We start from the raw sequence: 57,671 nt of genomic DNA, 5'->3' as shown, positions 1-57,671 counted from the left end.
CCTACCCGTTGGGAGCGTACATGAGGAGGCGAAAATGCCTCATAGAGCGTATGGGCACTAAGCCCGTGGAGGATGGAAGACCCCGGAGGAGAGCAGTTGTGGCCGCAGCGCTGTTGCCGGCGGCAGGGGGTTAAAGGAATAGAGATCGCGCTCCACAGAAAGGACGTAGTGAGCCGGTAAAAAAGGCGACAAACCGGTACGCTGATCCTCAACGACTGGCGCTTGTTCGCCCTCCTGCTCATGGCCTATTGCCGCACTTGTAACCTCTTGCACATAGCAGCGCCCGCTGCACATGAGCTCGGGCTCAAAGCGGTTTTCGCAGAGCTCGCTGGCAATGTAGGCTTGGTTATACGACAGCCAGGCAGTCACAGCCGACAGAAACGCCACTTGCGACAGCACTAACAGTAGTAAAGGTATAGCCCACAGTTGCTTCATGCTGCAAAGATAAGGGGATTTTGTATTGCATTGCAAGAAAAGTTTTGTCGGACGGCGGGCGAAGTGGTCAGCCCTGCCGGAGTGGTGCTCAAAAATCCGGGATAACCGAGGCTTAACAAAAATTAAATACCTTTAGCTCTGGCTCTGGCATCAAATTACCACACCTCAGCGTACATTCCTATTTTAATGGCAACCAGCAACGACAGGATACTTGGCTACGATTTTGCCCGGGGTATCGCAATCATCGGGATGATCATTGTGAACTTCAAAACGGTCATGGTCGCCGAAAGCAGCGCTCCACTCTATCGGGCATTGAATCTGTTCTCCGGAAAAGCCGCCGCGCTTTTTGTGGTATTGGCCGGCATTGGCATGACCCTGATGTACGAAAGTGGCAAGCGCAAAAACAGCCCTGAAAAGCTAAGCAAGGTCAAATCAGACTTACTTAAACGGGCGCTATTCCTGTTTGTTACCGGGCTAAGCTACTACTTCATTTGGCCAGCTGACATCCTGCATTATTACGGCGTCTATATGACTATCGGGGTGCTTTTGCTTTCTGTCTCCACCCGCATCCTGCAGTGGATTTCACTGCTTATCCCATTGGGTTACATGGGCTTACTGATATTATTTGATTATGAGGCCGGCTGGGACTGGTCAACACTCGAATACCAGGACTTCTTTACTCCCTCCGGTTTTTTCAGACATCTGTTCTTCAACGGCTTTCATCCCGTTTTTCCCTGGGTAGCCTTTCTGCTGACCGGCATATGGGTAGGCAGAATAAACCTTAGAGATCAGAATAAGCGTACCCGCCTTGCGATAGCGGCATTGCTTACTTTCACCATTTTTACCGGCTTATCTGCTTTTTTGCAATCACAAACCGGCTATTTTTCGGCCCCAGAGGCAGAAGCATTAAACAGCCTGTTAGGTACCGGCCCTATGCCGCCCACTCTTTTTTATGTGTTCTCTTCGGGTGGTTTATCTGTTTTTCTAATTACCGTTTCCGTGCAGGTCTGCTTTTCGTACCCGGAGGCAGGATGGATAAGATACCTGGTCAGCACGGGTCAGCTTGCCCTCAGCAACTACTTTTTCCACGTGGTAATCGGCATGGTTGCTATTGAGCTATTATTTGGGCGGTTGGAGCAGTCCTTCTCTGTTGAATTTGCCTTTGGTTATGCTCTGGTCTTTAGTGTACTGCTCGTATGGTTCTCCCACAGGTGGCGAAAGAAGTACAAAAGAGGACCTTTGGAAGCACTTATGCGGCGCGTCACTGGTTAGCGTGTAATGGGGTCTTTGCCTCAAGGCTGACTAACTGCAGCCCCCCTGTCCTACAGGCAGTGTCTTCCGCAAGGGCTTATCTTTCCAATTCGTAAATAATCACCAATTCAAATACATATTGTATACCAACCATTGGTGAAATGTCGTCTATGATTTTGTCAAATCCAATCTCTGCATCAATTCCATCATAGTAGAATGTCCGTTCCTTTCTGGTTTCTTTTCTAATGTAATTGCCACTATAATGGGTATTCACAAGTGAGGTTTCAAACGCCTCATTATACTGCTTATATAAATTCTTGGGATAGTATACCTTGAAGGCCTCCTGAGCAATTCTGTAACGATTTCCCAATTGAACTGAACTGTTTTGAGCATATCTTTCAATCTTACTATTGATGATTTTTAGGGCTTCATCAAACAGGAACTGGTTAATTCCCTCTAATTCCCCGCTTTTGTAATCCACTTTGATGATATCATGAATGCCTTCTTCCGAACAATAATCAATGACCCTGTCTATATCGGACAGATCGGAGGTTTTGATCATCAGGTTTTTCCTAATATTGAAACCATCAAAGTACTCCTCGATTTCATTGCCTGTGATAGTGTGGTCGTACATTTTGGTCTCTGAAATGAAGTCTACATAGCAGTCATCTTTAGAAAGGCCCAGCTTTTTGACCTTTTCAATGATGGCTTCGATTTTATTATTTGTGGATTGATTGGCTTCAACTACAGTTTCTGCCGTACTGCTTACACCAATAGTAAGTATATAAAACGATGCACGCTTATTCAACAGGATGCTTGAGGATACCACTAAAGTACTGTCGGTAGAATACAGAGACCTGGTTTCTACCGGAGTCCGATTATAGTTGTTCGACTGTTTTTGGTAAACCTGATTACCCCCAATTTGAGCATTCAGGTTTAAAAACAATATGGAACTAAGAAGAAGTACTGATACTTTGATACTGCTTTTCATTTGAATATTTGGCTTTTTTGATTCGAAACTACTTGTTTTGCCTAAGAAACGAATTTCAGCGTTAAACGCTTTGGTGAGATGGTAGCCTTTCTGAAGAAAAAGACAGGAAATGACCAGAAACAGGTTACAACTGCTTACTTAACCCGTACATTGATTAACTTCCTTTAAAACTTCATTTATGAGACTCCCGATCTTGGTGATAGGGCTTACTTTCATTGGCTACCTCAACGCTCAGCCCTTCGAATTCCGGCGGGATCTGGATGCGCTGACCCTCTACTATGGCGAACAGCCCTGCTTTGCCTATCAGACCGGCACGCTGGCCTATGCCGATGCTTATCCACGGTCTAACTACCTCCACCCGGTTTATGGATTAGGCGGTGCGCTGCTTACCCAGGACTTCCCGGAAGACCATCGCCACCACCGGGGTGTTTTCTGGACCTGGCATCAGCTCTTTGCAGGTGAGGTACGGGTGGGCGACCCCTGGCTGTGCGAGGGCATCCAATGGGAAGTCAAAGTACTGGAAACCCAGGCCCGCCGTAAACGGGCAAGCATAGAGGCTATCGTTTACTGGATGGCTGGACCGGATGCACCACAGGGTGTACCGGACACGCTGGTTCGGGAGGATGTCCGCATATATATCCGGCAAAAGGGCCAGGATGTGCGCCTGCTGGACTTTGATATTCAGCTTACCGCAATGGCACCTGACATCCGCATCGGCGGCTCGGAGGATAAGAAGGGCTACGGAGGGTTTTCCGTGCGGCTTAACACCACCAACCCACTCACTTTCTCCAACGGCAACGGAATCGTAACGCCACAAACCACCGCAGTACAAGCCGGGGGATGGGTACGGGCAAGCGGCAACTTCAATGCGCTGCTGCCGGAGCAGACTTCGGTAGTGATGATGTGCGAGCCTGAGGAACTGCCCCAGTTTCAGGGCTGGATATTGCGCCAGCAAAACAGCATGCAAAACCCTGCTTTTCCGGGCGCAGCGGCCATTGAATTATCACAGCAAAAACCGCTGCGTTTTCGAAACCGGTTATTATTTCATCGGGGAGCTATGAAAGACCAAAAAGTCGACCGGCTGTACCATCAGTTTTTGCGCAAGCGGTAAATACCCAGAATTTTAGTCGCTCCGGCGTAGATTGCATGAACCTCCTCCCCACTGTAGGGCCCTTCCCGGTTTAAAGCCTGATTCAGCCCTAATCGCCAAACCCGGTAGTCCGACAGGAAGTAATCAGCCTGTGCCGGGTCTTCGGTGAGTTCGAAACGAGCCCGAAGCTCGGGGTGCAGGTATTCGTAATTCAGTGTAGCCGGATAGGATTGGTAAGCTACTTTGATGATCGGTGCGCCATCCAGTTTGGCCAGCGCTTCAAAGCCCTGTTTGTAGGAATTGCCCCAGTAATCCAGGTCATACTGCCCGAGTTGATTGCCCCAGGCCAGCGCATTGAAGAAAACGTTTTGGTGCGGATGATTCACTGCCATCCAAATCAGCAGATACCCTCCTTGCAGACTTAACCCCGCAAGCAGACCACGCCGCCACCACGCCCGGCTTGAGGCCCAGTCCCAAACCACCTTTGTACCCAGTACAGCCAGGTAGAGCAAACTGGGATACACGAAAAACAGGTGCCGCCAGCCATCATAAACCACCGATTCCAAAACGATGATCGCCAGAACCGGAGCCAGCACCAGGCCAACATTAGCCCAGTCTTTCCGGTCAGCAGCAGTAGCCCAAATCCCAATGGAGCCCTGCCGCAAATGCTGCCACGCCCGGGGCAGCAAGCTCAAGACACCGGTAAAGGAAAGCAGCAGATAAAGCAAAGGGGTGGAAATGCCGATCCATACCGGGATGTAATACCAGGGGATTTCCGGGCCGGCATAAAATTGCCCCTGAAAGAGGACTTTCCCGCCCCAGCCGTATTGGGACATAATCTCAAACGCTTCCAAAAACTGCAACTGAGGGTCAGGCCACAAAAAGGGCCAAAATACCACTATAGCCCAGTAAGCCATTGGCCCGAAGACCCCCAGCCCAATGATCCGTTTCCACCAAAGCGGGCGGGCCCCTGATTTACCCACGAGCACATCGGCGGCAAACAGGAAAACCGTCATCACCGGCATCAGCACACCGATGATCCGCATCCCGATCAGCATACCGCAAGCCAGCGCATGCAGCAGGGCCGTGCCAATGCCCGGGCGCAGCCACAACCGGAAAAGCGTCCAGGTGCTGATCACAAAAAGTGACAGAAAAGGCAGGTCTTTAGGATTGAAAAAGGAATGCGCGAAGAAGCGCGGGCTGAGTACCCAAAACGCAACGCCCAGCAGTGCCCACCTCCAGTTGGCAAAACGACGGAGCAATATCCTGAAAAAGACGACCCCGGCTCCCCAGTACAGCAGGAAAACAGCCAGGTGCCGCATCCGAAACTGCTGCCGGAAAGAAGTCAAATCCCAGGCTTCTTCCAGCCAGGCCATAGGCAGGGTAAACCATACGCCGTGGTAGCGGTACATATACTCATGTAGCTGCCGCCAGTCGTACTGTTTATCCGTCAGGTGGAACTGCTGATTGACATACTCTGCGGAAACGAACCCATGCTGCCGTTGCAGGGCTTCATCCCACGACATGCCATAGTCACCGTACAACGCCAGCCCAAGCCCAAGGTAAGCCGCAAAAAATAAGACTGGCCAGCGATAGCCCGGCACTTTCCACAACTGCTGCCATTTTTCCATGGCGTAAAATTACAAAAATGAATGTGGTGCTCGTGGAGTCTTCAACAAACTATTTGCAGCACCACTGCGCTACCTTTCAAAAGGAGAATTGAGAGGTGTGGACAACTTTTCCTTGACTGTACTTTAACGAATAGAGCAGAGGTTTTACGCCTACTAAGCAACTATACTATAGGTGAAAACCATTGGTTCCAATGACCTGGATATTAAATATAAGGCAGGCCTTATTGCCATTAATCTTCAACTTGAAAATTACCGCTCACTTCTCTTGGTGAGGCACTGCCTAACTGATATTTTAGTCCGCAAAATGATACAGACCATTTGAAATCTTCTAGTTTCTCTATATAAACAGCCCCTTCTCTCTCGAAATTCTTAATCGGAGCGCCTGTACCCCAGTACTCAACACGAACCCAATTGGGAAACTCATAGTCTAGCAGCCTGTCGGAGAGGCGCTCAATGGTCTGCGAACGGCAAATATTATTCTGCACTTCGTTGCTCATCAGTCACGTAGCTCAGGCTATGTTCCTTCTTCGTGCCTTGTTCAGAACAATATTTGCTCGCTCTCGCCGCATCAGCACATCTCCGACAGGCTGCTAGCTCGTAACTTGGAGTGTACACGTCCGAGGTTGGATAATCTATAAATGTAAAACGGAAGGATCCCCCGGTTAGGTTTGCCGGGTATACAATTAGCACATAGCCCTCATAGGTATCGGAAGTCCCAGATGAGAGATCATCATAGACATTTATACCATCCATAATCACCCCCTCTTCCAGCGTGCAAGGAGGGATGGGAGGTTCGGGGAGTGGAACCCGGAAGGAGTCCACTTCACTCTCTGCAAAAACATTTTCTTCAACAATAAATGCACGAAAGTAATAAAGTGACTCCGGAGTCAGCTCTTCTAAATACAGCCCGAATTCTCCTACTGGCTTAATATAGGAGCCCCGGACAGACCATTGGGCTTCCGCAGTAAAACTGACCGCAATTAGCATCAGCATAAAGAAAAGAAGCTTTAATCTCATTGACTTGAAAATTTTAGCACCGTCACAAAAACAACCGCTTCCTTAGAAGAGAAAGTCACGTAAATCTTAACGCAAAGTGTTGCCCATTTAAATAAAAACAATCTGAGGACCGAAGGGATTGCTTCAGAAATAAAGAAAAGACCGTTGAGTTTAATGCCTATAGCTTACTTTCTTTAAAAGTACAAAAAATATCGGAAATTTTTAGTGCCGATAATAGATTAGTAAGAACCGCCTACTTCCCGCTTATTCCATTCCCGCTGATGCTGAAAAACAGGCAGTGAATCCGGGACAGCCGTCATCCCTGTAGTATCGGTCAGCGCCTCCATAAAGGCAACCAGGTCCTGCACTTCCTGCTCGGATAGTTCCAGAGGCGTATCCGGCAGGGTTTGATACGGGACTGCTATACCCATGCCAGCACCCCCTCCCTTATTGTAGAAGTCCACGACCTCTTCCAGGCTTTGGTAAATCCCGTTGTGCATGTAGGGGGCAGTCAATGCGGCATTGCGTACGGTCACCGTTTTAAAGGAATGAAGGTAAAAAGGCGTTTGATCAATCGGCTTGTAGCTGGCAAAACGGCCAGGGTCAGGGTCTAAAGTAAGGCTGTCCGGACCATGCGCAGCGGCAGGCACTCCCAGCACTTCCGACTCGCTTTCCTGAAAGTACGGAGGCACGGTTCCGTTGAATGCTGGTGCAAAATGGCAGGTGCCGCAGTTGGCTTTGCCCATGAAAAGGTCAAACCCACGCTCCACTTCCGCTGCGATGGCTTCCCGCTCCCCCCGAACATACTGATCAAAGGGGCTATTGAAGGACCGCAAATCGGCAACATAACAAGCCAGGGCATTGGAAATGGACCACTTTGAAATCTGATACTGCGGATGCTCCGGGTAGGCACTGGCAAAAAGCGAGCGATAGGCCCCGCTTTGCTTAAGCTTGTCTACGATTTCCAGGAAGTCAGTATTGAATTCCTTTTCGTCCCGCACCACATGCTTGACCTGACGTTCCAGGTTCGGCTCCCGCAGATCGTAGAAATAATGTTCGGCGTAGACGCTGTTGATCAAAGTTGGGGCATTGCGCTGAATGTTGCCTTCGCCATTGAGGGCCATGCTCCGGGGCAGCCCATCGGTAAAGGCTTTGTCCGGATGATGGCAGGAGGCACAGGAACGCTCGTTATTCGCAGAAAGGATGGGGTCGTAGAACAGCATCCGCCCAAGGGCTATGCGTTCCTCACTTTGAGCCGCATCACTCAGATTAGTGTAATAACTGGGGTTTAGAAATTCATCTGAGAAGAGGTTATCTGCTTCGTAATTCCAGGCCTGCGGACGATCGGTAATTTCGTTGAGGAGTTCTACCTCCAGGGCCTTTTGTGCTTCCAGGGAAAGCTTTAGCAGTGGGTTTAGGTGTTTTTTTAGAAATTGTAGCCGGCGGAAGTCATTGAAATCAGCAGGCTGAGACAAGGCTGCGATAGCCGATCCGAGCTCCATGCGGCAGTCGGTGGCCAGTTGAGCATCAATCTGCTCCAGAAGTGGGAAATAAGCCATCAGCGCCTTTGCTGCGCCCTCCAGAGACTGCCTGGCTTCCGGCAGGGCTGCCCCTGAGCCCGGCGTGTCAAATCCGGTCAGCCCCAAGGTAAAGATGCGGACTAACTGATAGCGAAAAGCTTCAAAAACAAAGCGGTGTTGCAGCACTACGCCTTCCTGAAAGGCTTTCACTTTGCTAAAATCCTTATTGAACTGGCGGACCAGGCGCAGGATCTCTTCCTGCTCCGCTTTCGGGTCTTCGCCGTAGACCAGTTCATCCAGCACCTGCAGCCCTACCGGTTCGATAATGCGGACTTCCGGCACCTTCGGCTCCACACTTAGCAGCGGCGGGCCGTTAAGGTACTTTTTGACGGCTTCCCGGTCATTGTATTCCAGTAAAAACTCAAGAGACTTGTAGGCAAGCCGGGTCTGGGAATGTACTTTTTGAAGCGCTTCAGCGCTGGCTTCCCCCCGCACGAAAGCATTCGCAGTGGCCTCATACGCCGCCGCGGTCTGGTCCAGTTCGGCAAGAGCGGTTTGGAATTCAGCACGTACATTGCGCAGTGCCTCAGCAGCAGTGTATGCCTTTGGGGGCACAAAGCTGATGAAGTGGGTGGCCATCAGCAGAAGGGTAAGGTAGAGCAAGCCGGTAAGTGTCGCTTTCATGGTCTGAAATGGTTGGTGTATTGTGGTACTAATGCAAAACCTGCAAAGGCGGCATACCCGAATTTTCGGGCATGCCACCTCTGAGGATTAAAAGGGAGAGATCAATAATTACTTAACGATCAGCTTCTTCGTTTCACCCGCTGCAGTTTGCAGGAAGTACATGCCCGCAGGCAGGTTGGAAACGTCAATCTGATTGGTGTTGCGGAATACCTTCAGGCGCTGGCCTTCTGCGTTGTACACCGCAAGGTCAGTCATTTCGCTCAGGTATACTGTACGCGTGGTTGGGTTCGGGAAGATCTGCAGCTGGCTGGCAGACTCAAACTGAGGCTCCTCCAGGCTTGTAACCGTTACCTCATCAAAACCATGGATCGCGAAAGTCAGCGAGTGGTTGAATGGGAATGGGTTGTTAGAGTTCGGGTGCTGAGAGTTCACCAGCAGCGACTTGCCGTCAGGCGTAGGCATGGCACCAGTAATTTCTGCACCACGTGGCACAGCTGTGATACGGATCAGGTCGTCAACAGTTGGTTGCTCGATGCTAAGATCAAGCAGCCACAGTTCACAGGTGCGGTTGCTAATACCTGCAGGCATACGGCCGTAGGAAGAACCGTTGAGGTCTTCGCAGATCACCAGGAATGGCTGGCCGTCAATCATCATGACGTTCAGGCCATCAGGGTTAGACAGGTGCTTGGTGAAGTAGTCCGCTTCAGCCGGGCTGGTTTCTTCGTCCCAGTCCGGTCCGCCTTCCAGGAATACGTAGTTGGAATCGATAGCGGGGTCATAAACCCATACGCGGCCGTAGTAGTCAGGATACTCAGAAGAGTTAGGGCTGTCGATGCCCTTCTCAATGGCACGGTTGATGTGATAGGGGTCGTGCACAGCACCTGCTGCGTTTTCGTCAGCCCAGCGAGAACCCGGACGGTCACGGCCTGTTTCAGTCCAGTAGATTTTACCGCTGGTTGCATCGATAGCCACCCACTCCACGCGGTTGTACATCGTACCGCCGAGTTCAACAGCCTGATCAGCAAAGTTCAGCATTTTCTCAGGGTCGGTGTTGTCTACTTCGAGCCACTTTTCGGGCGCATCGTGCTTGTAAATGTAAGTCTTGCCTTTTGTGAAGTCACCTGGCTCATCAGCTACGAACTTCGCCCAGAAAGCAGGCGTTGCATCCACACCGAGGTAAACCGTCTGATTGTCAGCAGCAACTACGCCACCTTCAAAGCCCTGACGGCCCCAGTTGTACTGCTTGCGTACAGCCTTCGCCTGACGTGGGTCGATTTCAACCATCCAGTTGAAGTTCTCGTACTTAGGTACTTCCAGCCCATCGAAACCTTCAATGTCAGAAGAGATCAGATAAGTCGAGGTGTCACGTACACCCTGGTTTTCTGCACCGCCCGGAGACTTAGGAAAGCCGCCAGAGCTCGCAGGAGCAGAGAACCCACCGTTGTAGATAGAGCTGTTATTGCTACGGAACCACTCCTCAGCGGTCCAGATACGGCCATCAACGATAGAGCTGATGCCACCGCAGTTCATGCCGGTTTCACCAACCGTGTTAACGAAGTCTACGTTGAAAAATTCACCTTTACGGCCGTCTTCCAGTTCCTGCTCCACTACTTCCAGCTGACCGGAAACCTGGTCGCGCTCAACACGGAATACCGTCATGCCACCACCGTCACCGATGCGGTTGTCCTGGTAGATCATCTCGTGGTTGACAGAAACCCAACCCAGTGATTCACCAGTCTCGTCCGGCGTAAAGCCGATAAAGTCGTGCCACTCCTTGGCGTAAGCCACACCCGCTTCGTAACCGTAAGTAGGCGTAGTTTGTACCAGATCAACACCGCCCACAAAAAGGACTTGCAGAGAGAGTGGAGAAGGAGGCATCAGAAGGTCGTCAATAACGTAACCTTCCGGGATTTCAATTTCTTCAGAAAAGATGGTTTCCTGAGCACTGACAAAGAGTGCGCACATGCTGCTGAGCAACATAGAAAGTACTACTTTCTTCATGTTTGAAAAAGATTTAGTGATCGAAATTTGGCTTAATGGCAGCAAAGATCACTTTGAGGTGTTAAGTGCAGGTCAAATCCAGGTAAGGCTTTTATTATCATATTGTAAACTCAATGTGAGCTCCTCTGGCTTGCATATTTTATTTGGATTCATGTTAGAAATCGTAGGATAAACCAGAGATGGTTTATAACAAAGCGGTGTATTCTTTTTGATTTTTTTTAATTTGTGGGAATTAATATTAGCATTCAATCACCAAATCGTCTATCTAATGCGAAAAAATCTACATTTACTACTGATCCTGTTAGCATTTATGGCCTTCAGTATTCCAGCATTTGCCCAACCGGTAAATGATGAATGCGAAAATGCCATTCCAATCAGCAGCGGCACCCACGATTTCACAACCGTTGATGCCACAACAGGCGACTCAGGTGCATATCCTGCTACTTGCCCTGCTGGTGGAGGCAGCACTTCTGATTCGCTCTACAACGATGTCTGGTTTATTTACACCGCCGACTTTACCGGGCTGGCCGAATTTAATAATTGCGGCACAGCAAACTATGATGCCAATGTTGCCATATATGCAGGAACTTCCTGCCCCCCTTCTCCCGATGATGTAATTGCCTGCAATGAAGATGGCGTAACTCCGGATGGAGAGCCATGCTCAGATTTAGGGTCGACAGTAACATGGGAAGTGGAAGAAGGCTCGGTTTACATCATCCAAATCGGCGGCTGGGGCTCAGAAAGCCCGGGGCCGGAAGGCACAGGCACCTTCACCATTGAAGAAACCATGCCCGTCACTGGCCCGCCCAACGATGAGTGCGAAAACGCCACACCGCTTGACCTGGGCCCACAAGACTCCATCGTGCTTCAGTTCAATACCGTGGAGGCTTCAACAGGGCTCCCTCGGCACGAGGTCCCTCAATCCTGCTTTGAGCCAGGCGAAGAATTTGTATACAACGACATTTGGTACTCCTGGACAGCAACGTATACCGGTGGGCTTGAGTTTTCCACCTGCGGTACCGCAACCTTTGATTCCCGCCTTGCCGTCTACCAGTCCACTACCTGCCCTCCGGATACCAGCACCCTGGTCGGCTGTGGCGACGATGAGAATGCCGATAGTGGCGCTCCCTGTGGAGGCTTCACTTCCCGTGCCTTATTCAACGTGGAGCAGGGACAAAGCTACCTGTTCCGACTGGGCGGCTGGTCTTCTGGTGACCGAGGTGCCGGTTCAGTGCTCATCAAGCGGATCGAGCCCGTTGTACCGCCTGCGAACGACGATTGCGCCAATGCCCTGAATGCCTTTGTAATCTCTCAGGAACAAGCCGACAACTTTGATTTCATCTTTGAGGGCACCAATAAACTCTCTACCGGTCAGCCACAGTTTGCAACACCCATTTGCAATAACGATGGCGACTTCCGCGATGTATGGTATACCTTTAATTCGGGTGAAAATACGGAGCTGACGCTGCGCTTCAATAAGACCACTACAAACGCCGAGTTTATCATCGACCTGTTCGAGACGTGCGGTATACAGGCTGACCCATTAGACGGTCCCTACTTCTGCATCGAAACCGAGGATTTCGATAATACCTTCCTCGAAGTGCCTTTGGAAAACTTCCCGGGCGAGCCTACAGAATACCTTATTCGCGTTTCCACCCGTTTGACCGGAGGCGACCTGCCCGGTGACTTCTGGTTTCAGCTGGTCGGCACGCCATTTTCCAGCCTGGAGGCATTGCAACTGGGGGCGTTCCGGTTCTTCCCTAATCCGGTGCGCAACGCGGCAACGATGAGCTTCAAAGCTCAGGAAAGCCTGAACCTGCAAGCCGAGATTACGAATTCGCTCGGGCAGACCATTCAGCGCCTGAACTTTGGCCAGATCCCGTCCGGTGACCATACCTTTGATGTCCCAACGGAAGGCCTGCAGCCGGGTATTTACTTCCTGCGCCTTTTTGCCGACGGCGCGCAAAAGACAGTACGCTTTATAAAGCAATAATTTTTTGACCTCCCTTTAGGCAATATAAAAACGGGCTGCTACCTATCAGGTAACAGCCCGTTTCCTTGTTTAATCAGGCCAATGAAGCCCTGTTACTCAATATAAAGATTAAACTCTACCCGACGGTTCAGCGTGCGTCCGGACCGGGTATCATTCGTGGCAATTGGCTGTTCTTCACCAAAGCCCTGGAAGGAAATCCGTTTTGGCGAAATCCCCTCACTGACCAGGTAAGCGTAGCAGGCACGTGCGCGGTCTTCAGATAGTATCTTGTTGTTTTCGGCATCACCTACATTATCGGTATGGCCATTGATGGCAAGAGCATAGCCCGGGTAGCGCTGCATAATTTTCACAATCTGATCCAGCACTTCTTTAGACTCCTCCTTGAGGCGGGCCTTGCCGGTTTCGAACTGCACAGCGCGCATAGCGAAGCTCAGCACCTCCTGCTCCTCCTTATTGAGCTCAGGGCAGCCTTTATTTTCAGCAGTGCCCGCTTGGTTAATACAAGCATCTTTGCCATCGTGTACGCCATCGCCATCTGTATCCGGGCAGCCTTCCATATCACCGGCATCATCCGGGCACCGGTCCCGGGCATCGCCCACACCATCACCATCGCGGTCCGGGCAACCATTCGCAGCCTGTGTGCCGGGCTCATCCGGGCATTCGTCCAGACTATCAGCCACGCCATCATTGTCCCGGTCTTTGAACGGACAGCCGTTATTCGCAGCAGTACCAGCCTGATCCGGGCATTGGTCCTTAGCATCTGCCACCCCATCGCCATCGCGGTCCGGACAACCATTAGCAGAAGCTGTTCCTTTCACTTGCGGACAATCATCGTCCGCATCCGTGATACCATCCTGATCTGAATCCGGGCAGCCCATAAGGCTTGACAGCCCTGCCACTTCGGGGCATTTGTCCTCATCGTCCATGACACCATCATCATCTGTATCAGGGCAGCCTTTGAAGCGCTTTTTGCCAGGGCGGGCGGGGCATTTGTCCTCAATATCCGCCACGCCGTCCAGGTCCGTATCCGGACAGCCATCAGTTTCCGGGCTTCCGGCATCCCGCGGGCATTTATCCAGGTTGTCTACAACCCCGTCTCCATCGGCATCCATACGGCCCAGCTTATGCAAATAGCCCACGCCAAGCTGAATATTATTTCGGTTCTCCTCCTGTGAAATCCGGTATTCGCCCTGCAAATTGATGTAGGAACGTGTGCCGACTTTAAAATTGAAGCCAGCCCCGACCGGAATCTGAACATTGCTGCCCAGCTCCTCCTCCAGGGTAATACCGCCGCCGCCCATCAGATAAGGCGTAATGAAAGCGGTGTCTGATTTTCTGTACTGCAATTGCAGCACGCCATCGATACTGAAGAAGGTGCGGTTGTTGAGATCGTTGTCCACATCAATCACCCCTACTTTGACCGGCGCGGCGAAGTTTAGCCAGGGGAGCAACTCCCTGATGTAGGTCAGCTCCAGCCCATTGGTGATGTTTTGGTCTTCAACGTCATTGGGTGTCCCGTAGTCCAGGAACAGCACTTTGGCCGAAAAGGCGTTTTTGTTGGGGTCAGTCTGCGCCTGCAGCTGTAAAGATGCTGCAAAGAGCAGAGCCAGGCAGAACAATACTTTTCTCATACTTAAATGGTGTTTGGAATTAGTTTTTAAGACTTATGATGTTGCCCAAAGTCACAGGGCGTTTGCTTGAATGTTTTTGATGTTTACGCAAGCCTTTTGGTAAGTGTTGCAATTTTGCACAAAATAAGTGACAGGGTGAGCATCTGCTAACTTGGCTAAAGATTTTTTTCTTTTGCTTTGCCCAACAAATTTTTATCACTATTTTTCCGCTGAAAAAGAATGAAAGTTCAGCCCTGACCAAGCTACCTCACTTTTATTTTTCATCAGCCACCCGGCTCGTCGGATAGTAACTTCCAAAATTTCCTGAACAAACCTACTCGGTTAAGCTCTGCTTATCCGTTTAGCTTTATTTATAGCAACGAATATCCATTACTAACCAAACTATCTACGATTCCTATGAAATTTAGCAACCTATTACTGCTGGCGCTTGTCGCTTTCGCATTGATGACTTGTTCCAAAACGGAGCTCGCAACGCCTGAGAAGGCCCATCAGAATGACCCGATGACCAAAGCCGAAATGGATCAGATCATCGAGGAGACCTTGCTCGCCACTAATACCGTTTACTACTGGAAAGATGCTACAGACCGCATGATCTGGAGTGCTTCTGTCCGATCAGACTCCGTTATGTCGCTCGGGTATCAGCCCGCAGGATTTGAGCGTATCGAGGAACGCATCCATGAAATTGATCTCGCATCGGAAGAATGGTCGGCGGTCAAAGATCAGCTCATCACATTTGTAGTCGAAGCAACAAACGCTGCCTACCCTGATCTGAACGCCAAAGCCGAAGACCTTTTCCTCAACCTTGACGAAGCGTACCTGCCCACACTTGATGTGCGCATTTTCAACCAGGAAATCATCGAAAAGCTTCGTCAGATGCCGGAAGTGCGCTACATCGAGCCAATGAGCTACACCATGGGTGAGATTGACCGGCGCAGCGACAGTGGCTGTGGGTACAGCCCGGCCAGCAACCTCCCCTCTGCTGACTTTACCACCGTATCACCTAATGCCAAAGTGCCCTGGAATTTCAGTCATCCGAGTATGAACGTACCCGGCGCATGGTCGACCAGCACTGGTTCCGGGATTAAGGTAGCGCTCATCGATACCGGCACTTCCCCCAATCAGAGCAAGCTGGGGAATGAGTTCAACTCCGGCTTCTCCTCCGGGCGCAGCCTGGAACGGCTGGGCACGCATGTCAGTGGCTGGTGGTGGTGGGCTTCCAATGATGGCCCCAATGATGCCTGCGGGCACGGCACCCAAATGGCAGGCCTCATCGCAGCACCCCGCAGTACCACCGGCTCCACACTCGGTGCCGCTTACAACTGCAACCTGAAAGCCTTCCGGGCAACTACTGATGTGATCATCAACTCAGGCAGTGAAAAGGATGGCGTCCGGGATGCGCTTGTGATCTCCGGCAACGACAGTGCCGTAAAGATCATTAGCATGTCCATCGGCGATGTATTCTACAGCAGCACCGTTGCGGATGGTATCTTTTACGCCTTCAACCGGGGCAAACTGATGTTTGCTGCAGCTGGCACCTCCCTGAGCTGGACGAGCTGGTGGGGCGTGATCTTCCCGGCTAATATGGCTCAGACCGTAGCCGTTACCGGTATCCGGGACAATATGAATCAGCGGTGCCATACCTGCCATGAAGGGCCGGAGGTGGACTTTGTGGCGGTGATGCAGCGTGCGTCCAACACCAGCCGTACTTCACTCACTCTGGCTATGAGTGGCAGTCAGCCGGCCTATGTCGGCGGGTCTTCAGCCGCTACAGCAACAACGGCTGGTATTGCGGCCCTGGTTTGGGCTACCAACCCGAACCAAAGCAGGAGCCAGGTGATGCAGCGCCTGATGAATGCTTCCTCCAACTACCCTGCACGGGACGGCAACTTTGGCTGGGGCACCATTAATGCTGCCCAGGCAGTGCAATAACTTGATCTTTTGGAAAGCTCCGGGGCGCTACCGCTCCGGAGCTTTTCCTGTTTTTTGCTGCCAGGCTTTGAGGAGCCACGCCCGATCGGTGAGCAGCTCGGTACCGGCAATCCGTTTTTCCAGCCCTTCCAGCTTCCTGCCCTCCCGGCGTACTAATTGATAAAGCAGGTCACAGAAATTCAGGAAAGTCTCCTTAATAGCGCTGGATACCTGCTTGTTACGCTTGAGGAAAATAGTGAAGGCAGCAATGAGCGAAAGCAGAGCCTCCTCTTCGTCCTGCTCATAATAAATTTTGGCCAGCATGGTACGCGCTCCGAGGTAGTAGTTGAGGTCGGAATAAGCCACCTGCATCAAATGCTCCTGAGCTTTTTCGTAGGATTTGGTGTAATAATAAAGTTCCGCGTAGTTGTAGTGCAGCGCATTCTCCTGAAAGGCTTCCGGCAGCAGTTTTCCTTTTTGTGCTATAAATTGCTCGATCCACTGATACCGCTTCAGGCGAAGTGCCAGTTTGACTACATTCGTAAAGGTCCAGGGCGAAAGGTTTTCCTGCTCCATTAGAATGCGGCGCTCAATACCTTTCGTATAAAGCGAAAGAGCCTCCTCTACGTAGCGCTCCTGCCCCTGTCTGATTTTACGGGCACAGTAATTGATCGCCATAAAATAGATTTCCCGAAGGCGGTCGGTAGGAACCGCTTTAGAAATCGTGTCAAGCTCTCCCAGCAACGCATCAAAATGGTATTCCTGGCCTTCATCGGAGAGTGCCCTGAAAATATCCACATATAACTTTAGCAATGGCAGCCCGAAGTAATCCTGGCCTTTAATATATTCCAGCCATTCCGGCGTAATATTGACGTTGTAGGCACCCTGAAGAATCGCCTGCCGGTCGAGCATCGCACAGGCGTATTTCATTTTTTCCAGAAAGTAATACCGGTCCAGCGCATCGGCAGCATCCTGCAAATCCTCATTGAAACGGCGCAGGCGCTGCCGCTGAAAATGCCGCTCTCTCGTGTCCGCCCATTCCTGCCGGTGCCTGAAATGAGCAGCATCAGGGGCTTCCACACCATTAAGCAGCTGTTGTAGCTTTCGGTCCTGCTGCCGGTAGTGTTTCTCCAGTTCCCGCTCTGATAGGGTTTCCATGAGTACAACAAGATTGTGTTCCTCCTGTACAGCCTGCCGCTGCACCAGCCAGAATTGCTCCAGCAGCTTGTTCAACCAGCTCAGGTGATAACGAAGCTGTTTGTCATTGTAAGGCTCATCCGGGAAAATGGCCTGAAAGACCTGCTCCTTCCCGATACCTTCACCGGAAAAAGCTGGTGCGAAGGTCAACAGATGGTCCAGTAAGTCCAGCAGGACTACTCTTTTGTTGTAATATGGAGAAGCAACAAAATCCCGAAAAGCGGCTGTTTCTTCCGGCTTAAGCTTCTTTAATGCAATGATTACCTTGTTTTTCTGCATTCCGTCCAGTCTCTTTTTTTGACAAAATACAAAAACAGATAACTTCTTCCTCTATATCTTTTAACAATAACGGTAATTTCACACACCAATGCAAAGCAAATCACAGAACCAACATTGACAAATTCCTATTTTTGTAATTGACCCAATGGTAAATTGCCCCTAAGTTTGCAGTATAAGGAATAAATAAACAGCTTACATGAAATATCAAGTCCCTCTGATCGCGCTATTTTTTGCCACTTACTTTTCTACCCTGACGGCCCAGGAAATGTGGCCGGGCGATGCGAACAACAACGGTGTGGTGAATGCCGTGGATGTACTTTACATCGGCATTGCCCATGGTGCTTTAGGCCCCGAACGAGACGATGCCACCACCAACTGGGAAGCTCAGCCCTTTGAACTTTGGGGGCAAACTTTTGCAGATGGCACCGATTACGGGTACGCAGATGCGGATGGAGACGGTGAGATTGAAGATGATGATATCACCAACGCACTCATCCCTAACTTTGGCCTTTCCCAGCCATCCACCACGGCTGATGGCTATTCCAACGCTGCACCGGGTATCGGTGCCCCCGAAGTCACGTTGACGCCAAGTGCCACACTTGTAGAAGCCGGAGCTACCATTAATATTGGCCTTAGCCTCGGTAATTTGAGCCAGCCCCTGGAAAACTTTTATGGCATTGCCCTTGCCATGAGCTACGATGATGATTTAGTAGAGCCCACCACTGGTTTTGAATATGACGACCTGGATAACTCCTGGATCAATGCAGATGGCGCTGAGATAGAGGATGTCTTCTATAAGGACGAATTGGAGGGCCGCTCAGAACTCGCGCTGACACGCATTAATCAGACGACCATTAGCGGCAGCGGACAGGTGGCTGAGTTTAGCATTATTATCGAAGATATTATAGTCGGGCTAACCGTAGACACCTTCCGCCTGCGCATAGACAGCGTGCTGCTCATCGACAATAATTTTAAGCGCATCCCTGCGGTCCCGGATACGGCTACCATCATCATTGCAGATGATACAACGAAATTAAGCGGTACCCGTGAATTATCAACACTCCCGGCCCGGGTGTTCCCCAACCCGGCAAGCGGACAGTGCTACCTTAAACTCCCTCATTCGCTCAGCTTCCTGAAACTGGTGGATGCCTATGGCCATGTGATTTGGCAAGCCCCTCCTACCCTCCTGGAGCATACCACAGCGCCCCGCCCTATCCCCTTACATGGGCTTCCTCCCGGCATTTATCAGGTACAGGGCGGAAACAGCAGCGGGGTCTTTTCCAGGAAATTGATTGTGCAGTAATGGGCTTAAATCAGATAAAATGAATGTTAAAGGAGTACCTGAACAGAGGTGCTCCTTTTTGTTTTGCAGGCTCGAACAATCGACTCCTTCGCGCAAAATGGCTCTCTGGTGCCGATGATCCTTAACAGCTCTACCTCGCTCGTAATCCGTAAACATCAGCCCGATCAGTCCCTCTTACGCCTCGTAAATCCTATCTGCCAACAAGGATTTATATCAAATATTTTTTGGAAGAAATTAAAAATCTAAACCAAATAATTTATTAGCTTAGCCATCTCATCAAAGTTTTTATTCCAGACTAGACAGCACTCACCCCGGTAAAAAGCAACACAACGTCGTTGTGGCGAACTTTTTATTCTCATTACCAAAACATTGAATTAGTATGAAAAAAACCTTGAACACCCTTCTTGTTCTATTGCTGTTGGGCCTGACAGGCAGCCTCTGGGCGCAGCGCAACTGTGGCAGTATGGACTACCTGCAGCATCAGCATGATATGCACCCTGAGCGCGAACAACGGCTCAAGGAAATTGAACAGCATACTGCCCGGATTCTGGAAAACGCCTCACGCTCGGTGACAGGCACCATTACCATCCCCGTAGTGGTACATGTGGTGTACAACAACGCCACTGAGAACATCAGCGCGGCTCAGGTGCAAAGCCAGATTGATATTCTGAATGAAGACTTCCGCCGCCTGAATGCGGATGCAGTCAACACGCCTTCTGTATTTCAGGGCGTAGCAGCCGATGTGGAAATTGAGTTTTGCCTGGCTACCGTTGACCCGCAGGGCAACCCAACCGATGGCATTACACGCACCCCAACCAGTGTCACTGCTTTCGGCACTAATGACGAGGTGAAGTTTAACTCCAGTGGTGGCAAAGACGCCTGGCCTGCCAGTGACTACATGAACTTTTGGGTTTGTGATATCAGCGGCGGCATTCTGGGCTATGCGCAGTTCCCCGGTGGCCCTGCCAGTACAGATGGGGTGGTTGTAGACTACCAGTACTTCGGGGATATTGGCACCGCTACCGCTCCTTTCGATAAGGGCCGGACCGGTACGCACGAGGTGGGGCACTACCTCAATCTTCGCCACATCTGGGGTGATGGCAACTGCAACGCGGACGACTTCGTCAGTGATACGCCACGGGCTGGCGGGCCAAACTACACGGGTTCGCCTTGTAATTTCCCCGGCAGCAACTCCTGTAATGAAGGGACCGGTGACCTCCCTGACATGTTCCAAAACTACATGGACTATTCCGATGACGGTTGTATGAACCTCTTCACGCAAGGCCAGACTGCACGTATGCGGGCCTTGTTTGAGCCCGGTGGCGCCCGTGCCAGCCTGCTGAACTCCACAGCCTGCGGCACCCCCGTTACGCCTACCTGCAATGATGGTATCCAAAACGGGGACGAGACCGGCGTGGACTGCGGCGGTTCCAGCTGCGCCCCCTGCCCCTGTAATGACCCCAACCTGACCCTGACCATCACGCTCGACAACTATCCTGCGGAAACTTCCTGGACCGTCACCGATGCCGGTGGCGCTACGGTAGCTTCCGGTGGCACCTACGGTGGGCAAGCCAACGGCTCTACTGTTACCGAGAACATCAGCCTGGGCACAGGAGACTATACCTTCACTATTAATGATAGCTTCGGGGACGGTATTTGCTGTGCATATGGCAATGGTTCTTATAGCCTTACCGATGGTACCGGTGCGGTGATCGCTTCCGGCGGTAGCTTCGGCTCCAGCGAAAGCACCAGTTTCTGCACCGGCGGCCCTACGCCAACTTGTAATGATGGCATCCAAAACGGTGACGAGACCGGCGTAGACTGCGGCGGTACCAACTGCCCGGCTTGCCCTACCTGTAATGACGGCATCCAAAATGGCAACGAAACCGGTGTGGATTGCGGTGGCCCGGACTGTGCAGCCTGCCCGACCTGCAACGATGGTATTCAAAACGGCAACGAAACTGGAATAGACTGCGGCGGGCCGGACTGTGCCCCCTGCGCTACCTGCAACGATGGTATCCAAAATGGCAGCGAAACCGGTGTAGACTGCGGTGGTCCGGACTGTGCACCTTGCAATACCTCCTGCAGTAACGGCAACAACTTCACCCTGACCATCGTACTCGACAACTATCCCGGTGAAACCACCTGGACCGTGACTGATGGTGGTACTACCGTAGCTTCGGGCGGCCCCTATGGTTCACAGCCCAATGGCTCTACCGTTACGGAAACGTTCAGCCTCTCGGGTGGCGATTATACCTTTACCATCTTTGATTCTTACGGTGACGGTATCTGCTGTGCTTACGGCAGTGGCTCCTACAACCTGAGCGATGAACTGGGTAACACCCTGGCCTCCGGTGGTGCTTTTGCGTCTTCCGAAAGCACCAACTTCTGCGCAGGCGATGGCGGTACTGCCCCAACCTGCAATGATGGCATTCAAAACGGTGATGAGACTGGCGTAGACTGCGGCGGCTCCAGTTGTGCACCATGCGGAGGCGGTGGCGGTTGCACCTACCTCACGCTCAACAGCGAAGGCTTTGAGTCCGGTTTTGGTATCTGGAATGATGGCGGCAGCGATTGCTACCGCAGCAACAACAACCCCAATACCGGGTCTGTTAGCCTGGCTCTGCGGGACAACTCCAGTACCTCCGTGCTCACCACAGATAACCTGGACCTGACCGCTTACAGCGAACTCACAGTCGATTTCAGCTACTTCCCGGTCAGTATGGACAACGCTAACGAAGACTTCTGGCTACAGATATCTACCAATGGCGGCAGCACCTACACCACCATCGAAGAGTGGAATCTGGGCGATGAGTTCCAGAACAATCAGCGCTACTTCGATGCGGTGGTCATCTCTGGCCCGTTCACCAGCAACACCCGCCTCCGTTTCCGTTGTGATGCCTCCGGCAATTCTGATTGGGTTTACCTGGATGACATCGTGATCAGCGGTTGCCAAAGTGGTGCCCGCACAGCTAATCCTGTACTTACCGCTGACTATGTGAAGCCATCGGTTGAACAAAGCACCTTCCGTGGCCCGCAGGCACAAGCTGTACCACAAATTGCTGATATCAACCTCTTCCCGAACCCGACCAACGGCGACCTCAAGCTGTCCTTCACCCTGCCTGAAGCAGGCCCGGTACAGTTGATGGTGACCGGCACAGACGGACGGGTGATCAGTCAGCAGCAGTGGCTGGGACAGGTAGGCACCTCCGTACATGAAATGGACGCTTCCACACTCGCCCCCGGCGTTTACTTCCTGCACCTGAGCGCTAATCAGGAGCATATCGTCCGCCGCTTTGTGGTAGTGCGGTAAACAAAACAGGCTAAACAATAAGCGGAACAAGCTTATAAGCCTTTAACAAAATTCTTCATCAATCCCGAATGCTGGCCCAGGCTGGCATTCGGGATTTTTTTGCTCAAAACGCTTCCCTGACAAAAACCTGCCCTTTACTGAAAATAAACATGCCTTTACTTATTTCTAAGCGGCTTTTATCAAGCTTTGGCCTTATTTTAGTTGCCCGTATATTATAAAACTAAACAACACTAAGGTTTAAAACAGCAGTTAAGCGGAACTCAGCATTACCAGTATGTTTTTTCATGCTGCCTTTTCTGAGGCTCAGCTTGCAGGACTGTGAGCTATGTAAGGGGGCAGTAAATTGCCAAGTCTAAAAATGGACCAAACTCCCCGGGCGGACTACCTCATTCTGCTTAGATTAAACTTGGAAGATATGGAGTCATGAAACCAGTTGTCATCTTGTTTTTTTCGTTACTGGCTCCTCTTCTCCTTTGGAGTCAGCAATCAAAAATAACATCTCTGCTGTCGGTCAATGAAGGGCTTTCACAAGGGATGATTTTTGATGTCCATCAAACCCGGGATGGATTCATTTGGATCGCGACCAAAGATGGGCTGAACCGCTACGACGGCTACCGGTTTGAGGTATTCACCAATGATTCCTTCGACCCTTTTTCAATCGTTTCCAATGAGGTATGGAGCATTTACGAAGACCAACGGGGCTGGCTTTGGCTGGCTTCTCCCGGTGGGCTTGATGTCTACCTGCCAAATACCGGGCGTTTTTTTCACCTCCTGCCTGACTTGCCCGGTACAAATGGTGACATGGTTTCCTTCGCTGAGCTGCCGGACGGCACAATTTGGCTGACCGTCAATGGGAAGTGCTGGAAGATTGAAGGGGCAACAGAAGGGCTTAAAATGGCGGCCGAAGCCGAGCGGGCATTCCCTGCCCTTCAGATCACAGAGATCAAATTAGCCGATGTACTGTTCAGTTCTGTTTTGCTGACCCAAAAAGGGAACGTATTGCTCGGCTCCAATCAGGGGCTTTTTCAAGTTAGCAAAACCGATAGCGTGCCGTACCCAATAGCCCTGGCCGGACGACCGGTAAACGTATTTGGGCAAGACCAGCAAGGGCATGTCTGGATTGAGGCCATAGCCCCGGACTTAACCGGGCTTTACCTCAGGGAGGATTGCGGCGGTTTATGGCTTTGGGAGGAGGAACACGCAAGCCTGCGTACCATTCCCTGCTTCCCGTACGGCCGGCACAAATTCGGGCCGGAGGGCGCACTGTGGACCTGGGCATCCATGGATATTACATTTACCAAATGGAAGCCCGGGGCCTTCATTAACGGAGAGTCTCCGGACTTGACGGTAACTTGCGATCAAGATATCATTAAAAATGAGGCCTTTCATATTCGAACCGTTGATTTTGACCGCTCCGGATTAGTCTGGCTGGGGACGAATGGTTTCGGCGTTTTGAAAATGGTTACTGCTCCGCGGAAATTCACCAGCTATCTGGAGGGTACGACCCAACGGGTGATTACGGAAGACCCACAGGGCCATTTGTTTGCCATGGGGTTCCGGCAAACCGCTTACCGTTCCGTTCAGTTGGACAAGGCTTTTCCCAACCCCTGGGCAACTCCTTTCGACCCCATCGACGACCGCTCCGTCACCGTTTTTGATAAACAGGGCAATGCCTGGGTCAATAGCAACCGGGACAGTCTCTTCCGCATTGATGCCAGAACGAAGTCGAAGCAGTACTTTCCCTGGAAAGGGCTCGGGCTGATCTGCACCAAGGATGGGAAACTCCTTTCCGTACACCAAGAAGGCTTGCTTCAACTCGACCCGGCCACAGCGCAAAGCCGGCTGATCCTCTTTGACACCCTCCCGGCATCCCAATTAGCCTTTCGCTACTCGCATTTTTTGTACGAAGACCCCACAGGCACCATTTGGATATTCGCCTTCAAAGGCTTGATTGAAGCCAGGCCTAAAGAGCATAGCTATCAATACCATTACTACAGAAACGACCCTGCCCATTTTGGCTCGCTCTCCGAAGACTATGTGCTCAGTGTGGCAGCTGACCCTTTGGAGCCGACCCGTTATCTTTGGGTAGGCACGAAGGGAGGAGGGCTCAACCGCCTTGACCGGGCAAATGGCACCTTCCGGCATTTCAAGACCCAACAAGGCCTGCCGGATAACGTCGTCTATGGTGTTTTGCCGGATGATCACGGACACCTTTGGCTGAGTACAAACCGGGGCCTTTGCCGTTTTCATACCCGGAAAGAAACTACCCGTAATTTTACTGCAGCAGATGGGCTGCAAAGCAACGAATTCAACCAGTCGAGCTATCTGCGCACCCGAAGCGGCCATCTAATCTTTGGCGGCGTCAATGGGCTGACGGTCTTTTACCCGGACAGCCTGCAATTCAATGAGTACCAACCTGCCACAGCGATTACCCGGGTCTGGGTCAACAATGAGTTGGCAAGCTACAGAGCCGGGGCCAGGCAGAAAAAAAGCGCCCCTTTGCTGGAAGCGACCAATCAGGGGCAGCTTTACCTCAACCTGACCCACCGGCAGAACCTGCTTTCTGTAGAATTTGCCGCCCTTGAATACTCCAACCCGGCACAAAATCACTATCGCTACCAACTAATACGCAACAACAGTTTTGGCCAGGGCGAAACAAGCGCCTGGGTGGATTTGGGTTCCAACAACAGCGTACAGTTGGCCAACCTCCGGCCGGGCCATTATCAGTTCAGGGTACTGGGTAGCAATAATGACGGCACCTGGAGCAATCAGCCCGATTTGCTTTCCTTCACCATCCGCCCGCCATGGTGGGCAACATGGTGGGCTTACCTGGCTTATATCCTGCTAACGGCATTGGCTGTGGGCCTGGTCTACCGGATACAGTTACGGCAACGCTTGCAAGTGCAGGAAGCCTTCAGGCTCAAAGAACTGGATCAGTTCAAAAACCGGTTTTTTGTCAACATCACCCATGAGTTCCGCACTCCGCTAACGGTCATCCTTGGGTTATCCAAGCAACTCAAGACCAGCAAAACACCTTTGTCAGCCCGGGAGTCTACCCATAAAATTGACCTGATCCAAAGAAACGGAGAAAACCTGCTCCGCCTGATCAACCAATTGCTCGACCTGGCCAAGCTGGAATCCGGTAACCTGAAACTCAACTATATTCAGGGCGACGTCGTCCCTTATCTGCGTTATGTTGCGGAAAGCCTGCACTCCCTGGCTGCTGTGCGTGGCGTTTCCCTTCAGATCGATTACCCAGGTGATCCGATTGTGATGGACTATGACCCTGAGCGATTACAGCAAATCGTTCACAACCTGCTGTCCAATGCCATTAAGTTCACCCCCGCTGATGGCCAGGTCGTACTGCAAACCCAGGTGGAAAAGAGGGTAGGGCAACCGTCTTCACAACTACTGCTGCTGGTACGGGATACGGGCGTTGGGATTGCGCCGGAAAACCTGCCTCACATTTTCGACCGCTTTCATCAGGCAACCCATCTGGAAAAAGCCTTTACCGGTGGTACCGGCATCGGCCTGGCCTTAACCCGGGAGCTGGTTCATGCCATGGGCGGGGCAATCAAGGTGAGCAGCCAGGTTGGGAAGGGCACGGCATTCAGGGTACACCTTCCCATACGACAGCTCGCAGCCCCGGCTCAAGCTTCCCCGCCTGAGCCGCCCACCATTTCAACAGATACCAGCGCAAGCCCTTCTTCTGGAAAAGGCCAACGTCAGCTGCCCCAGCTTTTGATTATTGAGGACAACCCCGATGTGGTACAATACCTGACTTCCTGCCTTAAGGAATCTTTTGAGCTGAGCTTCGCCTACAACGGAGCAGATGGCATAAACCTGGCTTACGAGAAAATCCCCGACCTGATCATCAGCGATGTGATGATGCCGGAAAAAGATGGCTTTGAAGTATGTGCGGCCCTGAAAGAAGACGAGCGCACCAGCCATATCCCCATCGTATTACTGACCGCACGTGCCGGTGTGGAAGACCGCATTGCCGGTTTGCGGCGCGGCGCGGATGCTTATCTGACCAAGCCCTTCCACGAAGAAGAGCTGCTAATTACGCTGAACAACCTGCTTAAACTAAGGCAGAAACTGCAAGCCAAATACGCTGCCTTTCCGGACATACCACCGCAAGAAACCAAAGAGGAAACCGAAGGGGCCTTTCTCCAAAAAATACACACCCTCGTCCTGGAGCACCTTTCCGATTCCAATTTTTCGGTGGAAGACCTCTGCCGGATGATCGCCATGAGCCAGCCCCAGCTTCATCGAAAGCTAACGGCATTGACCGGGAAAAACGCTACACTCTTTATCCGTTCCGTCCGCCTGGCCAGGGGCAAAGCACTCTTGCAAGAGGAGAATATGACCGTAAGTGAAGTCGCCTACGCCGTAGGGTTCACCGACCCGAAATATTTCAGCCGGGTGTTCTCCAATGAGTTTGGCCTGCCGCCCAGTAAAATTTAACATTTTTCGCACCTCTGTAAACAAACACCTTACATATTTTAATTTTAATAATGAATGGAGAGTCCACCATTCAGAATGGAAAATGGGAATCCGCTGCCACTGATTACCGCATCTTCGTGACAGTGCTTTTTTCCTGAAAATACAGCCTCGGAGTGCCTCTTTGGCCTGGGAGCCTGTTCTGCAACACTCAGGAAAAGCACGGCGCAACGGCCCCCTGCCTTTGACGATAAAGCGGCGGCCGTTGTTTGAAAATTTGTCAAAATCACAAGCACAATGACTATGCTGTTTTTCTCCGCCCCTTTCAAGCCCGCCCTCCTTTTTCGGGCAGGCCTGCTGTCCATATTCTTCTGCTGGGCCCTCCACCTCCCCGCCCTCGCCCAACTCGGCGGGCCCGACCTGCAAATCATGGAAACCCTGCGCGACGACTACGGCTGGGACGTCGCCCTCGGCTGGGGCAGCGGCAACCCCTGCCCGGTGGCTGCCCCCGACTGGCCGGGCGTGATCTGCAATAACGGCCGGGTCAGTGAAATCCAGGTCTCCTGCGGCGCCAACAAACTCACCACCGACTTCCCGGCGGAACTGAACCAGCTGACCGAGTTGATCACCCTGCAGATAAGAGGCTGCTGGACCGACCCCAACAATCCCGCCACCGCCAAAGACCTCACCAACCTCTCGAAGCTCAACATCCTGCGCCTGGATGCAAATCCCGGCCTTACCGGTACCTTGCAGGATTTACTGGGCAATAGCATGACCAGTTTTCCCAATTTCGGGGTGTTAGAGATTTCCAACAGCGGCATAGGCGGTATTATTCCGCCCGATATGCCGGGTAATGTCGTTCGATTTATCAATCAGACCCGGGTGGGGGGGACGCTTCCGAATAATGTGCCAAATGTTTTTAGATATATTGGCAATCAATTAGAGGGGGTGTTACCGCCCAATTGGGTTAGTGCCACGCCAAGTGGTGAGAGAAAAATCGACTACAACAAATTTGACGTGGTCAACACCCCGTCCGGCGATGTAGATAATGCCCAGCCCGGCTGGCGCAACACCCAAACCGTACCGCCCACCAACGTACAGGTAACGCCGGGCGCCGCCAACGAAGCCACCCTCAACTGGACGCCCATCGGCTACACCTGGGACGGTGGCTACTATGAGGTGCTGGCTTCCCCAACCCCCGGCGGTCCCTACACTTCCTACGGCACCACCGAAAGCACCGGCGGCAAAACAGCCACCGGCCTCAACGTGACGGGCCTGCCCGGCGGCACCAATTACTTCGTGGTGCGCACCTTCACCCCGGCACACACGGCCGATTCCTTAGAGGTTTATCAGGCATATAATGATCCTTCCTCCCTGCCATTCCAGCCACAATTGTCGCCCGCCCCGCGACCATCATTCCAGGATACCCTTAACTACCATAGAGCTTTTCGGGACAACCCCCACGACCTGACGAGCGTGAACAGTGCGGAGGTGAGTGCCTTCATCTGCCCGGGCAACATCCTCTACGTCAACGACGATGCCGATGGCAACGACAACGGCTCCTCCTGGGCCGATGCCTTCAACGACCTGCAGGAGGCTCTGGCCCTGACCGCTTCCTGCCCGGATGTAACGGAAATCTGGGTGGCGGAAGGCACCTACAAGCCTACCTCCGGTACCGACCGCAATATTTCTTTTTCCATGCAAAACGGCGTAGCCATCTACGGTGGCTTCCCCAATACCGGCAACCCCACTTTTGCGGACCGGGACTGGGCAGCATACGAGACCATCCTAAGCGGCGATATCGGCACGCCGGGCGATAATAGCGACAACAGCATTCACCTATTCAACAACAGCAACCTCGATGGCACCGCCGTCCTCGACGGCTTCACCCTGAGCGGCGGCAGGGCCAATGGCTTTTCTATCCCAACCCAGGAGGGCGGGGCCATGGTCAACCAGCAATCCAGCCCGACCATTAACAATTGTACGTTCATCAACAATTTCGCCACACGCAACGGTGCTGCCGTCATGAACGTGACCGACTGCTCGCCGGTGTTCACCAATTGCCTGTTCATAGGCAACACCAACGGGGGCAATGGCGATGGGGTGATTTTTGACTTTAACGGCGGGGGCAGCCTGCTCATCAACTGCACCATCAGCGGCAATATTACCCGTTCCGCAGTGTTGAGAAATTTTGCAAATGTCAACACCCAGGTGCAAAACTGTATCCTGTGGGGCAATAGCAACAATAACTTATTTGGCGACTTCACCATCAGCCACTCCATCGTGCAGGGGGGCTTCAGTGCTTGTTCCAACTGCCCCGGCGGCAACGGGAATGTTGACCCCTTGTTCGTTGACGCCGCCAATGGAAACCTGCGCCTGCAGGAATGCTCCCCAGCCATTGATGCGGCAGATAATGCGGCTAATCCCAGTTTGCTCGACCTTGATGGCAATCCCAGGGTGTTCAATGCTGCGGGCACGGCCACTATTGACGTAGGCGCTTATGAATACCCAGCCAGCTTTGACTTCACATTATCTTGTACCATCATTTACGTTAAGGCTAATGCAAGTGGCAACAACGATGGCTCTTCATGGGCGAATGCCTTTAATGACCTGCAGGATGCCTTTGCGCTGGCCAGTGCCGATCCCATTTACACGGAAATCTGGGTGGCGGAAGGCACCTACAAGCCCACGAGCGGGACCGACCGTAATGCCAGCTTTTCAATGCGGAACAACTTGGCTATTTACGGCGGCTTCTCCGGAACACCGGGACAGGAAGGCGACTTTAGCGTCCGGGACTGGGCGGCGCACGAGACCATCCTAAGCGGCGATATCGGCACGCCGGGCGATAATAGCGACAACAGCATTCACCTATTCAACAACAGCAACCTCGATGGCACGGCCGTACTCGACGGCTTCACCCTGAGCGGCGGCAGGGCCAATGGCCCATCTATCCCAACCCAGGAGGGCGGGGCCATGGTCAACCAGCAATCCAGCCCGACCATCAACAATTGTACGTTCATCAACAATTTCGCCACCCGCAACGGTGCTGCCGTCATGAACGTGACCGATTGCTCACCTGTGTTCACCAACTGCCTGTTCATAGGCAACACCAATGGGGGCAACGGCGATGGCGTTGTCTTTGACTTTAACGGCGGGGGAAGCCTGCTCATCAACTGCACCATCAGCGGCAATAGTACACGCAACGCAGTGTTTGGCAATTTTGCAAATGTCAACACCCAGCTGCAAAACTGTATCCTGTGGGGCAATAGCGACAACCGCCTTTCGGGCGACTTCACGGTCAGCCACTCCATCGTACAGGGGGGCTTCAGTGCTTGTTCCAACTGCCCCGGCGGCAACGGGAATGTTGACCCCTTGTTCGTTGACGCCGCCAATGGAAACCTGCGCCTGCAGGAAGGTTCCCCGGCTATTGATGCGGGGGATAATACGGCTATACCTGTCGGTGTCACCACGGATATCACTGGGGCGGATCGCATACAAAACACTACTGTAGACATTGGTGCGTATGAGTTTGAGGTGCTACCATTTGACTGTCCGGACATTATGGCCTATATCGGTGATTCATGTGATGATGGCAATCCTAGTACTGTGAACGATGCCATAGATGAAAACTGCAGTTGTACGGGGGAGATTTGCCCTCCCGGCGGCGAAGTCTGGACGGCCCGCATGGCAGCAGAAGAGAATCAATGGCATTCAGTAACTTATGGCAATGGCTTGTTTGTAGCGGTTTCAGATGATGGCACCAACCGCGTGATGACGAGCCCCGATGGCATTACCTGGACGCCTCGCTCGGCAGCAGAACAGAATGGATGGCGCTCTGTAACTTACGGCAATGGTTTGTTTGTCGCGGTGGCTGAAAGTGGCACCAACCGCGTGATGACGAGCCCCGATGGCATCACCTGGACAGCCCGCATGGCAGCAGAACAGAATTTATGGCTTTCTGTAACCTATGGCAATGGCTTATTTGTAGCGGTGGCTTTTGATGGCACCAATCGCGTAATGACCAGCCCCGATGGCATCACCTGGACAGCCCGCATGGCAGCAGAACAAAATTCATGGGTTTCTGCAACCTACGGCAATGGTTTGTTTGTCGCGGTGGCTGCAAGTGGCACCAACCGCATAATGACGAGCCCCGATGGCATCACCTGGACAGCCCGAACCGCCGCAGAAGATAATTCATGGTGGTCGGTAGCCTATGGCAATGGCCTGTTTGTAGCTGTGTCATGGGATGGCACCAACCGCGTGATGACAAGCCCCGATGGTATCAACTGGACAGCCCGCATGGCAGCAGAGCAAAATTCATGGTTTTCTGCAACCTACGGCAATGGCCTGTTCGTGGCCGTGGCAAATAGTGGCACCAACCGCGTGATGACAAGCCCCGATGGCATCAACTGGACAGCCCGAACCGCCGCAGAAGATAATTCATGGTGGTCGGTAGCCTACGGCAATGGACAGTTTGTAGCTGTGTCATTGGATGGCACCAACCGCGTGATGACGAGCCCCGGTGGTGTAGTGCCATCCATCAGCATCACCGCAACCCCCGGCAGTAGTATCAACATAGGTGAAGAAGTCACTTTCACCAGCATATCGGTGAATGGTGGAGATACGCCTACCTTCCAATGGAAAATAAATGGCAATCCGGTAGGTGACAATAGCCCAGCCTTCACAAGCACTACCCTGGAGGACAGCGATGTCGTCACCGTAGAGATGACGAGCAGTGACCTCTGCGCCAATCCGGCTATGGCTACGAGCAATGAGATTGTGATGGAGGTGACTAATCCATGCCCTCCCGGCGGCGTGACCTGGACTGCGCGTTCAGCATCAGCAAATAACGGCTGGAATTCGGTAGCCTACGGTAATGGGCTGTTTGTGGCCGTGGCAAGTAGTGGCGCCAACAGCGTGATGACCAGCCCTGATGGGATCAACTGGACGGCACGCTCAGCGGCAGCAAACACTGTGTGGCTGTCGGTAACCTATGGCAATGGCCTGTTTGTAGCGGTAGGCAGTGGCGCTATCAATGTGATGATCAGCCCCGATGGGATCAACTGGACCGCCCAAAGTGGGCCAGAACTCAATGGATGGCAATCAGTGACTTACGGTAATGGCCTGTTCGTGGCCGTGGCAACTGCTGGCGCTAACCGCGTGATGACCAGCCCTGATGGGATCAACTGGACGGCCCGTGCAGCAGCAAACAACAATTCATGGTTCTCAGTAACCTACGGCAATGGCCTGTTTGTGGCCGTGGCAGTTAATGGTGCTAACCGCGTGATGACCAGCCCCGATGGCATCAACTGGACTGCCCGCGCAGCGGCAGGAAACAATCAATGGTTCTCAGTAACCTACGGCAATGGCCTGTTCGTCGCCGTAGCAGTTAATGGCGCTAACCGCGTGATGACGAGCCCTGATGGGATCAACTGGACGGCCCGTGCAGCAATAGAAAACAATCTATGGTTCTCAGTAACCTATGGCAATGTCCTGTTCGTGGCCGTGGCAGGTGATGGCGCTAACCGCGTGATGACCAGCCCCGATGGCATCAACTGGACGGCCCGCGCAGCGGCAGAAAACAATCAATGGTTGTCAGTAACCTACGGCAATGGCCTGTTTGTGGCCGTGACAAATGGTGGTACCAACCGGGTGATGACCAGCCCCCGTGGTGCAGCGCCGGATGCCCCGACAGGCACCCTGGCGATCACCAACAACGTCTGCACCAACTGCATGCTCAGCGATGGCAGTATCGCTCTCGGTACGGTCAGCGGCAGTGACGGTACCCTCGAGTACTCCACCGATAACGGCGATACCTGGAGCAGCACACTGCCCACCTACAATCAGACCGGCCCTGCGCAGACCATCTTGGCCAGTGTATTGGCCGCCAATGGCTGCCGCAGCAACAGCACACAAGTAGGTATTACAGCACCCGACGAATGCGTACCTGATGCACCTACTGGCACCCTGTCCATCACCAACAGCACTTGCACTGACTGTAGCCTTTCCGGCGGTAGCATCGCCATAGGCACGGTCAGCAGCACGGGCGGCACGCTGGAATACAGCACCGATAACGGCGCAAGCTGGAGCAGCACACTGCCGGAATACAATCAGGACGGCCCGGCACAGACCATACTCGCTAGTGTGCTGGCCGCCAACGGCTGCCGAAGCAACAGCACGCAAGTAGGCATAACCGCACCGGGCGAGTGCATCACGCCCGCCGCGCCCACGGGCGACTTAGCCATTACCAACAGCACTTGCAACGATTGTAGCCTCAGCGGCGGCAGCATCGCCATAGGCACGGTCAGTGGCACGGGCGGCACGCTGGAATACAGCACCGACAACGGCGCAAGCTGGAGCAGCACACTGCCGGAATACGATCAGGACGGCCCGGCACAGGCCATCATCGCCTCCGTGCTCAGTGCCAACGGCTGCCGAAGCAACAGCACGCAAGTAGGCATAACCGCACCGGGCGAGTGCATCACGCCCGCCGCGCCCACGGGCGACTTAGCCATTACCAACAGCACTTGCAACGATTGTAGCCTCAGCGGCGGCAGCATCGCCATAGGCACGGTCAGTGGCACGGGCGGCACGCTGGAATACAGCACCGATAACGGCGCAAGCTGGAGCAGCACACTGCCGGAATACAATCAGGATGGCCCGGCACAGACCATACTCGCTAGTGTGCTGGCCGCCAACGGCTGCCGAAGCAACAGCACGCAAGTAGGCATAACCGCACCGGGCGAGTGCATCACGCCCGCCGCGCCCACGGGCGACTTAGCCATTACCAACAGCACTTGCAACGATTGTAGCCTCAGCGGCGGCAGCATCGCCATAGGCACGGTCAGTGGCACGGGCGGCACGCTGGAATACAGCACCGACAACGGCGCAAGCTGGAGCAGCACATTGCCGGAATACAATCAGGATGGCCCGGCACAGACCATACTCGCTAGTGTGCTGGCCGCCAACGGCTGCCGAAGCAACAGCACGCAAGTAGGCATAACCGCACCGGGCGAGTGCATCACGCCCGCCGCGCCCACGGGCGACTTAGCCATTACCAACAGCACTTGCAACGATTGTAGCCTCAGCGGCGGCAGCATCGCCATAGGCACGGTCAGTGGCACGGGCGGCACGCTGGAATACAGCACCGACAACGGCGCAAGCTGGAGCAGCACATTGCCGGAATACAATCAGGATGGCCCGGCACAGACCATACTCGCTAGTGTGCTGGCCGCCAACGGCTGCCGAAGCAACAGCACGCAAGTAGGCATAACCGCACCGGGCGAGTGCATCACGCCCGCCGCGCCCACGGGCGACTTAGCCATTACCAACAGCACTTGCAACGATTGTAGCCTCAGCGGCGGCAGCATCGCCATAGGCACGGTCAGTGGCACGGGCGGCACGCTGGAATACAGCACCGACAACGGCGCAAGCTGGAGCAGCACATTGCCGGAATACAATCAGGATGGCCCGGCACAGACCATACTCGCTAGTGTGCTGGCCGCCAACGGCTGCCGAAGCAACAGCACGCAAGTAGGCATAACCGCACCGGGCGAGTGCATCACGCCCGCCGCGCCCACGGGCGACTTAGCCATCACCAACAGCACTTGCACTGACTGTAGCCTTTCCGGCGGTAGCATCGCCATAGGCACGGTCAGCAGCACGGGCGGCACGCTGGAATACAGCACCGATAACGGCGCAAGCTGGAGCAGCACACTGCCGGAATACAATCAGGATGGCCCGGCACAGACCATACTCGCTAGTGTGCTGGCCGCCAACGGCTGCCGAAGCAACAGCACGCAAGTAGGCGTGACCGCACCGGGCGAGTGCATCACGCCCGCCGCGCCCACAGGCGACTTAGCCATTACCAACAGCACTTGCAACGATTGTAGCCTCAGCGGCGGCAGCATCGCCATAGGCACGGTCAGTGGCACGGGCGGCACTTTGGAGTACAGCACCGATAACGGCGCAAGCTGGAGCAGCACACTGCCGGAATACGATCAGGACGGCCCGGCACAGACCATCATCGCCTCCGTGCTCAGTGCCAACGGCTGCCGAAGCAACAGTATACAGGTGGGAGAAACAATGCCTGGCACCTGCGCAACGGTTGTTGCCAGTTGTCAAAATCAAACGGTCAGTCTCGAAATAAACGGAACCGGCAGCTTGCCAGCCTCAGCCCTTAACAATGCATCCTCTGGATGCAGTACCCTATCCTTTGAGGTGGACAATGCCTCTATCCTGAATTTCAACTGTACGAATCTCGGAGCCAGTACAGTCACCCTTACGGCTTCTGATGTGATCGGGAACACTTCGACCTGTTCAGCCACTATTACAGTTGAAGATAATGTGCCTCCCACTGCCATCTGCCTTAACACCACCGTCAACCTGGAGCCAAACGGAACATATGCGCTAAAGCCAACCGATGTTTATAATGCGGGGGCCAGCAGTGATAATTGTGGGATTACCGCTGTAAGCTTTCCTCCCGTTTCCTTTACCTGTGATCAGGCCGGGGCAGCCTTCGCCATCACTGTGACGGTGGAAGATTTCAGTGGGAATACAGACCAATGTATAGCTATGGTCAGCGTGGAAGCCGGCACCGCCCTGCCCGCCGGCTGGGCCGCCAGCGATATCGGCAGCCAGGGCGCCGGCAGCAGCTATGACTACGACCCCTGCGCCAGCAATAACCCTAACCGGGGCGACTTCACTGTATCCACCGGCGCCTACAATCTCATCCCCAACAACAGCGACAACCTCGCCTTCATCGGGCGCGAGCTGTGCAATAACGGCGGCATTCAGGCCCGCATCGAGGATGTCAGCGGAGGGTACGCCGGGCTCATGATACGCGAAAGCAGCGCTCCGGGCGCTAAAATGGTCGCCGTGTATTCCAACCTCACCAGCCTGCTGAGGCGGGAAATCCGCACTACCGACAACGGGCCGAGGGCTTCCAATACCTCTTTCGCACCCTTCCCCTACTGGCTAAGGCTCGTGCGGCAGAACGACTACATCCGGGCTTTCTACCGCACCTCGGACAACGGCAGCTGGACCCTCTTCCATCAGGCTTACCTGCCGATGCAGCCCTGCGTGGAAATGGGGCTGGCCGTCTTCACCACTGACCCGAACGGGCAGGCACAGGCTACCTTCAGCCAGGTGCAGTGGCAGTCCAACGTGGGTGGCAACAGCCTGGCCCTCTTCAATGATGGCGCCGCAGCAGCACAGCCGGAAGAACGGGAGGCCAGCGTCTTCCCCAACCCGGCACGAGACGCCTTCACCCTCGCCTTTTCCAAAGCGCCAGAAAGCGGGGGTATAGCCATATTGCGCAATCAGATGGGACAGGCTCTGGAGCAGCGCCAACTGCTGCCGGGCGAGGCCGCTACGGATTGGGACATAAGCCGCCTGCCGGGCGGGCTGTACCTTTTGGAGGTGCGCCAGGGAGGGTGGCCGCCACAGGTGCTGCGGGTGGTGAAAGCCAACTAGCATAGCACCTCTTTTACTTTACAGTATTCTGAGAATTGCCCGGGGTTTACGCGCCGGGCAATTCTCTTTTTTTAGCCTCTGTACCGGCTATCTATGTTTGTCCGGCTTATCAATCTATCCGATGAAGTATTGCATCTTCAATACAAATGGTTGTATGTTTGTAAACCACTAGTGGAGTTCCATGAAATCCAGGCTCAAAATATCGTTTGCAATAGCAGTGCTGCTGCCGTATCTACTTGGCGGCGGCTTGCTGAGCGCACAGGGGCCACTTTCGGAAAGCACCCTGCCTTTGCCCACGCAGCGCCTCATCTGGGATATGGCTACCGGGCCGGAAGGCTACCTTTGGCTGGCTACGAAACTTGGCTTATTCCGCTATGACGGGCACCGGTACGTAGCGTACACTGATGCTCAAGGCACGCCCAACCGCATCAGCTACAACGATGTGATGCAAGTTTTGCCTACTCAGGACGGGCAGCTCGCGCTGTTCAATGGCGTGCATACCGTGGATGTACTGAACCCTGCAACCAACGCACTTAAGACCCACGACATAGGCGCAGGCACCTCACCCCGGGGTGCCATCAGGACAGCTTGCCGGCAGGCCGATGGCCGGGTGTTCTTCATCACCGAGCACGACGAAGGCTATGCCCTGTTCGAATACTTAGACGGAGCCTTCGAGCGATGCTTTGAGCGCCGGGAGAAACGGCTGACCAACCCCAAGATGACAGCACAAGGCAGCCGGCGTTTTCATTTGGCGGCTCAGGAAGACGGTTCGTTTCTGCTCCACGATCAGGAAAACGGACTGCTGCACCTGAGCAACGATGGGCAACTGCTGCGACGCTTTTCACCAAAAGGAAGAAAGAACGAAGCCTTGAACTTTTTCCAGGCAGAAAAACAAGGCGGGATCATACTCGCGTATGACGCCAAAAGCGGTATTTACCGCGTAGACCTGGCCAAGGGCAAGATAGAACTGGATGCGCGCTTTCCCGACGACGACTACGGTATCTGTAAAGCTGACGAGCACGGCAACCTGCTATTCGGTGCTAAGGAAAAGAGCAGTAGTATTAAATCTTTATGGATGCTCGATCCGGAAGGTAACTTTACTGAAATAGAAGACTTATCCAGCAGGCCACCTTTCGGCTTCCTGGTGTACGGGCGAAATTTCTCGGATTTTTTCTACCTGGTCTCAGACAGTGGGCTTTTGAAGATCAATACGAGGGAGCGGAATGTCAAGAGCTACTTAGCGAAGATGGACATCAGTGGACGTGGGATGATGAGTGACGGGCAAGGGGGCCTAATTATTACGACAGAGCGGCACGGATGGTACCGGCTTGACAGGGCCTCCGATCGCATAAGCCCCATTCAGATCGGGGATACCGGCTACCCGGACCTGGACCCTCCGCAGTACCCGCGCAACCTGATTAAGGATACCAATGGCGATATCTGGGCATCGGCTTACGGAAACCCGCCGGTGACAGCCACACCTGATGGCTACCTGCTACGCTACCGCCCCTCGGACGGCAGTGTGCGGGCTTTCAAAAACAAATACCGTATCGAAGCGCTGCTGCCGGATAAGTCCGGGATGTTTTATATAGCTTCGATTGGTACCTTGCAAAAGTTTGACCCTGCCACCAGCCAATTCGTCGAACTGCCAGGCAATTATGGATTTTCATTCACTCAGGGCGTAATCCCCAACTGCATTATGCAGGCTCGCGACGGCAAAATATGGATAGGCACGGAAAAAGGGCTGGTGCAGTTCGACCCTGAGGACAGCAGTTTCGTATCCTTTGGCGATGAAGGAAATAGGCCCGCACCATTTAGCAACAACATTATGGCCATCCACGAAGCTCCCGACGGTCGGCTTTGGCTGGGCACACAGGGTGGGTTGCACCTGTTCGACGCGGCTACAGGCCAGGTAGAAACCTACACAGACCGCAACGGCTTGCCCGACAACAACGTATGCGCAATCTTGCCCGATGAACGCGGTAATATATGGCTGGCTACTTTCAGGGGCTTAAGCTATTTTGAACCCAGGGCGAAGCGGTTTCGCAATTTCTACACCTCCGAAGGCTTCAACCACAACGAGTTTAACCGCCATTCCTTTTACCGTACCGAAGAGGGCACCTATTTTATCGGGGGCATGGATGGTTTCAACGCCTTTCGGGCGGAGGAACTGATGGCGGAGAAGGCGGTCCCGGGAATTTTATTGTCGGAGATTGCCTTTTTTGGGCCAAGGGGAGACTCCCTCATCACGCGGACGCATGGCTTGAGCAAGCTGCGTTCAGTCGTGCTGCCAGCGGCTAACCGCTTTTTGCAGCTTCGCTTTGCCCTCGACCATTTTTCGCACCCGGAACAAAACAGCTACTCCGTCTTTTTGGAAGGCTACGATGCCGATTGGGTGTCGCTGGGCAATGTAGCCGAAGTGCGCTACAACAACCTGCCTCCGGGCAAGTACCGCCTTCATGTGCGGGGTGCAGGCCCTAGCGGTACCCTTTCAAAAAACACCATCGAGCTGAACGTCCATGTGAAGCAATTTTTTTACCAAAGCGCTTGGTTTTACCTGCTCCTCCTGCTGGCGGGTATGGCGCTGATCGCCGCATGGATCAGCCGCCTGCGCACGGAAAAGCTGCGCCTCAAGGCTGAGGTCGAAAAGCGCACGGCGCAAATATGGGCGGATAAAGAGATTATTGAGCAACAGGCCAGCGAACTTCAGGAACTGGACCGGATAAAATCCCAGTTTTTCGCCAACATTAGCCATGAGCTCCGCACCCCGCTTACGCTCATCCTCAGCCCCCTGAAGCGGATACTGAAAAACGAAAGCCTCAACCTGCCTGCTATACGGCAACACCTGGAAATAATGGAAAAAAACGGCGAGCTCCTGCGCCTGCAAATTGAAGAGCTCCTCGAACTCAGCCGCCTCGATGCCGGAAAAGCAGCCCTGCAAAGAAGCTTAGTGGAGCTGAAGCCGCTGCTGCAAAATACATTGGAACGCTTCGAACCCGCAGCTGCGCAGAAAGGCATAGATTTGGTGCTCGACTGGCAATTACCGGAGATGCCGACGGTACTGCTCGACGCGCCAAAATTTGAAAAAATCATTAGCAACCTAATAGACAACGCCCTGAAATTCACTGCATCAGGCAGGGTCCAACTGACGGTGAGCAGACAGGCTACAGCGCAGCAGAACAAGCAGGTACTGCAACTGTGCGCAGCCGTTACCGATACCGGCAGTGGCATAACTCCCGAAGACCTGCCCCACGTTTTCGAGCGCTACTTCCAAACCCGAAACGATGTTCTTGCTACCGCGGGCAGCGGTATAGGCCTGGCTTTGGCCAAATCGTTTGCGGTGCTGATGGGGGGAGACATCACGGTGGAAAGCCGCATAGGCGAAGGGAGCACTTTCACCTGTCGCCTGCCTTTGCCACTGAGTGAACCTAAAGCTTCAAAAAGCAGCAGTAGCAGCAGTCCAGAAAAGAGTCTTAAAGAAGCTGTAGAGCCCATAGTCTATCAGCTCCCGACGGCAACCAATGCAGCCGGGCAGGCTGCAGAACAGGCCACCATCCTGCTAGCCGAAGACAATCACGACCTCCGGTATTACCTCCAACAAATTTTGGAAGCCCACTACGAAGTGGCGGCAGTGGAAAATGGGCAGCAAGCCCTGCAATACCTCCAATCGGAAGCTCCGGTTCAAAACCTGCTCATCCTGAGCGATGTCATGATGCCCGTGATGGATGGCTTTACGCTGCTGGAAAGCGTGAAAGCCGAAGAAAAGCTGCGAAAAGTCCCTTTCGTGATGCTCACCGCCAAAGCAGGCAGCGAAAACCGGCTGCGCGCCCTCCGTATGGGCGTGGACGATTACCTGCTCAAGCCCTTTGAGGAAGAAGAGCTGCTCGCCCGAATCGCCAACTTGCTGGCCAACCTGCGGCTACGCCTGCAGTTCGCCGCAGAAGATCAGGTGCCCGAACCAAATGAAGGTGCCGCTGAGCAGGAATGGCTGGAGACCGTGGAAAAAATCGCTCTCACGTCCCTCAATGCCCCACAGCTGAGCATAGATTTCCTGGCGAAAAAAACCGGGCTAAGCCGCAGCAGCTTCCACCGCCGCATCAAAGCAGAAACCGGCCTGACGCCTAATTTATACCTTCGCGAAATACGTTTACAACAGGCTCGTCAACTGCTCGAAGGCGGCCTTGTAGCCAGCGTCGCAGAGGCCGCCCGGCAGGTGGGCATCCAAAAGCGAGCCTACTTCTCACAGTTATTCCAGTCCCGGTTCGGGCGCCTGCCTTCCTCCTATTTTCAACATCCGGAATGAATGTTCATCCTGAATAGTGTAGCAAGTTCCAGCTCCGCCAGCGCAGGCTTTTGGGCTGTTTGACCGAAATGGGGCACATGCTGACCGAATTGTGGCATGCCCTAAAATAGCGCATCTCGGCAGAGACCATGACCTTTACAAAAACACTCACTAATGACACCTTCCAAAAATAATATGCACTACGATACAGTAAATTCATGTTTCAATAAGGCAAGGCAGGTTGGGCTATGGATATTGTCTATGCTGTTGGCTGTGACGCCGGCCTGGTCAGGGCATATCTCTTTCATTTCAGCTACTGATATATTGCTAATTGAGCCAGGTGGCGTAAACGAGGCCCCCAAGCTGTCCAGAAGTGGCATCGGTGGAATTGTTACCGTTAGCAGCAACCAGGCCGATACCTACCAAGCCGGGATCAAAACCCCTAAACCCTTACCAGGCAATGCCCAGGTGGCCGAAGCCTTGCCAACTTGCCCAGCCACGGGGACGCTGACCTGGACTGGAGCTGCTGATACCGATTGGGGCAATGCCTCCAACTGGGATGCCGGTTGCGTGCCCATTGCCGACAATGAAGTCGTCATTCCGGATGTAGTCAATGCCCCCGTCATCATGGACGGCACGGCAGCGGCAGCCATGACGGTTATGGTCATGCCCGATGCCTCGCTAACCCTAGAGGCTATGGGCAGCCTCACCCTGGAAGGCGCTACGGGTATGCCTTCCGGCGGCCTGTACAACCAAGGTACAGTGACCAACAACGGCCAAATTGACATCGGGCAGAGCATCAGCCCGGGCGAGTACGGGCTGGTCAACGAAGGCTCGTTCAGCAACGAGGCTGGCAGTGAATTGAGCATTGACCGCACGGGCAACATCGGCTTATGGAACAAAGGCGGCACCTTGGCTAATGAAGGGAAAATCATTACCGGTGCGGTGGTGGGTACCTCCCGACCAGGCATCTACAACGAAGGCGACATCCAGAACAATGGCGGGGAAATAGAAATAGACCGCTACAACGGCGCGGGCATAGACAACCGTCCCAACAGTACAATTTCCAATTCGGGGCGGTTGGCCATTGGCCAACTATCCGGGCCTCTGAACACCTGCATTTACAACTTCGGCCATATCCAAAACCTCGCCAGCGGCAAAATCGAATTGGATAACGGCAGTTCCGGTATTTTCACCACCACGACCGGTGGCGTCAGCAGTTCGTTTACCAATGCGGGCGAAATCGCCATCGGACAAATAGCCAATATCGGCGGCCCCGGCATTTACAACCAAAGTGCCTCCGGCGCCTCGGCCTTATTTGAAAACAAAGCCGATGGCGAGATACTGATAGACCGCTTTAGCGTAGGTATCCACAACGAACTCAACAGCTCGTTCGACAATAGCGGCTTGATCAAAATAGCGCCCACAGTGCTTGGAACTGGTCCTGCTCCTGCTCTCTATAACCGAAGTACGTTCAACAACTATGCCGGCGCCGAGATTCAAATAGACCGTATCTCTAGAACTGGCCTGCAACATGATGAGGGTACTTTCACTAATGGGGGCAAGATCATCGTCGGCATTAATGTGACGATTACCAATTTCAGTCCGGGGGTTTACAACGAGGCTACCTTTGTCAATCAGGCTGATGCGGAAATACACATTGACCGGTTCACGCACGTGGGCTTCCAAAATGCATTCAACAGTTCGATGACCAATGCGGGCCTGATCAAGATCGGTGAAAACGTACTCGGCGGCAACAACGGCTTGTACAATGACGGGACTTTCGAGAATCAGGCCACCGGTGAAATCCATGTGGACAATATACCCGACGGTAGCAGCCAAAACGGTGTTTTCAATGCCTCTGGCGATACCTTCACCAATGCCGGCAAAATTTTTATCGGCAGTACCAGCGGAGCGGGATCAACAGGGCTGTTCAATGGTGGCAATTTCTTCAACAACGGCGAAATTAGTGTAGACAATGTTTACAATAGCTCTTCTGGGGATCACGGTCTATACCACCGTTCTGGCAGCTTTTTGAATACCGGTAAAATCAGTATCGGTACCACTGGCAGCGCCGGCGACTGGGGCATATATACCTCCTCCACGTTCGACAACGAGGCCGATGGCGAAATCGCTATTGACCGTTGCGGGATAAGCGGGCTGCGCAATGGCAGTGTTGGGGGCGGCGCTTTCACCAACGCTGGCAAGCTGGCCATCGGCGCCAACGAAACAGTAGGCGACTGGGGGCTTTGGAACGAAAACCAATTCAACAACAGCGGCGAACTGAGCATTGACAATTCGACCGTCACCGGCCTGCGCCACCAGTCAGACTCCTTCGAAAACACAGGCACTATAGTACTAGGCGGAAATACAGGCATAGGCGAATGGGGGCTGTGGAATCAGGCGGCGTTCACCAACGGCACCAGCGGTGAAATTAGTATTGACCGCACCAGCAACACGGGGCTGCTCCTCTTCTCTAATACGTTCGCCAATAGCGGAACAGTCAGCATCGGTGCCAGCGCGGCCGTTGGTGCCCAAGCCATTTACAATAATGGCTCACTTGACAACGAAACCTGTGCAGTACTCAATATCTACGCACCCCTGTACAACGATGCTACGCTCAACAACTCAGGTGTGGTCTTATCGAGCACGGCAGAGCCGCACACCAACTCGGGCTTCACTAACGAAGGCGTCATCGCCTACCCCGGTGGTAACCCGATACCGAACGTGACCAACAATGAGATTATCGTTGCGCCGGTAACCTCCAATAGCTGCAATGCCGTTAGCCCAGCCTTTACGCTTAGCAGCCCGACAGACTTTGACATCGCAGGCGTGTTCACGGACGAGGCAGCGACCCTGTCGGCTGGCACTTATGCAGTTGCCACCAATACCTTCACGCCAACGGAATCTTTGGAAGAGGATACGTACAGCTATTTCGTGCAAATAGCCGACCCTGTTGGAGGATGTACCCGCACCGTTCCATGGAACTTGACGATTGTAAGCTTGTTCCCCAGTGATGCCTTCCTTCCCGCCGGAACAACGCTAGCCGACCCCTTCACAGGAGTCACTGACTACGACACTGACCACTTCATTTGCGGGGGTGAAGAGGCGGTCTACGGCACCCAGGCTGATGCGTCAGATATTGACGTAACCTGGAGCATTTCAGGCGGCGGTACTATCCTTGCCGGTGACAACACCAGCAATGTGAAGGTGCGCTGGGAAAATCCTGGCATTCACACCTTGACCTTCGTAGCAACTAACGTAGTCTCAGGCTGCACAAGCACCAATTCCCTTGAGGTGACGGTGGACGGTGATGCCCCCGTTATTTTCTGCGAAGACATTACCGTTGAGCTGGATGCTAACGGGGAGTACATGATGGCCAATGACGAAGCTTTGCTAAGCATCACGGACGACTGCCACGTTCTGGGCCCCTTCACAGAGGGTGACCCTGGCGCGCGAATGTTTGATTGTAACGACGTAGGCATGACTTTCTCTCGTACTATGGTCGCTAATGATGTTGCAGGCAACCAAGGTTACTGCAACTACAACGTTACAGTCGAAGACAACACCGCCCCCACGGCCGTCTGCCTCAACACCACCGTCGAGCTACAGCCGGACGGGCTGTACCACTTGCAGCAGGGCGATGTGTACGATGCCGCCAACAGCAGCGACAACTGCCCATACTTGCCCGCACTGGGCGGGCCCGTACCGGGCGCCATCGACAACGTCTCTTTCCCATCCACCACCTTTGGCTGTGACGATGTGGGCCTTATCTTCCCGGTTACAGTGACGGTAACAGACCCCAGTGGCAACAGCGACAACTGTACGGCTAATGTATCGGTAATACCCGGCACCGCTCTGCCCTCAGGCTGGGCTGCCAGCGATATCGGCGATCAGGGTGCCGGCAGCGACTACGCTTACGCCCCCTGCGCACGTAAAAATCCTAACCGGGGCGACTTCACTGTATCCACCGGCGCCTACAATCTCATCCCCAGCAACAGCGACAACCTCGCCTTCATCGGGCGCGAACTGTGCAACAATGGCGGCATCCAGGCCCGCATCGAGGATGTCAGCGGGGGGTACGCCGGGCTCATGATACGCGAAAGCAGCGCTCCGGGCGCTAAAATGGTCGCCGTGTATTCCAACCTCACCAGCCTGCTGAGACGGGAAATCCGCACTACCGACAACGGGCCGAGGGCTTCCAATACCTCTTTCGCACCCTTCCCCTACTGGCTAAGGCTCGTGCGGCAGAACGACTACATCCGGGCTTTCTACCGCACCTCGGACAACGGAAGCTGGACCCTCTTCCATCAGGCTTACCTGCCGATGCAGCCCTGCGTGGAAATGGGGCTGGCCGTCTTCACCACTGACCCGAACGGGCAGGCACAGGCCACCTTCAGCCGGGTGCAATGGCAGTCCAACGCAGGCGGCAACAGCCTGGCCCTCTTCAATGAAGGCGCCGCAGCAGCACAGCCGGAAGAACGGGAGGCCAGCGTCTTCCCCAACCCGGCACGAGACGCCTTCACCCTCGCCTTTTCCAAAGCCCCCGAAAGCGGGGGTATAGCCATATTGCGCAATCAGGTGGGGCAAGTCGTGGGGCAGCGGCAACTGCAGCCGGGCGAGGTGGCTACAGAGTGGGACGTGAGCAGCCTGCCGTCCGGGCTGTACCTCATGGAGGTGCGGCAGGAAGGATGGCCCTTTCAGGTAATCAGGATGATAAAAACGAACTAAGGCCGGAAAGTTTTAAAATTGGGGGATCACAATTGCAAGTACGGCCCAAAACAAGACCGTACTTGCGCCCCCAAAGCAGAAAGTAAAGCGCGTCATTCCTGGCTCTAAATGCTTTTTACTGGGCTACAAGGGGTCTTCACTGAAAAATAATAAAAAATGCCGTGAAGCCGAAGCATCTTTGCCCATTATGAAACATCGGTTTAAAGTCTACCTGATTGAGCCGTGCCCGGTTATAGCGGCGCATTTATCAGCATGTATAGTGGAAATAGGCGGAGCGGTTTACCATTCGAAAAGCTATCATATATCAAGTAAAAGATTGCCCACTAATGCGCTCAATCCGCTCAGGGCCATTGAAAGCGACCTGGCTATCGTTGCCATCACTCCTCAGTATATCAACAAATTACTTTTTCTGGCGACCCAGCTACACTGGCAGTTTGAATTGCCGGTCATCTGGAGCAGTACGCTGCCAATCGGAACTGTTGGAAGCCATTACATGCTCGAACAGGATTTTCCGATACTTCACAAACCCTTTTCTGAAAATCAGGTTAAAAGAGTTATCAGGGATACACTTTCCCTGATGTGAGCAAAACTTTGCTCATTTGCGCGCAGGTTATTAACTTAACAGCGATCATGAATTCAGTTATAATTTATGCCTAACCCTGGTATTCTAATTGTGGAAGACGACCCCATCATTGCGGCAGACCTTGAAGACCGCCTGATAGAGATGGGCTACAGGATTACCGGAAGCGTCCGCAGTGGAGAAGCGGCTCTGGAGCTTCTGCAATCGGAGATGCCAGACTTAGCGCTGCTGGACATTCAACTGGAAGGTGAGCTCGACGGGGTGGAAACAGCAGAAATCATCGCCAAAAAGCATAGCTTCCCGCTCATTTTTCTGACCAGCAACGCTGATGACGTCACTTTCGCACGCGCTAAAGGTGTCCAACCGCACGCTTTCCTTTCCAAACCCTTCAGAGGAAGGGACCTGCGGCATGCCATTGAGCTGGCCCTTGGTCAGTCCGGCCAACTTTCCGGAGGTGCACCTGCCCCCTCTTCCCTTGCGACCAAAACCCTGCAGGATTGCATTTTTATCAAGACAAATGACTTGCAGGTCAAGGTACGCCTGAAGGATATCCTCTGGGCCGAGGCGGACGACTACTATTGCAAGGTCGTCACCAATGACCGGACCCATCTGGCTACGCTAACCCTGAAAAAATTTCACGATATCCTGCAAAATGATGACTTTATGCGGGTACATCGCTCCTATCTTGTCAACCTGAATCAGATCGATAAAATAGGAGGGCTTTATGTATATATCGGAAAACATAAAATCCCGGTAGGCAGATCCTACCGCGCAAAGCTGCAGGAGCGTATCAAAATGCTTTGAGCCCTACACCTACAGACAACACTTTCACGCCCAACCATTTATGAACACACACCACAAAATAACATTCCTATTCCTTTTCTTTCCCATAGCCCTGTTCAGCCAAACCCCGGTCATTGACAGCCTTGAGCAATCGCTCCAAAATGCTCAATCAGACACGGCTTCCCTTAGTGTACTCATTGAGCTGACTCACCTTATGAATGGATATGACCTGGAACAGGGATTGGAGTATGGCTATCAGGGACTGCACCTCATCAGTGACGAAACGACAGCTACCCAGAAGGCAGAATTGCTAACCGCCATAGGCCGTATCCATGCCAACTCCAGTCAGCCCGACTCCGCTATCCATTACTTTGAACGGGCCAATGCTATTTTTGAAGCCTCCGGCAACCTCGCCGGCCAGGCGCGGGTACTCAGTAAACTGCAGTGGGTAGCCAACTATCTGGGGCGGTACGAGAAAGCGGCAACCATCGCCTTTCAGGTGCTGGGCATCCGGGAATCTCTCGGTGAGGAGGCAGAGATTGGCATGGCCAACAGTGATGTGGGGGACGCGCTCTATAATCAGGGGAATTACCAGGAGGCCCTTGACTATGCGCTCCGTGGCTATGAGCAACTAAAAACTGCTGGTGCACCTGACGTTGACCTTGGCGTGACTGCACAACTCCTGGCAGATATTAACCTGCAGTTAGATGAATTGGATACCGCGCTGAACTATGCAAACGAAGCCCTGCGGCTACGTCAAAATGCCGGTGACCTTGTGGATATCGCGCTGTCGCAAAATACCCGGGGGAATATTCTCAAATATATGGAGCGGTACGAGGAGGCGCTCTCTGATTATCAGGAAGCCAACGAAATAGCCATTTCCACCGGATTTGTAAGTTTGGAGATGGCCACACTGAACAATATCGCGGATATTTATATCCGAATGGAGGAGTATGGTTTAGCCCTTCCGATTGTACGCTCGCTGTGGCAGCAGTTGCAACAGACAGGAGAACAGTACAAGTGGCCGGAAGCCCTAATAAATTTATCTCAGGCCTACGAAGGGCTGGGACAGTACGACTCGGCACTCGTCTACCACAAAAGATACACCGCCGTCAGCGACAGCCTGTTCACCGCAGAAGCAGATGAAAAAGTGGCGGAACTGCAGACCCGGTACGAAACGGCTCAAAAGGAGGCCACCATTTACCAGCAGCAACAGGCACTCAGCCGGGAACGCACCATCCGATGGTATTCGGTCGGCATAGCCGGGCTGCTCCTGGTACTGGCGCTTATGCTGCTGCAAGGCTACCGGACCATCCGGCAGAAAAACCGCTCGATTGAAGCCCTCCTATACGAAATCCACCACCGGGTCAAAAACAACCTGCAGGTCCTCTCCAGCCTGCTTAGCCTGCAATCCCGCTACATACAGGACGAAAACGCCCTTGATGCCATACGCGAAGGCCAAAACCGGGTGGACGCCATGGGGCTGATCCATCAGCAGCTCTACACCGGAGCTACGCCCGCTGCGCTGAATATGCAGACCTACCTCCACGAACTGGGTGAAACGGTAGCAGATTCCTTTGGTCTGGACGACCGCCGGATACAAATCCGCTATGAAGTCGAACCGGTGGAGCTGGATGCAGAAACGGCCATCCCCGTAGGCCTCATCACCAATGAACTGATTACCAATGCTCTGAAGTATGCTTTCCCGGATAACCGTCAGGGAGAAATCCGCCTGCATTTTTCCCGGCCGGCGCAAGGCGGCTACCTGCTGAAAGTACAGGACAATGGCGTGGGAAAAGCAGCTGCCGTTACTACGGATAGCGGTACGGCCTTTGGCACCCGGCTTATCCGCCTGCTCAGCCAAGAGCTCAAAGCGCGGGTGGAGGAGCTGGAGGGCACGGGCTATGGCAAAGCGATTTGGTTTGACTGATTGTGCGGCTGTAAAACACAGGACCTGTATCCATGATCGCTTCCTTAGGGTAGCAAGATATCCTGGAAACAGCAGAAAGATACGAATCCTCCTGCAAGCCCGGGCGACAACTGAACGAATGTACGGGCAGCAGGTGTCAATGGTGCTGCTGACTGAGTGAGTGTTATATTTTTTGCATTGACTTCGCCCCACTCCCGTCGTCGCGCTTCCAGCGAGGCGATGGGTTGACCTACGCGTACCCAATTCACAAGACCCGGACCTCCAAATTCTCCGGATCATCAAAGTAGAGGGTGACTTCCAGTTCGATTTCTTTTTTGTACTCTTCTCCCTTGCAGCGCAGCACTACCTTTTCCTCGTCTTCGTAGATGACGTTGCTGCGGTCCAGCCGTTCTACCAGGTAGCGGTAGAGGCGGTCTTGAATGTAGGTATACCGGTGGTAATCGCTATCCTTCAATAAGTAGTAATTGGTATCATCAAAATTCAGGATGCGTTTGCTGTTATCCCACTTGACCTTCATGTCTGTGTACAATGGCCCTACCTTGGATAGGAAAATGTCTTTGCCACTGACGAAAAAGACATCGCGGGTTTCCGTGTCCAATGCCAACAAATAATGGTTTACTGGGGCGGAAATACTTCGGTAGGGCAGATAGTAATGTCCACTTATAGTGTCATAGCTTGTACCCATGGTACAACCGGATAGCCACCATGGGTCCAGTTCTCGTATATGCAATGGAGGCGGAGGGAAAAACTCACCAATTTCAGGGATAAAAGCACGTTTCCGCTCTGGCTGATAAAACAGGTCATAGCGCCATTCCCCACCAACTCCATAACTCCGATCTCCGCCGCCAACTTCGTTGCGCCATTCCCCGGTCACTTCGTAGCCCGGCGCCCCCTCAAACTGCGGGTCAGGTCTTTTGCACAATACCAAAGTGGTATCTACGTAGAATTTATAAAACTCCACATGTTTATTGAAAGGGCGGCCTTCTCCCACTACTACTTGAAAACGGCCACGCCTTTCCATTAAAAACCGGGTATCGATTGGCAGGTGAGATTTAAGCGCTTCAACCTTTTCGTAGTCTACCCAACAGCAGCCATAGTGCAGAGGTAAGCAACGGTCCAAGTATTCGTCGTAAGCAGGCAATAAGCTGTCTCTCAGCTGGTCAAAGTCCTGCCCTTCTGGTATCGTATCCATTTTTTGCCTGAGCTTGTAGAGGTAGATGTTGCTCATCAGGTGGGCTTGTAGGTATTGTTTTTTCTCTTCGTAGTTTTTGAAGGGGGCGGGTTGATATTTTCCGATGATTGAAGAAATATAGTTCTCGGAAGCCCCCGATAATCTTTCAATAGTTTCTGTTTTGAACTTGCCCGGTGTGTCTTTTGGGACTTTGATAATTTGTTTTGATTTAATACCATTATGATAAGTCGAAATGCATTCGAATAGCAATGTATCAAGCTTATGACTCCTAAAAAACATATTATCAGCGTTCTGCCTATACAATTGTATTTTTAAGTACGGTATGTAAGATTCGGGCTTATCAGAACGGAATTGGAAATATTTCTCAATAGAGTAGTCTCTGCTAGACCAACTGTTTAATAAAACTACATTTTCTTTTTCTGTGACGGCAACTAGAGCTATATCCTTGTAGAAAAGTGGAGAAACACTAAATATATGCCCTACCCATCGGAAAAAACCCCCGTTAATAGAGGCCTCAGTCGGAAATTCTACTGTAAATAGCCTCCAACTCTCTTCACTTGGTATTTTAAGTGCCGATCGGCGTATTGTCATCTTTGGAAGAACCTGAACAAAACCAGAAACAAAAAAAACCTTAGTCGAAAAGCCTCGATCCATGGGTTTAGCCAGTTTATCTGCCCTTTGGCTAAGCAGCAGGTACTTTGAGGCTTGTACATCTTGTAAGACCTTTAGTTTTATTTTATACTCTAATGCCTTGCTCAAGCTACTGTCATTTTGCCCCTGTAGCGCGGCAAAGGAAGTCAGCATAAAAGTTATCATAAAACAAATGTGATGAACTATTTTAAGCATTTCTGTGTCTTTTCAAAGTTCCATAGATTTGCACCTAAAGTATCTTTCAATCGCTAATGCTAAAGACAGAGCGATGAGCCTCGGGCTGGGAAGCATGGCTTCCGTCATTAGAGCCAGCAGCAGTAGGGTCGTGAATCTTGCAAAAGGGGCAATACCCTTTTGAATAAAAACCGCCACATTCTTTTCCGTAAGCATCCTGAATTAACACCCATTTCAGATAAGACAGCGGCTGTGTTTTAATGAGGTAAAGGTGGGTTAACTCATGCGCCAGGCATTCCCGGTATTTCTGCTGCCGCAAGCGGCGTATTTGATGGCAATCCGGGTTTTCGCTTTTGTAATAATCCCAAATATCTTCGGAGCCTGCTCCTGACCAAAACCCGGATGTATAGCTTGCATAAGTAGGGATGAAAGATAATGCCTTCACATACATATTGATCACTATTAGCTTTTTATCGTCGATATGCAACAGTTGTTTGTGCGATGGGAAGTTTTCCTCGGTTAACTCATAGGCCAGTTTCTTTTCTTCATAAAGTTGATCCACTTGATCTGCCTTATCTCTTAATGCTGTGATACTAAGGTCATCCTCATTGGTAATCCAGCTTGCCAGTTTGGCACCTAACAGAGGGGAGCGTTGCTCAATGTATCTTACGTAAACGGGCACTACCTCTTCTCCTGCCTCCAAAATCAATGTCTTTATTTCCTCCTTCTGACTTTCAGATAGAGTCACAAGCAGGGAAGTATGCTTGAAACAATCTGCTAACCGATTGCCAGGCGCACGATTTAGGGTTGTAGTTTCAGTCGTGCCCAAAAGCAACCTTTCCCAATTTACTTTTAGGGAATAAAATGCATTATCAGAATACTGTACTTCATGCCCTTTATTTACTTCGCATTCCCCCGGCTCACTTCTCAATCGGATATCGAGATGGTAACCTTCCTCCTCCAGCTGTGAAAGAATAGAATTATAAATAGTTTGAGCTGTATCTTGCCGCAACTGAGCTAACGCCCGTTCAGCATAGATTGATGGGGACTTACTGCCGGCTTCACAGGGGCTACCCACGCAGATACCCTTTGCTTCGCTTGTATCTACTGCTGGGGTAATGGAAACCCCAGGTGTATAGTCTTTAGTCACCAACTTCATTGTAATGTGGCGCTTGATGATTTTCTGGGTCCGGGTTTCCATAAAGCGTACCCGTACTACAACTTCTTCTCCGCTCATTGAGGGTAAAGAGGTAAAGGTGTACCCACCATTCTCGTTAGCTCCGTTAACCCTAACTCTATTTTCCGTCCAATGTAAATCGGTGACCCTATGATCCCCCTGGCTGACAAATTCTCCTATCGTTTCATTTTTGACCTGAAGGACTACCGAATTTCCTACTTCGATCTCGTATTTTTGGGGTGCTGGCTTTCCGTCTAGAAATAAGGCATAGCGGTAGCCCCTTGGCTTGGCAAGAGGAGGCTCGAATTCAATATTCATAGACAACGCAGGTCGGTCAAACCTATCCCTTTGCCCGCTCTTTTCAGATTCGCCAACCAAGAGTCCTGCCTCTACGTATTGACCAAAACCTTTGTACCCTAATGGAAAATCGGGAGCCGCAGGTTCGAACAAAGGAAAGATTGCTGGATTGTCGAGTTGGACTTCCCCTTTTATTAGTTCCCCTCGATGCTCTTTGTGTTCAATCTTTAATTTGAAATGATAAGGCTTAAACCGAGATCCAGTATAAAAGTGCCTTATCCGTAGTTTTTCTTCCTTGCCAGGATAACCATCAATGATCATAGGAAAAAACTTGCCCTGCCCCCGCACAATAGGCTTGTTTACCTGGTGATCAACCTTTTCATTCCAAAAGTAGCGAATGTTTTTTTGATTAAAATTTGCAATCTTTCCCGTTACTGCCGTTCGAATAATTTCCTGATATTCTGTTTTATCTTGCCCCTGTTGCAGGTTATGTTGAATGTATATGTCTACGTTTTTTTCATTCCCCCACTCTGTATAGTACACCAAAAAAACATCTTCTGGATCGTATTCATAACCCTTTACGATAAATCCATCTTTCGCTATACATCCCTCACTATTTGTTACTGTAACAGCATAAAAACCTAGACCCGTAATCTCGATCGTCTGCGCAGTAGATCCATCCTGCCATTCGTACGTACTTCCCGGTTCTCCTCCGGCATCTAAAATAGGGTTGCCGGCCACATCTTCTCCTATTTGGATTTCCGCAGTAGCGCAGGAGCCTACCTCGTAAACATCCGTAGCACTACAGGCTTTTCCATCTTTGGTAACGGTCACCCAGTAAAACCCAGCCTCGTCTACAGTGATTTTATCAGTAGTCTCTCCGGTAGACCATTCGTAGGAATAGCCAGGAATTCCTGTACCTGCATACAAATTGGTAGAGGTTTGCGGGCACTCATTTGAACTCCTCGAAACAGGATCTTCGTCCTTTAAACCTATAGGGTCTGCCAGCTCACATAGCTCGGGATAAGTAGAAATGATTCCAATATCTGGAGGCCTTTCGACAAAAACAGGGAACTCAAATTGCTCTTCGCAGTTCGTGTCTTCATCTGTGATACGAAGCCCAAAGTTTGTATAATACAATAGTTCTACATCAACAGTGGGAGCTGTAGTACCGTTCTCCCACAGATAACTATAGTTGCCCTCGCTTAAAATGACAGGAACAATAGTCACAGATTCTCCAGGGCATATTCTAGGCTTGTCCCATTCTTCAATTTTGATAGAGTTGACGTTTACAGTTACTTGGTCTTCTGCAATGAGATCTCCATTAGAATCTGTAACATATACAGTGTAAGTCGTCGTTTCAGTAGGGAAAACAGTAGGCATAGATGAGCTAAGATGGGTAAATAGGTTTTCTCTGGGCTTCCATGCATAACAGTAATCCACTCCATCTATCGGGTGGGGCCACGGTAAGCAGCCTGTACCTAACTGAATCCTGTCTCCGGCGCAAATAGTACGATCCGGTCCCGAAATATCCCGGCACGGAGGCTCGACAGTTACTTCAAAATGCATAACGCCTTTCCCTTCCCTATCAGAGAGTTGGAATACGTACGCACCATAAATAGTATCTGGATTTGGCGATAACTCGAAGCACTTGGTCTCCGTACTTCCTGCAGGAAAGTTCAGGTATACAGGGGTAAAGTTATCGAAGTGGGGGGAATCATGAGCAGCTAAGCTCAGTCTTAACGCCACTTCGCCAGTGGGTTTTTTATCAGGGGATATGCAGAATGTAGACGAAAGCCCGGACAAAATCCTGGGGGCTTGTACAATACGCTTGCCGTTGCTATCTAGCAAAGACAACGGGGGCACCGATTCACCATTGACCACTTCGATTAAAAAGTTGTCCAGACAAACTGTTACACCCGGTCTGCTAGAGCTACTGCCGGACAAAACGACCCAGTAATTACCGTCTGTTTTTACGGAGAAGATCCGGCTTGCTATACTAGCACCGGGCTCATCATAACTAAGCTTGTCCAGAGGCACCCCTAAAGCAATAACCTTAGCTTTTATTTCAACGCCTACCGCTGTGTACCAAAAGTCAATCTGCTGTCCCAGGCCGGAAGCCCTACCATTCAGGGTTAAGCGATAGCTCTTCCCGGCCTCCAAAGACACCCGCATTGCGACAGTATCGAGGTGACTAAACCCATCGGTGTAAGCACACCAATCATTAGGTGCTCCTTTTGCCCCGTAGCTGCCCCTGGTAAACCCTTTTTGATAAAAGCCTTCTACCCCACACATATCTTGCTGAAAGGAGGAGTCTGAAAAATCAATAACCCTCAGAGTATCCAGATACTGAGACCATACAATCACCGGAGCAAACACCCATAATGAGACAAGAACTAAGACCTTTTTCGATAAATAGCCAGACGCTTTTTCCACATTCATAACTTTTGCCTAAGTGGTTTCTTACTGCACTTACAGTGTTTATATCAACGGTTACCAATCGGGTACTTTAACCGTAGGAGAGGTGAATCTGCAGCCCCTTTCATTGATGACTACCAGATAATAAATACCTGAAGGGGCTTTTTTCAGATACTTCCCTTTTTGTGGCAGTAGGGTGTCATCCTCTTTATACCATTCGTAGGAAATATAATTGTCTGAACCAGTCACTATTACGGAAAGTTGCACCGGCTTGTCCGTAGCATTAGGCTCTATCTCAAAGTCAAACGAAGGACCAGGACAGGCTGCAAGCTCTACATGGTATTTGAACACACACCCATAACTATTTAATATGCTGAGCCGGTAAGCACCTGGCAATTCTATGTCTCCCGGCTCTTTTTCTCTAGAGGTATAGCCCTCCGGTCCCCTCCAGTAAAACTGAAAAGGGCCGGCGCTCCCTTCCGCTATTACAGCAAAGGCTTGTTGTGATATGCCTTCACAGGCACAGTCTACCATTGTCGTAATCTCAATCTTTGCCTGAGCCGTCCATCCTAGCATCAAGAGAGCAGCAGTGATAATGTATTTCATGGCTTGTTATTTTAAAGCTTAGTTGAGCCTTTTAACCTCCAAATTCTCCGGATCATCAAAGTAGAGGGTGACTTCCAGTTCGATTTCTTTTTTGTACTCCTCTCCCTTGCAGCGCAGCACTACCTTCTCCTCATCTTCGTAGATGACGTTGCTGCGGTCCAGCCGTTCTACCAGGTAGCGGTAGAGGCGGTCTTGAATGTAAGTAAACAGCATTCGCCAATCTCCTTTTTTATAGAGGTAGCTGTAATCAGGATCACGATGCACAGGAACACGCCTCCTGGCCTCCTTGTCCTCCACATAGGGCAGATACAAAGGCACAGTCTTGGTCAAAAAGATATCTTTCCCGCTTATGAAGTACACATCCCGGGTCTCCGTGTCAAGTGCCAGCAGATAATGATTGGCGCGAGGCTGCTTGATGTAATGATAGGGATAGTCGTAGTGGTTATAAGCCGTGTCTAAAGTATTGGCCCATGAACATTGAGAAAGGTACCTTGCTGGCAATATCTCTGGGCTCACTACCAAAGGATAGGAATAACGCAACGCCCTTTCGGTTATGGCTTTCCATCGGGGCTGATAGTAGGTATCATAAATGTTGTCATTGTTAAAACCGTCCCAGCTCATGGAATCCGCAAACTGTGAGTCTTCTCTCTTGTGCCATAAAAGCAGGGTGTCCATGTAGATTTTATAATACTCGATATCACGATAATAAAACCGGTGTTCAGCAGAGACACATTTATAGGCAATAGCGGCGTTGACATAAGGTTCCCACTCATAATCATAGCTAAAGCTCATCATCTCTGGCAGCCTTGCCTGCAAATCTGCTACCCGTTCCTCGCTTTCCCAGCAGCAGCCATATCTCAGGTGGTACATACGCGGCAAGTATACATCGTAGTCTGGAATTAGGCTGTCTAACAAAGTCTCCGGGTCTACACTATCAGGCAAAGCGCTGGCTTTTTGATGGAATTTATAGAGGTAGAGGTTCTCCATTAGGGCTTCAAAGAGATAGCGCTTTTTGTCTTCTGTGCCGCTGAAGTCAGGAATTTCAAGCTTAGGGTATACGCTTGACCGAGGTGCGAGTTCAACTTTCGCTTGTTTGGGTTTGAGAATTTTTATTTTCTCAATTTTATAGTTCCCTGGATCGTCAAATGAAAATTGATACCTATAATGGCTTAAAAAACCATCTTCTGTTCGCCTAATCCTATTTATAAAGATAGAGTCCTCCGACAATCTATCAATATTAACTTCTACATCCTCATCCAAGTAAGACAAAGCTTTAATAAAAAACACATATGAATCAGGGCGATTAGGCACAGAATTAAAGTATGATATGATGTCATTTTTAAAGGTGGGATAAATAGGCATGACAACCTTAGTATCTATATCCACTAAAAACAATCCAAGTTTATCCTGAAAAAGCCTTTTTATCTGTCCCGCTGACCAATCATTTATGTCTTTGTTTTCTGGTATACGATTAAATCCCACTTCAAATAAGTGGAAATTGGTTCCAGGAACAGCTCCTAAACCCGATTTTCTAATATACATCTTAGGCGAGTCCGTAAAATATCCAAATACTATATTGTCGACATTTTTTAGCCTATTGTGAGATAACATTCTGCCTGCTTTTCCAGATTTACCGCTTAAAGTTAAACTGCTAAAGTATGCGTAGCGCTTTAATATTTGTCGCTTCATCTCATAGACCACTTCCGCCGGAAGGTCAGCATCTACCTTTTGTGCCAGCACATTCAAGCTCAAAAACAACCCCACAATCAGCGTAAGCGCGCGTCCAGTCATAAGCTACAAGATTTAACATATCCGGGAAACAGCAGAAAGATACAAATCCTCCTGCAAGCCCGGGCGACAACTGAACGAGTGTACGGGCAGCAGGTGTCAATGGTGCTGCTGACTGAGTGAGTATTAAGTTTTAGGTAAACTATCGCCCAGCGGGAAACTGGACGACAGGATGGGGGCTTTAAATGCTGGGCACTGCTAGTTCTGCCTGTTTCTGAGCTGCAGCACTTGGATAAAATAGCACAGGGAACTTACACTGCCCCCAGATTGTTTACCATTTCAATAAATCGTCAAATGATGGAACAACCTACCGAGCAAATCCCTAAAAGTCTGGTCTATGAAATGGTTGGCGGCAAGCCCATTTACTACCAAGGCTACAAGGACTACCTGACCGGTAACAAGCAAATGGATGAAATCATGGGTAGCAGCAAACTACAAGCGCTCATTGTTGCAGAGTTGATCTATCTCCTCCGATCCTTTTATGGAAATGAATACCTGATCTTTACGAACGAGCTCGGGCTGCGTTTTGGCAAAAACGCCTGGAGAGCAGCGGATATAGCCGTAATCAAATCGGACCTGGTGGAAGACTTAAACGATCAGTATTTGGATATTCCCCCTGAATTAGTGATCGAGATCGATACCAAAGCAGATCTTCAGGAAGTCCGCAACCCTTTAGGGTACTACCATGAAAAAACAGAGGACCTGATTCAATTTGGCGTAGCCAAAGTCGTTTGGATTTTTACGGATACCCGAAAGGTGCTGATTGCCGAACAAGGCAACAACGCGTGGCGCATTTACGACTGGGAGGATCAGTTGGAAATCACAGAAGGCCTGGCTATAGATATGAAGCGTATTGCTAATCGGGGGAAGTAGTACTTGATGTCGGGTTCAGTCTGCTTCATTGCTTTCGCTAAGAATTATT

The 57,671-nt window shown here is 52.0% G+C and carries 26 protein-coding genes; 14 read left to right on the top strand and 12 right to left on the bottom strand.

From position 1 onward, the window contains the following. Positions 1 to 57: 57 nt before the first annotated feature. Positions 58 to 435, bottom strand: coding sequence for a hypothetical protein (locus tag ACO08I_RS28920; RefSeq protein WP_421947928.1), 378 nt, complete (start codon positions 433 to 435; stop codon positions 58 to 60). Between the two features lie 186 nt (positions 436 to 621). Here ACO08I_RS28920 and ACO08I_RS28915 point away from each other — a divergent pair, with 186 nt between their 5' ends. Then, complete coding sequence (locus ACO08I_RS28915) at positions 622 to 1,707, top strand: DUF418 domain-containing protein (RefSeq protein ID WP_421947927.1); 1,086 nt, start codon at positions 622 to 624, stop codon at positions 1,705 to 1,707. Positions 1,708 to 1,783: 76 nt separating this feature from the next. Here the strand turns inward: ACO08I_RS28915 and ACO08I_RS28910 are convergent, their stop codons facing one another. Beyond that, positions 1,784 to 2,677 (bottom strand): SIMPL domain-containing protein, encoded by an 894-nt coding sequence (locus ACO08I_RS28910; RefSeq protein WP_282778622.1) that lies wholly within the window; start codon positions 2,675 to 2,677, stop codon positions 1,784 to 1,786. 178 nt (positions 2,678 to 2,855) lie between these two features. Between ACO08I_RS28910 and ACO08I_RS28905 the strand changes: the two genes are divergently transcribed. After that, positions 2,856 to 3,788: a DUF6807 family protein gene (locus tag ACO08I_RS28905; protein ID WP_282778624.1), complete on the top strand. Its 933-nt coding sequence runs from the start codon at positions 2,856 to 2,858 to the stop codon at positions 3,786 to 3,788. On the opposite strand, the gene ACO08I_RS28900 is transcribed toward ACO08I_RS28905, so the two are convergent. The 4 genes from ACO08I_RS28900 to ACO08I_RS28885 all read right to left on the bottom strand — a co-directional run bounded on the left by ACO08I_RS28900 (position 3,767) and on the right by ACO08I_RS28885 (position 10,599). Next, on the bottom strand, positions 3,767 to 5,398 hold the full coding sequence (locus ACO08I_RS28900) for a hypothetical protein (RefSeq protein WP_421947926.1): 1,632 nt from the start codon (positions 5,396 to 5,398) through the stop codon (positions 3,767 to 3,769). The genes ACO08I_RS28905 and ACO08I_RS28900 overlap by 22 nt on opposite strands. Before the next feature lie 474 nt (positions 5,399 to 5,872). After that, complete coding sequence (locus ACO08I_RS28895) at positions 5,873 to 6,415, bottom strand: hypothetical protein (protein ID WP_421947925.1); 543 nt, start codon at positions 6,413 to 6,415, stop codon at positions 5,873 to 5,875. A gap of 218 nt (positions 6,416 to 6,633) precedes the next feature. Next, entirely contained in the window at positions 6,634 to 8,598 is a 1,965-nt protein-coding gene (locus tag ACO08I_RS28890) for a cytochrome-c peroxidase (protein ID WP_421947924.1), read from the bottom strand. Between the two features lie 108 nt (positions 8,599 to 8,706). Continuing rightward, a complete protein-coding gene (locus ACO08I_RS28885) occupies positions 8,707 to 10,599 on the bottom strand; it encodes an alkaline phosphatase PhoX (RefSeq protein WP_421947923.1) in 1,893 nt (630 codons plus the stop codon). Between the two features lie 268 nt (positions 10,600 to 10,867). On the opposite strand from ACO08I_RS28885, the gene ACO08I_RS28880 reads away from it, so the two are divergent. After that, on the top strand, positions 10,868 to 12,592 hold the full coding sequence (locus ACO08I_RS28880; RefSeq protein WP_421947922.1) for a T9SS type A sorting domain-containing protein: 1,725 nt from the start codon (positions 10,868 to 10,870) through the stop codon (positions 12,590 to 12,592). A gap of 92 nt (positions 12,593 to 12,684) precedes the next feature. On the opposite strand, the gene ACO08I_RS28875 is transcribed toward ACO08I_RS28880, so the two are convergent. Further along, positions 12,685 to 14,223, bottom strand: coding sequence for an OmpA family protein (locus ACO08I_RS28875; RefSeq protein WP_282774642.1), 1,539 nt, complete (start codon positions 14,221 to 14,223; stop codon positions 12,685 to 12,687). Positions 14,224 to 14,619: 396 nt separating this feature from the next. On the opposite strand from ACO08I_RS28875, the gene ACO08I_RS28870 reads away from it, so the two are divergent. Next, complete coding sequence (locus ACO08I_RS28870) at positions 14,620 to 16,152, top strand: S8 family peptidase (RefSeq protein WP_282774644.1); 1,533 nt, start codon at positions 14,620 to 14,622, stop codon at positions 16,150 to 16,152. Between the two features lie 27 nt (positions 16,153 to 16,179). Here the strand turns inward: ACO08I_RS28870 and ACO08I_RS28865 are convergent, their stop codons facing one another. After that, the gene (locus ACO08I_RS28865) at positions 16,180 to 17,607 is read right to left on the bottom strand and encodes a hypothetical protein (protein ID WP_421947921.1); all 1,428 of its coding nucleotides are present in this window, start codon (positions 17,605 to 17,607) and stop codon (positions 16,180 to 16,182) included. Between the two features lie 196 nt (positions 17,608 to 17,803). Here ACO08I_RS28865 and ACO08I_RS28860 point away from each other — a divergent pair, with 196 nt between their 5' ends. The 9 genes from ACO08I_RS28860 (at position 17,804) to ACO08I_RS28820 (ending at position 48,446) form a co-directional block, all read left to right on the top strand. Further along, entirely contained in the window at positions 17,804 to 18,910 is a 1,107-nt protein-coding gene (locus tag ACO08I_RS28860; protein WP_421947920.1) for a hypothetical protein, read from the top strand. 379 nt (positions 18,911 to 19,289) lie between these two features. Then, positions 19,290 to 22,223: a M43 family zinc metalloprotease gene (locus ACO08I_RS28855; RefSeq protein ID WP_421947919.1), complete on the top strand. Its 2,934-nt coding sequence runs from the start codon at positions 19,290 to 19,292 to the stop codon at positions 22,221 to 22,223. A gap of 423 nt (positions 22,224 to 22,646) precedes the next feature. Continuing rightward, the gene (locus tag ACO08I_RS28850) at positions 22,647 to 26,690 is read left to right on the top strand and encodes a hybrid sensor histidine kinase/response regulator transcription factor (RefSeq protein ID WP_421947918.1); all 4,044 of its coding nucleotides are present in this window, start codon (positions 22,647 to 22,649) and stop codon (positions 26,688 to 26,690) included. 273 nt (positions 26,691 to 26,963) lie between these two features. After that, complete coding sequence (locus ACO08I_RS28845) at positions 26,964 to 36,140, top strand: choice-of-anchor Q domain-containing protein (protein WP_421947917.1); 9,177 nt, start codon at positions 26,964 to 26,966, stop codon at positions 36,138 to 36,140. A 181-nt stretch (positions 36,141 to 36,321) separates the two neighbouring features. Then, positions 36,322 to 40,443 (top strand): ATP-binding protein, encoded by a 4,122-nt coding sequence (locus ACO08I_RS28840; protein WP_421947916.1) that lies wholly within the window; start codon positions 36,322 to 36,324, stop codon positions 40,441 to 40,443. A 153-nt stretch (positions 40,444 to 40,596) separates the two neighbouring features. Continuing rightward, entirely contained in the window at positions 40,597 to 45,153 is a 4,557-nt protein-coding gene (locus ACO08I_RS28835) for a T9SS type A sorting domain-containing protein (protein WP_421947915.1), read from the top strand. A 316-nt stretch (positions 45,154 to 45,469) separates the two neighbouring features. Next, a complete protein-coding gene (locus tag ACO08I_RS28830) occupies positions 45,470 to 45,736 on the top strand; it encodes a hypothetical protein (protein WP_421947914.1) in 267 nt (88 codons plus the stop codon). Between the two features lie 66 nt (positions 45,737 to 45,802). Continuing rightward, on the top strand, positions 45,803 to 46,537 hold the full coding sequence (locus tag ACO08I_RS28825) for a LytR/AlgR family response regulator transcription factor (protein ID WP_421947913.1): 735 nt from the start codon (positions 45,803 to 45,805) through the stop codon (positions 46,535 to 46,537). Between the two features lie 40 nt (positions 46,538 to 46,577). After that, the gene (locus ACO08I_RS28820) at positions 46,578 to 48,446 is read left to right on the top strand and encodes a sensor histidine kinase (protein ID WP_421947912.1); all 1,869 of its coding nucleotides are present in this window, start codon (positions 46,578 to 46,580) and stop codon (positions 48,444 to 48,446) included. 244 nt (positions 48,447 to 48,690) lie between these two features. Here the strand turns inward: ACO08I_RS28820 and ACO08I_RS28815 are convergent, their stop codons facing one another. From ACO08I_RS28815 to ACO08I_RS28800, 4 genes are all read right to left on the bottom strand, one after another. Further along, positions 48,691 to 49,674: a hypothetical protein gene (locus ACO08I_RS28815; protein WP_421947911.1), complete on the bottom strand. Its 984-nt coding sequence runs from the start codon at positions 49,672 to 49,674 to the stop codon at positions 48,691 to 48,693. A gap of 856 nt (positions 49,675 to 50,530) precedes the next feature. Continuing rightward, on the bottom strand, positions 50,531 to 54,373 hold the full coding sequence (locus ACO08I_RS28810) for a hypothetical protein (protein WP_421947910.1): 3,843 nt from the start codon (positions 54,371 to 54,373) through the stop codon (positions 50,531 to 50,533). A gap of 57 nt (positions 54,374 to 54,430) precedes the next feature. After that, positions 54,431 to 54,961 (bottom strand): immunoglobulin domain-containing protein, encoded by a 531-nt coding sequence (locus tag ACO08I_RS28805; RefSeq protein WP_421947909.1) that lies wholly within the window; start codon positions 54,959 to 54,961, stop codon positions 54,431 to 54,433. Between the two features lie 18 nt (positions 54,962 to 54,979). Further along, on the bottom strand, positions 54,980 to 56,752 hold the full coding sequence (locus ACO08I_RS28800) for a hypothetical protein (protein ID WP_421947908.1): 1,773 nt from the start codon (positions 56,750 to 56,752) through the stop codon (positions 54,980 to 54,982). A gap of 291 nt (positions 56,753 to 57,043) precedes the next feature. Here ACO08I_RS28800 and ACO08I_RS28795 point away from each other — a divergent pair, with 291 nt between their 5' ends. Then, a complete protein-coding gene (locus tag ACO08I_RS28795; RefSeq protein ID WP_421947907.1) occupies positions 57,044 to 57,622 on the top strand; it encodes a Uma2 family endonuclease in 579 nt (192 codons plus the stop codon). Positions 57,623 to 57,671: the final 49 nt, after the last annotated feature.

It is taken from the genome of Phaeodactylibacter xiamenensis (assembly GCF_965229835.1).
GTDB classification, from domain to species: Bacteria; Bacteroidota; Bacteroidia; order Chitinophagales; family Saprospiraceae; genus Phaeodactylibacter; species Phaeodactylibacter xiamenensis.
The sequence above is the reverse complement of the archived record's forward strand: the minus strand, read 5'-3'. Positions and strand labels throughout refer to the sequence as shown.

Excerpts from the sequence above, each read along its gene's own strand:
- ACO08I_RS28920 (WP_421947928.1), bottom strand. The coding sequence starts at position 435 with ATGAAGCAACTGTGGGCTATACCTTTACTACTGTTAGTGCTGTCGCAA.
- ACO08I_RS28915 (WP_421947927.1), top strand. The coding sequence starts at position 622 with ATGGCAACCAGCAACGACAGGATACTTGGCTACGATTTTGCCCGGGGT.
- ACO08I_RS28910 (WP_282778622.1), bottom strand. The coding sequence starts at position 2,677 with ATGAAAAGCAGTATCAAAGTATCAGTACTTCTTCTTAGTTCCATATTG.
- ACO08I_RS28905 (WP_282778624.1), top strand. The coding sequence starts at position 2,856 with ATGAGACTCCCGATCTTGGTGATAGGGCTTACTTTCATTGGCTACCTC.
- ACO08I_RS28900 (WP_421947926.1), bottom strand. The coding sequence starts at position 5,398 with ATGGAAAAATGGCAGCAGTTGTGGAAAGTGCCGGGCTATCGCTGGCCA.
- ACO08I_RS28895 (WP_421947925.1), bottom strand. The coding sequence starts at position 6,415 with ATGAGATTAAAGCTTCTTTTCTTTATGCTGATGCTAATTGCGGTCAGT.
- ACO08I_RS28890 (WP_421947924.1), bottom strand. The coding sequence starts at position 8,598 with ATGAAAGCGACACTTACCGGCTTGCTCTACCTTACCCTTCTGCTGATG.
- ACO08I_RS28885 (WP_421947923.1), bottom strand. The coding sequence starts at position 10,599 with ATGAAGAAAGTAGTACTTTCTATGTTGCTCAGCAGCATGTGCGCACTC.
- ACO08I_RS28880 (WP_421947922.1), top strand. The coding sequence starts at position 10,868 with ATGCGAAAAAATCTACATTTACTACTGATCCTGTTAGCATTTATGGCC.
- ACO08I_RS28875 (WP_282774642.1), bottom strand. The coding sequence starts at position 14,223 with ATGAGAAAAGTATTGTTCTGCCTGGCTCTGCTCTTTGCAGCATCTTTA.
- ACO08I_RS28870 (WP_282774644.1), top strand. The coding sequence starts at position 14,620 with ATGAAATTTAGCAACCTATTACTGCTGGCGCTTGTCGCTTTCGCATTG.
- ACO08I_RS28865 (WP_421947921.1), bottom strand. The coding sequence starts at position 17,607 with ATGCAGAAAAACAAGGTAATCATTGCATTAAAGAAGCTTAAGCCGGAA.
- ACO08I_RS28860 (WP_421947920.1), top strand. The coding sequence starts at position 17,804 with ATGAAATATCAAGTCCCTCTGATCGCGCTATTTTTTGCCACTTACTTT.
- ACO08I_RS28855 (WP_421947919.1), top strand. The coding sequence starts at position 19,290 with ATGAAAAAAACCTTGAACACCCTTCTTGTTCTATTGCTGTTGGGCCTG.
- ACO08I_RS28850 (WP_421947918.1), top strand. The coding sequence starts at position 22,647 with ATGAAACCAGTTGTCATCTTGTTTTTTTCGTTACTGGCTCCTCTTCTC.
- ACO08I_RS28845 (WP_421947917.1), top strand. The coding sequence starts at position 26,964 with ATGACTATGCTGTTTTTCTCCGCCCCTTTCAAGCCCGCCCTCCTTTTT.
- ACO08I_RS28840 (WP_421947916.1), top strand. The coding sequence starts at position 36,322 with ATGAAATCCAGGCTCAAAATATCGTTTGCAATAGCAGTGCTGCTGCCG.
- ACO08I_RS28835 (WP_421947915.1), top strand. The coding sequence starts at position 40,597 with ATGACACCTTCCAAAAATAATATGCACTACGATACAGTAAATTCATGT.
- ACO08I_RS28825 (WP_421947913.1), top strand. The coding sequence starts at position 45,803 with ATGCCTAACCCTGGTATTCTAATTGTGGAAGACGACCCCATCATTGCG.
- ACO08I_RS28820 (WP_421947912.1), top strand. The coding sequence starts at position 46,578 with ATGAACACACACCACAAAATAACATTCCTATTCCTTTTCTTTCCCATA.
- ACO08I_RS28815 (WP_421947911.1), bottom strand. The coding sequence starts at position 49,674 with ATGAGCAACATCTACCTCTACAAGCTCAGGCAAAAAATGGATACGATA.
- ACO08I_RS28805 (WP_421947909.1), bottom strand. The coding sequence starts at position 54,961 with ATGAAATACATTATCACTGCTGCTCTCTTGATGCTAGGATGGACGGCT.
- ACO08I_RS28800 (WP_421947908.1), bottom strand. The coding sequence starts at position 56,752 with ATGACTGGACGCGCGCTTACGCTGATTGTGGGGTTGTTTTTGAGCTTG.
- ACO08I_RS28795 (WP_421947907.1), top strand. The coding sequence starts at position 57,044 with ATGATGGAACAACCTACCGAGCAAATCCCTAAAAGTCTGGTCTATGAA.